Consider the following 56,413-nt stretch of genomic DNA (forward strand, 5'->3'; position numbering starts at 1 on the left):
GTGATGAGTTCGGTGTCGAGGGTGTAGGTGGTGGTGGCGCCGTGGTGGGAGGCCACTGCGGGGCGGGGGCGATCCACCGGCAACGACAACTCCTCCGGAAGGTCCGCGAGCGCGTCGCGCCAGAACGCGAGGTCGTCGCGGCGGCTTCGGATCCGGGCCGCTTCGCGCGCGCTGCCGGGGTGGATCCGCGCGAGGTCGGTGGCCGGCGTGGCGGCGGCGAACTCGTCGAGGAACTCCACGAACTTGCTGTGGTGGGCGGACAGTTCGGGGCCGGTGTAGCGGTCGGGATTGGCCAGGAAGTGCAGGATCGTCCGCGGCGGTTCTCCGGTCTGATACAGGTTGACCAGGAGATCCTCGACCGGCCCGGAGCTGAGGATGTGGAAGTCCCCGGTCAACTCGCCGAAGCGGATCTTCTGGGGGAAGAACATGACGTTCACCATCGGGCCCGCGAACCGCCGCTGCCCGCGCGATCCGGTGGCGGCGCGAATATCGGCGAGGCCGCACCGCTGGTGGCGCAACGCTCCGACCAAGTCGGATTGGACCCGCCGTACCAGCGTCGCGACCGTGTCTTCCGCGCCGAGTGCGAGCGGAAGCGGCGCGAGGTTGACGAACACCCCGCCGGACCGGCGCAGGACGGCCGTGGTTCGGCCGGAGACGGGAACATCGACGAGGACCTCGTCCCGGCCGGTCATCCGGGCGAGATAGCAACCGAACGCGGCGATCACCACCGCGGCCGGGCTCGCGTCGAGCGCTTTCGCGGCGTCCGCGATCCGCACCACCAGCGCCGTCGGCAGTTCGGCCATCGCGACCACGCTGTCCGCACGCGGCGGCGCGTAGCGGGTCGCCAGACTGGATTCGTCATCGGCGACATCGGCGAGCTTGTCCACCCAATATGCCTGGTCGTCTGTGAACCGCTTCGACTCCCGATACGTGCGGTCGGCCTCGTACAGTGTGCGAAGGTCCGCCGCCCGGTTCGGTTCCGGCGGCCGTTCCTCCACGGCGGCCGTGTACAACTCCGCGAGCCGGTTCAACATCGTCATCGCGGCGTAGCCGTCCACCGCGACGTGGTGAGCTCTGTTGTACAACAGGTAATGCCGATCGCCGACCTGCAGAAGCGCCCCCGCCCACAACCGGTCCCGAGCCATATCCAGCGGTGCGGTGTATTCGTCGTGCATCCACTTCAACGCCGCCGCCATGGGATCCGGTTCGGCACGCGTATCGATTACCGGCCCCGTCGAAGCCAGTGACGGGTCGAACAGTTGATGCGGGGTGCCGTCCACCTCGACCAGCCGAAAATACCCTGACTGGAACTCGTGACCCGCGCGAATTATCAGCGAACGCAGAAGCTCACGATCGAGCTCGCCGTGGAACTCGACGTATTGGGCCTCGCATATCGGGACGTCCGGACTCAAGCGTTGCGCCAGCCACAGCCCCCGCTGTCCGGCTGACAGCGGTACAGGCTCTGGTGGCGACACGTCCGGTGCGGTGTTCGATCCAAGGTCGGAGTCGAACTGCGGTCGCTGAACGGTCATCACCTTGCCTCCAGACCCGACCGGAAATCAGTTTAAGCCGACCGGTTCGTTCGCGTACACCTAAACCACGATGCAGAGCGGCAAATAGTTGCCGACTTTACGAAATTGATAAGGGCCGGTGCGCGGAACTGCCGCAGCAGAGGCTTATGTGACGCGGCAGCGACCGAACTGCACTGCGGCCTGATTCGTCCGATGGCGCCGTTGTAGTATCAATTACGGTGCCGCATGCGAACCGTGTCCTGGAGAGTGGCGGGCGCTCGGTCCCTTATTGCTGATTTGTCCTTGTTCTCGGCACCGATGAATTTCCCGCATTTCGCGTCCGGCTGCGCGGCGGCCGTGGTGGACGTGACCCCGGTTCCGGTGGAATCGGCCCCGATCGAGCGATGCTCAGTCGGCAGCCGCGATGGGTTCGGCGATGTCTACCGAAGCGGGACTGTCGTCTTCCATCGCGCGTCGACGACCAGACCGGCCAGTCCGACCGCGAGGCAGGCGCCGGACAGCGCGAGCATCGCCGGATGGGTGGTCCCGGTGAGCGCGTCGCCGAGGATGACGGTGCCGATCGTGCCGGGCAGTACACCCAGCACCGTGGCGAACAGATACGGCCAGAACCGGATCGAGGACAAGCCACAGCAGTAGTTGATCACCGAGAACGGTACGGCCGCGATGAGCCGCAGCGAGCCGACCGCCAGCCAGCCGCGGCGGGCGAGACGTTCATCGATGGCGCGCACCGCGGGATGGGTGAGCCGGGCGGCGACCTGATTGCGATCGAGCGCGCGGATGAGCACGATGGCCAGGGCCGCGCTGACGGTCGTCGCGCTCACCGCGAGCGTGATGCCCAGCAGCGGGCCGAACAGCAGTCCGGCGCTGACGGTGAATACGGTGCGCGGGATCGGCGCCACCGTCACCAGAGCGTGGACCAGGAAGAACAGCAGCGGGAAGACCGGGCCGACGGAAGTCGCCCAGTCCTGCACCTGGCGGGGCGACGGCAGCGGGACCAGCAGCGCCGCGCCGAACAGCGCGACCGCGCCGACGATCAGCGCGACGATACGCGGGTCACGGATCAGCCTCGTCACGGGCGACAGGTTACCGGTTGGTAGTGGCGGGCAGGGTCAACCGGCTGGGAATCCGCCCGCTAGCATCAGTGGAAGCGGGACGAATGCCCGTTAACCGAAGTAGTCGCTGAGCTGGGCGAATGTGAGGGTATCGGGCGCGCACTGGCGGTGCGCCCGTGGTGAGGAAGAGGAACAGCAAGCTATGCCGATTGCTTCAGATCCCGGGGCCGACCCGGTGCCCGAATACGGCGCATGGCGCAAGGGTGTTGCCGGGGTGCTGGCGAAGGCTCGCCGCGTCGATGTCAGCGAACTTCCCGAGGAGCCCGAGCGACTGCTCGACGAGACCACCTATGACGGGCTGACGGTCGCCCCGCTCTACACCCGGCGCGATGAGCTGCCGGAGCAGCCCCTGCCCGGAACGTTCCCCTTCGTTCGCGGCCGGGACGCCACTCGCGACGTGCACCGGGGTTGGTTCGTCAGCGCCCGGTTCGCCCAGCGCGACGCCGCGGTGGCGAACCGCGAGATCCTGGCCGCGCTGGAGAACGGGATCAGCGCGATCTGGCTCGGTGCGGGCGAGCGCGGCGTACCGGTGGCGGATCTGCCGACCGCCCTGACCGGCCTGCTCTTCGAACTCGCCCCGCTCACGCTGGACGCGGGCGGCGACGTCGCCGACGCGGCGGCGCAGGTGTTCACGGCGCTCGACGGCTACACCGCGCCGGCGCGCGATGGCATCCGGGTCTCGCTCGGCGCCGCGCCTCTGACCAGCCGCTTCGCCGGACCGGCCGACACCGGTCTCGCCGAGGCCGTCGCACTGGCCGGACAGGCGGCGCGACGACCGGAAACGGTGCGTGCGATCACCGTGGACGGCACCGTCTTCCACGACGCGGGCGCCTCCGACGCCCAGGAACTGGGCGCGGCGGTCGCCGCGGGCCTGGCCTACCTGCGGTCGCTGACGGAGAGCCTGGACATCGCCGACGCGCTGGGACAGCTGGAGTTCCGGTTCGCCGCCACCGACGATCAGTTCGCCACCATCGCGAAGTTCCGTGCCGCCAGGCGGCTGTGGGCGCGGGTCGCGCAGGTCTGCGGAGCACCGGATTTCGGCGGCGCGCCCCAGCACGCGGTCACCTCGGCCGCCATGATGAGTCAGCGCGACCCTTGGGTGAACATGCTGCGCACCACGCTCGCCGCGTTCGGCGCGGGCATCGGCGGCGCCGACACCGTGACCGTGCTGCCGTTCGACTCCGCCCTGCCGCCCGGCGAACTCGGCGTCTCGCAGGCGTTCGCCGATCGGATGGCCCGCAACACTCAGCTGCTGCTGCTCGAGGAATCGCACCTCGGCCACGTGCAGGATCCGGGTGCGGGCTCCTGGTACATCGAGGACCTCACCGCCGCGCTGGCGGCGAAGGCATGGGAGTTCCTCCAGGAGATCGAGGCGGCCGGAGGCTACCTCGCCGCGCTGGAGTCCGGGCTGCTCGCCGAGCGGGTCGCGGCTACCAAGGCCGCTCGCGACGAGGATGTCGCGCACCGCAAGACCGCCGTCACCGGCGTGAACGAATTCCCGAACCTCGCCGAGCAGCCGCTGTCCGAGGCGGCGCGGCAGACCGGCCGGGTCGCCCGCTACGGCGCCGCGTTCGAGCAGCTGCGCAACCGCTCCGACGCCTACCTCGCGGAGCACGGCGCGCGGCCGAAAGCGCTGCTGGTGCCGCTCGGCTCGGTGGCCGAGCACAACGTGCGGGTCACCTTCATCGCGAATCTGCTGGCTTCGGGCGGCATCGAGTCGATCAATCCGGGTCCGCTCGCGGTGGACGGAATCGCCGCGGCGGCCGCCGAAGCGGGGGCGCCGATCGCGGTGCTGTGTGGCTCGGATGCGCGCTACGGATCGGAAGCGGGTGAAGCGGTGCGGCAACTGCGCGCCGCGGGCGTGCCCACCGTGCTGCTGGCGGGTGCGGCGAAGGCCGTCGCCGACCTGGACGACGCGCAACGCCCGGACGGATTCCTCGCCGCGCGCATCGACGCCGTCGCCGCGCTGTCCGGCCTGCTGGAGAAGGTGGGAGCCTGATGACCACTCGTGAGATCAAGCACGTGATCGGTAGTTTCGCCGACGTGCCGCTGGCCGAGCGCGCGCCGGAGCCCGCCGCGGTCGACGCGGCGCAGGTGACGGAGTACGTGCGCGCGGCCGCGGCGGCCAACCAGTACGCCCCCGAACAGCTGGTGTGGTCGACCCCGGAAGGCATCGACGTGCCGCCGGTGTTCACCAAGGCCGACCGGGACGCGATCGCGGCCGCAGGATATCCGCTCGACAGCGTGCCCGGTGTCGCGCCGTTCGTGCGCGGTCCGTACCCCACGATGTACGTCAACCAGCCGTGGACCATCCGCCAGTACGCGGGTTTCTCCACCGCAGCGGACTCGAATGCCTTCTACCGGCGCAACCTGCAGGCGGGCCAGAAGGGTCTGTCGGTCGCGTTCGACCTGGCGACCCACCGCGGCTACGACTCCGATCATCCGCGGGTGCAAGGTGACGTCGGCATGGCGGGCGTCGCCATCGACTCGATCCTGGACATGCGCCAGCTGTTCGACCACATCCCGCTGGACCAGGTCAGCGTCTCGATGACGATGAACGGCGCGGTGCTGCCGATCCTGGCGCTGTACGTCGTGGCCGCCGAGGAACAGGGCGTCGCGCCGGAACAGCTGGCCGGAACCATTCAGAACGACATTCTGAAAGAGTTCATGGTCCGCAACACCTACATCTACCCGCCGAAGCCATCGATGCGGATCATCTCCGACATCTTCGCCTACACCAGCGCGAAGATGCCGAAGTTCAACTCGATCTCCATCTCCGGCTACCACATCCAGGAAGCGGGCGCGACCGCCGACCTGGAACTGGCCTACACCCTCGCCGACGGCGTCGAGTACATCCGGGCGGGCATCGACGCGGGCATGGAGGTCGACAAGTTCGCGCCGCGGCTGTCGTTCTTCTGGGCCATCGGCATGAACTTCTTCATGGAGGTCGCCAAGCTGCGCGCCGGGCGCCTGCTGTGGAGTGAGCTGGTCGCGAAGTTCAACCCGAAGAGCGCGAAATCGCTGTCGCTGCGCACCCATTCGCAGACCTCCGGCTGGTCGCTCACCGCGCAGGACGCCTACAACAACGTCGCGCGCACCTGCATCGAGGCGATGGCAGCCACCCAGGGCCACACCCAGTCGCTGCACACCAACGCGCTCGACGAGGCGCTGGCGCTGCCCACGGACTTCTCCGCCCGCATCGCCCGTAACACCCAGCTGCTGATCCAGCAGGAGTCCAACACCACCCGCCCGATCGACCCGTGGGGCGGCTCGTATTACGTCGAGTGGCTCACCCACCAGCTGGCCGACCGCGCCCGCGCGCATATCGCGGAGGTCGAGGCGCACGGCGGCATGGCGCAGGCGATCGGCGAGGGCATCCCGAAACTGCGCATCGAAGAAGCCGCCGCGCGCACCCAGGCGCGGATCGACACCGGCCAGCAGCCGGTGATCGGCGTCAACAAGTATCAGGTCGAAGAGGACCAGCAGGTCGAGGTCCTCAAGGTCGAGAACTCGCGGGTGCGCGCCGAGCAGATCGAGAAGCTGCGACGCCTGCGCGCCGAGCGCGACCCCGACGCGGTACGGCGGGCGCTGGCCGAATTGACCCGCGCCGCGGCCTCTTCCGAGGGCGGCATGGCGAACAACCTGCTCGCGCTGGCCATCGACGCCGCACGGGCCAAGGCCACCGTCGGCGAGATCTCCGATGCGCTGGAGCAGGTATACGGCCGCCACCAGGCGGAGATCCGTACCCTCTCCGGTGTGTACCGCGACGAGGCAGGGAAGGTCACCAACATCACCAAGGCGAGCGAGCTGGTCGAGGAATTCGCCGAGGCCGAGGGCCGCAGGCCGCGCATCCTCGTCGCGAAGATGGGGCAGGACGGCCACGACCGGGGACAGAAGGTGATCGCCACGGCCTTCGCCGACCTCGGCTTCGACGTCGACGTGGGCCCGCTGTTCCAGACCCCGGAAGAGGTGGCGCAGCAGGCGGCCGACAACGATGTGCACGTCGTCGGTGTGTCGTCGCTGGCGGCGGGCCACCTCACGCTGGTGCCCGCCCTGCGGCAGGCACTGGCCGATGTCGGACGCCCCGACATCATGGTCATCGTCGGCGGCGTCATCCCGCCCGGTGACTTCGAGGAGCTCTACCAGGCGGGCGCGGCGGCGATCTTCCCGCCCGGCACGGTGATCGCGGACGCGGCGATCGACTTGCTGAAGAAGCTCGGCGCCGAACTCGGTCACGAACTCGGCAGCGGCGCCGCGGATTCCGCCGCGACGGAATGAGCGAAGCGGGTTCCCCGGCGCGCGACACCCCGAAGGTGACCGCGCGCCGGGCGATCGACGTCGACGCCCTCGCCGCGGCGGTCCGCGCCGACGAGCGTGCCGCTCTGGCGCGGGCGATCACGCTGGTGGAATCCACCAGGGCCGATCACCGTGCGCTGGCGCAGCAGTTGCTGCTGAAAGTGACGCCGGAGGCGGGCGCGGGGGGCGCGCCGTCCAACCGCGTCGGCATCACCGGCGTTCCCGGCGTCGGCAAGTCGACCTTCATCGACGCGCTCGGCATGTATCTGATCGAGCGGGGGCACCGGGTCGCGGTGCTGGCGGTCGACCCGTCCTCGACCAGGACGGGCGGTTCCATCCTCGGCGACAAGACCAGGATGGCGCGGCTGTCGGTGCAGCGCGAGGCCTACATCCGGCCCTCGCCCACGGCGGGCACGCTCGGCGGCGTCGCCAAGGCGACACGCGAGACCATCGTGCTGCTCGAGGCGGCGGGATACGACGTGATCCTGGTGGAGACCGTCGGGGTGGGCCAGTCGGAGGTCACCGTCGCGAACATGGTCGACGTGTTCTGCTTCCTCACCCTGGCCAGGACCGGCGACCAGCTGCAAGGGATCAAGAAGGGTGTGCTCGAACTCGCCGACCTGGTCGCGGTGAACAAAGCCGACGGCAAACACGAGGTCGAGGCCAGAGCCGCCGCCCGGGAACTCGCGGGCGCGCTGCGGCTGATCCACCCGCACGACGCGCTGTGGCGGCCGCCGGTGCTGACCATGAGCGGTTTGGAAGGCATCGGCCTGGACCGGTTCTGGGACACGGTGCTCGAACATCGTCGTGTGCTCACCGACGCCGGGGAGTTCGCCGAGAAGCGCCGTCGCCAGCAAGTGGACTGGACCTGGACCATGGTGCACGACCAGCTGCTGCGCAGGCTCTCGGACAACCCGGACGTGAAAGCCATTCGGGCGCAAGTGGAGAAGCAGGTCCGCGACGGCACCCTCACCGCCGCGCTCGCCGCCGAGGAACTGCTGAACGCCTTCGACGGCCGCTGAGCCGCCGGGATCCGATCCAACGCCTACCGCGCGGTCAGCTGGATCCGCGCCACCAAGGCACGGTGGTCCGCGCCGGGGAGTCCCACGGTCTCGACCGCGACCGCGCTACCGCCGGCGACGAGGATGTGGTCGATACCGACCAGGGGCGGCCACCGCTTGTCGGTCGGATAGGTGACCAGATGTCCGGCGCCCGCCTGCTCGGCGGCGTCGGCGAAGCGGCCGGACAGCATCGCGCGGAACTGCCGGTGGTCGTAGGTCGCGTTGAAATCACCGCCGGTGAGCACCGGTCGATCCGCGGGTGATCGGTCGAGAATCACCCGCAGCCGGGACAATTCGTCGGCCCAGACCCGCGTGCCGTACACCGGCGGTACCGGATGGAAGGCGTACACCGCGACCGGGCCGACGCCTGGAACGTCGGCGGTCGCCGACAGCTGGTTCAGTACGAAGCCGTCGTACTCGACGGTTTCGGTCAGCGAGTAGCTGCTCCATATTCCCGTCCCGGTCGCTGTCCTTCCCGGTGAGACGAACCGGTACGGCAAGACCTGGTCCAGTCCCGCGCGGCCGAGTTCCTCGACTGCCGTCGGCGTGAGTTCGTTCACGGTGAGGACGGCGACGTTCCTCGCGCGTACCTCGTCGACCAGCGCCCGGGGATCGGCTCCGTCGAAAAGGAGATTGGCTTGCATCACCGTCAGGGTGTGCCCGTCCGCGTCGCCGGAACGGCCGACGTACAGCGGCGCTTGCGTCCACGCCGCGATGGCGACGACGACGATCGCGACCGCCGCACCGCTCCACTGCCGCATGGCGACGAACGCCACCGCCCCCAGCACGGCAGAACCCATCAGATACGGCGCACCCGAAGCCGCCAAGACCAGCATCCGCGACTGCGACCCACTGAAGTGCAGTGCGAGCCCCACGCACCCGGCCAGTGCGGCAAGCCAGGCCAGTAGCTGGACGACGACCACGATCGACTTCGAGATCACGTCCGATATTCGAACACACCGGCGACGCCGGGCATTCGACGGCAGCCGCCGCCGACCGCTGCTGCCGAGGCAGAGCGTGTTCTTCGGCCGTTCCAGACGCCGTAGGTGACGACCGCTGCGGGCAGGTGCGGTCGGGCTGGTGCCCGCACGGCCCAGCGGCTCACGGTCATGGCGACCCGAGCCGGTCGACACCGGTCATTCGAGGCCGAACAGCGCCGCCGCGTTGCGATAGCAGACCTGGCGTAACCAGTCGTCACCGAGATCCAGCCGTTCGAGCGCCTCGATCGAATGACCGTAGGAATGTGGGATGTTCGGGAAGTCGCTGCCGAACAGGATGCGGTCGGCGACGGCGCGCAGCCTACCGTGTTCGTGCACCGGAAACGGGGCGTCGGCCTCGGAGAAATCGGTCCACACCATGGTGGTGTCCAGCCGCACGTCCGCGTAGGCCTCGGCCAGGTCCAGGAATTCGGAGTACTCCGGCGTGCCCATGTGCGCGACGATCAGCCGCAGGCGCGGAAAGCGCCGCAGCACACCGGCGATCGGGTCCGGCCCGGTGTGCGTTCCGGGCGCGGGGCCGGAACCGCAATGGATGACGATCGGAACGCGCGCGTCCTCCAGCAGGCCCCACACCGGGTCCAGCAGCGGGTCGCCCGGGTGGTAGCCGCCGACTTGGACGTGCGCTTTGAAGACGCGGGCGCCACGTTCGACGGCCTCCCACACATAGCTCGCGGCCGGTGGTTCAGGAAAGAAGGTGGCGGTGTGCAGGCAATCGGGCGTGCGTGCCGCGAAGTCTGCGGTCCATTCGTTCAGCCACGCGGCCATGTCCGGCTTGTGGGGGTAGACGAGAGCGGTGAACGCGCGAACGCCGAAGTCGCGCAGCGTCTTCAAACGGACCTGCTCGTCGGCGCGGTAGGTGATCGGCCAGGCGCGGCCGGTCAACGGACCGGCCGAGTCGAAGTAGGCCCACACCTTCCGCAGCACCTGGTCGGGCATGAAATGCGTATGGACGTCGATGATTCCGGGCAGCCCGAGCCGGGTGCGGAAGGCGGCCAGGTAGGTCGTGTCGTCGGCGTCGGTCACCGGACCTCCTGTGTGGCGGGCGGATGCACCGTGCGCGCGAGGTCGCCGACCCGGGCGATCAGTCGCTCGAAGAACAGCTCCTGGTCGGTGCCGATCACGATGTCGGCGTTGGGTTCCCGGCCCCACATGCTCGTCCAGTCGGCGACCGTGGTCGCGCGGGTGATGGTTCCGGCCAGTTCCACGTCCACCGTCGCCGGGCGGGTACGGGCCAGCGCCGGGTCCAGCGCCACCGCGGCCGCGAACGGGTCGTGCATGTGGGCCAAGTAGCCCAGGTCGTAGCCGTGGTGGAAATCGAAGTAGAACCGCACCGCGTCGGTGACGTACCGGACGATCGGATTACTCGCCGCCGAGCGTGCCTCGGGCGGATCGGCGGGCGAGACGATTTCCACCGGATAACTCTTCGCGCGCTCGGCGAGGCGGGCCAGGTGCTCGGGCCGCATCTCGATGGTCTCGGTGATGTCGAGTGCGCACACGATCGGCCTGCGCTGCGCGGGGGCCGCGGCGAACGCGTCGAAGACCTCCTTGGCGGCCTCCGGATCGACGTGCACGTTCCACTCGTTGGTCGGCGTCGTGTTGCCCGGATGGTTGAACGCGCCGCCCATGATCACCAGGCGGTGCAGCAACAGCGGCAGCTCCGGTTCGATCCGCAAGGCGAGTGCGATATTGGTCAGCGGCCCGGTGCACAGGCCGACGATCTCCCCGGGATGCGCGCGCACCAGCTCGACCCACATCCGCGCGGCCGATCGCGGCGAGAGACGGCGAGCCGACCGGGGGAGTTCGGCGTACCCGATGCCCTGGGGTCCGTGCGTGTCCTCGGTGGTGCGCAGCGGGATCGCGAGTGGTTCGGCCGCGCCGAGCGCCACTTCGATGTCCGGCGCGTGGCAGACGTCCAGCCAGGCCAGATTGTTCGCCGCCACCTGCGCCGCCGGAACGTTGCCCGCGGTGGCGGCGATTCCGGTGATCTCGGCCTCGGGGGAGCCGAGCAGGTACAGCAGCGCGAGCGAGTCGTCGATGCCGGTGTCGACGTCCAGGATGATCCTCTGCCGCACGGGACGAGACTAGCGAGCCGGGGTGCCGGGGCGTCGCCGAGGTGGCCGATAGCTCGGTGATGGCAGGCGGTAGTACATACGTCTGGTACATATGTCTGAGACGTTGTAGCCTCGAGTCATGGGAAATCGCGAGGATCTGCTGGCGGGAGCACGGAAAGTCATCATCGAGCGGGGCGTCGCCAAGGCGACCGCCCGCGACATCGCCTCGGCGGCCGGTGTGAGCCTGGCGGCGATCGGCTACCACTTCGGCTCGAAAGACCAGCTGATCACCGAGGCCCTGGCCGACTCTCTGGGCACCGCGATCGGCGACAGCATGGAACAGAAGATCCGCGAGGGTAGTGGTGTGACGCCGCTGGCGGCGTTCGCCACGATGTGGAACGGCATGCCCGCGGTGTTCACCGAGAACCACGACAGCATGCTGGCGAGCATGGAGAACCTGGTCCGCGTCGCCCGCGCGCCGGAGTCGCGGAAGTTCTTCGCGCAGAGCCTGCCCGGGGCCTACCGGGAGATGGCGGACGCGCTGCGGGAGGCGCACCCGCAGCTGAGCGAAGACCAGGCCGAGGCGATCGGCGAACTGTATTTCGTACTCGTCCAGGGCCTCGGCGTACTGCAAACCATCGCTCCGGACGCGAACCTCCCCGACGGCGACCGCCTGGCGCAGGCGGTCGCCGCACTGGCCGGGGTCGAGGATTAGTGCTCCTGGACAGCTCCGACGGGGATGGGGCGCAGGCGCGGTACCGCGAGCGCCACTGGTCGGCGCCGCGAAGGATTTCGCGGCGCCTCAGCGGGACGGATCAGTGGGTCGGCAGCGGCCAGGCGGGACGGTCCGCGCCGTAGGTGGGTGCGGGCCAGGCGTAGTCCGGGTATTCGGGGAGTACGGGGGGCGCGGTGACGACTTGTCCGTGCCGGACCACCTGCGCTGCGCTCGGCTCCGCGGCTGCCGGATGACGCGGTGTGCGGTCGGGGGCGCTGAGCAGCCAGGACGCGGTGCGGGCCAGAGCCACACGCACGTCCCGCCCGATGCCGTCGCCCGCGCGCGCGACCAAGGCGTCGATCACTCCGGCGGCGAGGAGGTAGCCCGAGGCGTGGTCGAGCGCCTGGGCGGGCAGCGCTCCTGGCACGGAGGGCGCGCCCTCCAGGATCGAGATGCCGGATGCGGCCTGCACGATGCTGTCGAAGCCCCGCCGCTCACCCCACGGCCCGGCTTCACCCCAGGCGGACACCCGCCCGTGGATCAGCCCTGGCCTGGCGGCGGCCCGCACCCCGGCGCGCTCCAGCGCGCCCGGCCGGTAGCCGGTGATCAGCACGTCGGCGGCGGCGATCAGATCATCGAGGCCACTGGTGCGCAGATCGACCAACGCCGAGCGCTTGCCCTGACAGGTGTCGGCGAATTGCCAGGGGATCTCGGGCAGTTGCGGCGGGTCGACCCGCAACACTTCGGCGCCGAGCAAAGCCAGCGCCCGCGTCGCGACCGGGCCCGCGATCACCCTGGTCAGATCGAGCACACGCAATCCCCGCAGCGGCTGCAAAGGTGCGGCGCCCGTAGGCAATCCGGCTTCCCCACGGTCGGCGCGCCGGTCGATCGCGACCAAGGGGCCCGCCGCCGCGGCCTGTCCTTCCGGGCTGGCGGTCCACTCCTCCTCGGTACGGACGCGGACCGCGATAGCGCCCTGCGCGGAGGCCTGTTCCTCCAGATCCGAGGCGCGGATCATCGCAATTCGGGCGACGGCGAGATCGACCGGCACGGAGTCGGGCAAGCCGAGTGTGGCGAGCAGTCGCGCCCGGTGATGCGGATAGTTGGCGTGCGTGCGAACCCATCCGTCGAAGGTGGGGAAGAAGCCGGAGAGGTCGGCGAACTGCGTCGGCAGTTGGCCGCCGATGCGTAGGAGACGCTCGCTGGAGAAGGCCGCGGTGATGCGGGCCGGGTCGATGCGATGCGCCACCGGGGCCAGACCGCGGGCCGCTCGCATGCGGTTCGCCGCGGCGGTCAGCGCCGCCACCGAACCGGCGGCGAGTGCCCAGACCGGTAGTGTCGCGGCGAGATTGCTACCCGGATCGGGCGCGGGGGAGATGGGCGAGGCGGTGACACCGATACCGGCCTCGTAGTCCTGGACGAGCCGTGCGTGCGTGTTCACTCGCTTCAGCGTAGTTGGCGGTACGGCGAACTCGGGTGCGGTGGTCGTCACAGCCGCGCCGGATGCGGTCCGCGGCTTCCGCACCGCACCGTCGTTCCGTGGCGTCACCTGCGCCGATTCGGTCCGGCGACCAGTGCGACCCGCATGCGGGCGCGCCGCGCCTCGATGCGGCGGGGTGGTCGACGAACGGATGGCGCGCCCGTCCAAGTGGGACCCATGGACAGGCCCGAACGGCGACCGCAGGATCGCACAAGGGCGACGCCGGGATAGCGGATGAAATGCTGACGAGCTCGAGGCCCCGGCGTCTCGGACGGTGGTGGATGCGTGCCGTGGCAGCACCATGCCACACCAAAGAGACTGTCCGAGCGCACTTCTCGCCAGTGAAAATAGTGGGGGGCGCGAAGACCGGACGTATCGGCCAGCATGTCCACATGCTGCACCGCAGCAGCCGGCGCGGTGACGTCGCGCCGATCCGATGACCTGTCCGTCGCGTGCGGGCAGAGGGGCAGAGCATGGCCGGCGCACCGAACTGCCACGCGTCGGCCATAGGTGAGGTCGATCGACGATGACGAACGTCTACGCCGGAAGCGCGGAATACACGGTGCCGACGATCAGAAAGAAGCCGAATTCACCCGCGCGAGAACGCGTGCCGGTCTTCGGCATCGACCTGCGGCCGCGCGCGGCTCTGCTCCCGGACCGGGTCCGCTCCGCGCCGATCGCACTCGACTACGAGCTGATGGCCGTGCAGGACGCGCAGAACGCGGGGTACCTCCGGGAGATCCAGGACCTCGCCGCCGAGCGCGCGGCACTCGGCACCGCCGGTCACGACCAGGCGACGCGATTGCGCGTGGAGCAGCTCGAGGCGGGGCTCGCGGCGGCGATGACGGACGCGGCGGCGGCGGGAGTCGCCGCGGGCGACGTCGATCGTGCGGTGGAGTACGGCCGCGCCGGCGCCTACTGGGCCGACCGCCCCGCGCACCGCTACCTCGGCCGGATCGCTCAGTTGACCGACGAGATGAGTTCTCGTCTCACGGAATTGGCCGACTATCGGCAGCGGATCGCCGAACTCGAACAGCGAATCGCGCGGACGAGCCCCGGCGGGGCCTGAGCCGTCCGGTACGCCCCGGTGCCGTACCCGCTCCCGCCGACGGGGATGCTGCATCGGTGCAGGAGATCTTTCGGACTGTCGGCGTCGAGGGGTGGTTGCATGCCCGGTGCGTCGATTGCGGCGCCGAGGCGGGCCTCCGGGCGGACGAACCGGTGGTGCTCGCCTCGGTGGTGAAGGTGCCGCTGGTCCTGGAGTTCGCCAGGCAAGTAGCGGCGGGACAGTTGGACCCCGCCGACCGAGTGCGGGCGCGGGCGGCGGATCGGCTCGGCGGCGTCGGCACCGCGGGCTGCGCCGACGACGTCGAGTTCAGCCTGCGCGACGCGGCGTACTTCGCGCTCACCGTCAGCGACAACACCGCGGCGGACCTGCTGTTCGACCGGGTGGGGCTGGACAACGTGCGCTCGCTGCTGCGCGAACTGGGCCTCGCCGCCACCCGTGTGGTGGGTTCGCCGCGCACCGTGGTGCAGTCCATGGCCGAGGACATCGGCGCCGCCGACGCGGTCGAGTTCGCCCGCCGGTTTCCCGCGCTCGACGCCGAGCAGGTGCTGCGCACCCGCGCGCTGGACCCGCTGCGCACCACCGCGAGCACCCCGCGGGAGATGGCGCGGCTGCTCAGCATGATCGCCCGGGACGAGGCGGGCGCACCGGAGGCGTGCCGGTGGGTGCGTGATCTGATGCGCCAGCAGGTGAACTGGTACCGGCTCGCCGCCGCCTTTCCGCCGGACGTGCAGGTCTGGGCCAAGACGGGGACGCTGCCCGGGGTGCGCAACGAGGTCGGCGTCGTCGAATTTCCTGATGGAAAGCGTTATGCCGTAGCGGTTTTCACTCGAGCGGCGACCTTGGCGCAGCGGCTGCCGGAGGTGGATCGCGCCATCGGCGCAGCCGCCGTCGAGGCGATCGGCCGGATCGTTCACGGCGGGCCGTAGACGACGTTCCATGGCCGTTGCGGCGGGTCCGCGACCGGACTCGGCCGTGACGCGCCGTCGCCTTGCAGCACCGCGACGACCAGTTCGGCCAGCTCGCCCACCAGTGGATGCGCCACGCCCACCGGCCAGGCCAGCGACAACCGATGACTCAGCGTGCCCTCGGGCAGTGGCCGCCAGACCACGCGGGGTTCCTTCTGCGCCACCATCCCCTGGTCGAAGGCCACGCCCCGCCCCGAGAGCACCATGCCCAGGACGAATTCGGGATTGCGCGCGTGCTGCACCGAGGCCGGGCGGAAGCCGTGCTCCCAGCAGCGGCGCAGCGTGGCGTCGTAGAGTCCGGGCGCGGCCGCGCGCGGGAAGATCACCAGGCCGTGCCCGGCGAGGTCGGCCAGTTCCAGCGCCGACCGCGCGGCCAGCGGCGAATCGCGGGGCAGCACCACGCCGAGCGGTGTCTCCACCACCGGGCCGAGTTCCAGGCCGACCACGTCGACCGGGTGTTGCAGGACCCCGGCGTCCAATTGACGGTCGGCGAGCAGCCGGACCTGCTCGGCGGTGGTCAGTTCCTGCAGATCCACCCGGAGGTCTCTGGCCTCGAACGCGGTGAGCAGCGCGGCGAGCACCCGCCCGGCCAGTTCGGGCGGCACTCCGATCCGCACGGCGTCCATCTCGCCCCGATGCGCCTTCCCGACCAGCGTTCTCGTCCGCTCCCAGCGCGCGAGCAGGTCTCGCGACTCGGCGAGCAGAATCTGCCCGGCCTCGGTGAGTTCGACGCGGCGGCTGTCGCGCTCGAACAGACGCGCGCCGAGGTCGGCCTCCAGGCGGCGGATGCGCTGGCTCAGCGGCGGCTGGGCGATGCCGAGCCGCTCGGCGGCCCGCCCGAAATGCAATTCCTCGGCGACGGCGACAAAATACCGGAGCTGGCGCAGCTGGTCCACGCTGCGACGATATCTCTTCCGATATCACCGAGCGTCGACACCGGTCTTGGACACGGCCGCAGGGCATGTGGTGTGGTGCCCGCATGACAGGTTTCGGACGGCGTGAATTTCTCGGCGCGACGGCGGGCGCGGCCGCGCTGGCAGGGTTAGTCGCTTGCGCTACAACGGATTCCGCCGACAATGGTGCGGCGACTTCGGTTCCCGGGGGCGGATCGCCCGGCGGGGTGACGCTGCGGTGGTGGGGCAACAACAGCTGGGAGATCCGCCTGCCGGGGGGCAAGGTCGTGCTCATCGACCCCTGGCTGACCAGGTTCCATACCGGAACCTACACCGCCGAGGGCGCGGATCCGCAGACCCCGATCACCGTGGACACCGCGCTGATCGACCACTACGTCGACAGCGGTGAATTGCGCGCCGATCACATCCTGGTCACCCACGGCCACTACGACCACCTCACCGACGTGCCGTATCTGGCGAAGAAGACCGGAGCGACGGTGCTCGGCACCGAGACGCACCTGAACCTCATGGCCGCGCTCGGCGCCCCGGAGCAACAGCTCGCCTTGGCGACAGGCGGCGAGTTCCTCCGTTTCGACGGATACACCATCCGGGTGCTGCGTTCGCTGCACTCCGCATCCGGGGCGCGCGCCACGGTGGCTTTCGCGGGTACCCGTCCAGGCCTGGGCGCGGGAGAACTACCGCAGCCCAGAGTGATTCGTGATCTGGTCGAGGGCGGCACACTCGCCTACGAGGTGAGCGGCGGCGGCGTGAGCGTGCTGAACTTCGGCGGCTCGAACTACATCGAGTCGGAACTGGCGGGCTTGCGCCCGGACGTGCTGCTGCTGCCCGCCGGAGGCGGGAAGATTCAGGACTACGTCGGGCGCCTGCTGCGCGCCACCGGCAATCCGCGCTACGTGCTGCCCACCCACTGGGACGACTTCGACCATCCACTCACCGAACCCGCTCGCGACTGGGGCGGTCTGGAGCCGCTACGAGCGGCGGTGCGTGCGGCGAGCCCGCAGAGCACTTTCGTCACCGTGGACCATCTACAGACCTTCACGCCGTGACCGGCCTGGATCTCGCCGGGGCCGATCGGGCCGGGTGCCACAGCACAAGCGTCACCCGATGCGGCGGCCGTGGCGACTACCGTGGTCTGGTCCGGCCGCGCGCCGGGACATGCGACGGAGAAGGGAGATCGAACATGGCAGGCGGTATCACCGACTCGGAGTGGTTGCGGACGCTGCGATCCGAGGCGGTCGTGCGGCATCACCTGCTGTGCTTCCCGCCGGGCGGAGGCTCGGCCACGGCATACCGAGATCTCGCACAGCGGTTCGGGCCGGGTGTCGCGGTGTCCGCGGTCCAGTATCCCGGGCGGCAGGACCGGTTGGGCGACGACCTGATCACCGACCTGGCCGCACTGGCGGACCGGATCGCGCGAGAAGTGCTCGCGCAGGGCGAGATCGCGTCGCTGTCCTTGTTCGGCCACAGCATGGGCGCGACTGTGGCGTTCGAGACCGCGCGCAGGCTCGAGCGCGCCGGGCAGCCGCTGGCCGCCCTGTTCGTCTCCGGCCGTCCCGCACCGACATTCGAGGAGACGCAGCGGCTGCACCTGGCCTCCGACGACGCGCTCATCGATGAGCTGGTACGGCTGGCCTCGGATCCCGCTCCGCTGGAGATGCTGCGCGCCGAGCCGGGCCTCGCCGAACTCGTGCTGCCCGCCGTGCGCGCGGATTATCGAGCGGTCGAGACCTATCGTCATCAGCCGGGAGAACCGTTGCGCGTCGACATCGCGGCGCTGGTCAGCACCGAGGACCCGACGATGCGACCCGAACAGGCCGACGAGTGGCGAGCGCACACCAGGGGCGGATTCGATCGCGCGACGTTCCCCGGCGGGCATTTCTACCTGGACGAGCACGGCGCGCAGGTCGCGAGCTTCGTGGAGCGCCACCTCGGCGCCTGAGCACGGCCGCCTCGTCAGTGCGGTGCGTGCACACGGGTGGCCGGGGTGGCCCGCCTGCGCAGCGCCCACCCATAGCCGATCCAGGACGCCACCACCAGCGCGGCCACGACTGCCCGCACCAACCCGAGTGCGCTTTCGGGGTAGATCACGCCGGTGATGTAGTGATCGATGAACCCGCTCGACGGCAGCCGCTGCTCCCCGGCACGCTCGCGCGCCCAGTTCTCCAGATACGTGAGCGGGCAGTCGATGCCGAACACGATCGTGCTGAATCCCCAGCAGACCGCGAGCACATGCAGCCAGATCGTGCGCCCGAAGCGCCACGCGAGGAACCCGCCGACCACCACGTAGGCCACGAACGCGAAATGCGTGACGGCGGTGGCGTCGGCCAACAGCCGGTACAGCACGCCTCCAGCGTAACCTTCCCTCGCGCGGCGGGACCCGTGTCGGCCGCTACCACGGGGAAGGCTGATAGTCCTTGAGGAAGCAGCCGAACAGATCGATCCCGTTCTCACCCTGCACGATGGGGTCGTAGACCCGCGCCGCGCCGTCGACCAGGTCCAGCGGGGCGTGGAAACCCTCTTCGGCGAGGCGGAGCTTGGTGTAGTGCGGGCGCTCGTCGGTGATCCAGCCGGTATCGACCGCGGTCATCAGGATGCCGTCCTGCTCCAGCATCTCCCTGGCGCTGGTGCGGGTCAGCATGTTCAGCGCCGCCTTGGCCATGTTGGTGTGCGGGTGTCCCGGGCCCTTGTACGCGCGGGAGAACTGCCCTTCCATCGCGGAGACGTTCACGACGTATTTCCGGCGCGCCGCGGCGGCCGCCATCGCCGGGCGCAGGCGCGAGACGAGGATGAACGGCGCGACCGAGTTGCACAGCTGCACTTCCAGCAGTTCGGTCGGATCCACCTGCGCGACGGTCTGCACCCAGCTGTTGGTGTGCGCGAGGTCGGGCACCAGGCCGCCCGCGTCGATCGCGACGCCGCGAGCGATCCGTTCCGGCGTCGCCGATCCGGCGACCAAGGCCAGCTCGGCGACATCGGCGGCGGTGAGCGCCGGGGTGAGCGAGGCGGTCAGCGCGGTGGGGTGCGCCTGCATGGTCTTGCCGAAGCTGACCACCTCCGGCAGCGCGCCCGCGGGCAGCGGACCCGATTCCGCCTCGACCAAAGCGCTGTAGGCGCCGGGGGAGCGACGGACCGTCTGTGCGGCGTTGTTGATCAGGATGTCCAGCGGGCCCTGGGCGGCGACATCGTCGGCCAAGGCGACCACCTGGGCCGGATCGCGCAGATCGATGCCGACGATGCGTAACCGGTGCAACCAGTCGGCGCTGTCGTCCATCGCGGCGAAACGCCGGATCGCGTCGTTGGGGAAGCGGGTCGTGATGGTGGTGTGCGCGCCGTCGCGCAGCAGGCGCAGCGCGATGTACATGCCGATCTTGGCGCGGCCGCCGGTGAGCAGTGCCCGCCTTCCGGTCAGATCGGTACGAGCGTCCCGTTTGGTGTGGCTGCGCGTCGCGCAGTCCGGGCACAGCTGGTGGTAGAAGGCGTCGACCCGGGTGTAGCGCTGCTTGCAGATGTAGCAGGGACGCGGGCGGATCAGCGTGCCCGCGCTGGCTCCGGTGGTGGTGGAGCTGATCGGGATGCCCGAGGTCTCGTCATCGATCCGGTTCGGCGAGCCGGTCGCGGTCGCGGCGACCACCGCGCGGTCGGCGGCCGACACCGCCGCGCGCGCATCCGAGCGGCGCCGCTGCTTGAGCTTCTTGAACATGTGCCCGACCGCGCGCTGCACCGCCACCGAGTCGGGATGGTCCTTCTCCAGCGCTCCGGCCTGCTCCAGGACCCGAAGACAGGTCGCGAGGTCCTCGGGATCGATCATGCTTTCGGCCATCGCGGCGGGGGACATCCTTCATCGAGCTGGGCAGACGACCGGCCCATTGTCGCAAACTCGCCGGACCGGTCGCCCGCGCCCCGTCCGGTACGCCGTGGTCAGCTGCTGCGCGGGGTGATCGCCGCGCGGTCGGCGCGCAGGTCGTCGACGAAGTTGGCGATGGCCTCGGCGACCAACAACGGCTCGGTGATCGGCAGCCAGTGATTCGCCGGGACGGCGCAGCGCCACAGCTTGTCGACCCAGCGCGCGGAGGCGTCGTAGACGGCGGCCGGGACGAACGGGTCGGTGGTGTCGACCAGCAACTGGACCGGGACGGCGGTCCGGCGCACCCGCGGCTTGCCCAGGTGGTGCAGCAGATTCGCCTGCGCGATGCGCGCGCCCGCGAGCAGATCGCCACGCCAGGTGGGCGCGATCCGCGCGGGCAGCGGTGATACTCCTCCGAGCCCGCGCACGAACAGGCCGCGCAGGCGGGGCGGGTAGAGCCTGCGGGCCATGGGACCGGGCGTCAGCGCCCAGCGCGCACCGTGCAACCACCAGCCCAGATCGCGGAGTTCGCGGCCGGCGCGGGGCGCCAGCGCGCGCAGCCACAGGCCGAGATGATCGAGGTTCGGTCCGGCGATCGCGGTGAACGAGGCGATGCGGGTGTTGGCACGCTCGTCGCAGACCGCTTCCCACAGTTGCACCGCGCCCCAGCCGTGGCCGCATGTGTGCACCGGCCTGCGCGGGCTGGCGGCGTCGATCACCGCGAAGAAGTCCTCCGCCAGCGTGCCGAGGCGATATTCCGACAGTACGGCGGGAACGGCCGAATCGCCGTGGCCGCGAACGTCATAGGTGATGACCCGGAAGCCGTCGGCCAGCAGGGCCGCGACCGTGGACCACACGCTATGAGTGTCGGTGAGGCCGTGCACCAGCACCAAGGGCTCCGCGGCGGCATCACCCCATTCGAAGACGGCGAGTTCGGCGCCGTCCCGGTCGACCGTCCAGGTGCGGTCCGGTCGGGGCGTTTCGGTGGTGTCGAGCAGTTCGGTCATGTCCTTACCTCATTCGCTGCCGGCTACCGATCCGATGGCACGTCGCCGTCGTGCCCGATGTCAGTAATTCCGATACGGACAGTACGAAGGATTGACCCTTGGAGGGAAAGGTAAAACGTCCGAATATGGCGCAGCTCACCACCGGAATCGCGGCACGGGCGGCGGTTTCTCCTCAGCACTCGGCAGGCTGCCCGCCTCCGCTCGCGGTCGGGCCTGCTCATCCGGGCGCGGGCTCGCATTCGGGTGGCCGTGACGGTGGCTCGCTTCCCTTGTTGACAACTCGCCAATAGTTCGGGAATCTGAGGCGTAACCGGCGAAGGGGCCGGACCGGAGCTAGCAAAGGATCCAGCGATGGCGCGCGCGGCGTGGAGTGACGACGAGGTCGAGGCGGTACGAGATCTGGCGAAGACCTTCTTCGAGAAGGAGGTCGTGCCTCATGAGGAGAAATTCGTCGCGCAAGGGCACCCCGATCGCGCGCTGTACAACCGGGCCGGTGAACTCGGCCTGCTGTGTCCCGCGATTCCCGCCGAATACGGCGGTGGCGGCGGTACGTTCGCGCACGAAGCCGCCATCATCGAGGAGCAGGCCCGCGCCGGGGACGGATCGATGGGCATCCCCGTGCACAGTTCGATCATCGCGCCGTACCTGTACGAGTTCGGTTCCGAGGAACTCAAGCGGCGTGTGCTGCCCAAGGCCGCGAGCGGCGAGATCGTGCTTTCCATCGGCATGACCGAGCCGGGCACCGGATCGGACCTGCAGAACATCAAGACCCGCGCGGTACTGGAGGGCGACGAGTACGTCATCACCGGCTCGAAGATCTTCATCACCAACGGCTGGCTCTGCGATGGCATCATCATCGCCGCCAAAACCGACCCCACCAAGGGCGCGGCCGGTGTCTCGCTGATCTTCGCCGAAGTCGGTGACGACACTCCCGGTTTCAAGCGCGGGCGCATCCTGAACAAGATCGGCGGCAAGGCCCAGGACACCGCGGAGCTGTTCTTCGACGGCCTGCGTGTGCCCGCGTCCAACCTCCTCGGCGGCGCCGAGGGTCAGGGCTTCTACCAGATGATGCAGATGCTCGCGCAGGAACGCCTGGTCACGGCGATCATCGCGGTCGCCATGATGGAGAAGGCGGTGCAGCTCACCGTCGATTACACCAAGGGCCGCGAAGCGTTCGGCAAACCGCTGTTCGCCATGCAGAACACCAAGTTCGAACTCGCCGAGTGCGCGACCGTCACCAAGGTCTCGCGCACCTTCCTCGACGACTGCATCGACAAGCACCTGCGCGGTGAACTCGACATTCCCAGCGCTGCCATGTCGAAATACTGGCTGACCGATCAGCTCGGTATCGTGGTGGACCGCTGCCTGCAACTGTTCGGCGGCTACGGCTACATGACGGAGTATCCGATTTCCCAGCTCTACACCGGCGCCCGCGTCCTGCGCATCCTCGCGGGCAGCAACGAGGTGATGAAGGATCTCATTGCCCGGTCTCTCTGACACCAGGAGTGCGGCCGCGGACGGTGGCGCCGACCCGGCGCTACCGCGCCGCCGCAGGCTCGAACCCGACGAGCGGCGCGCGCAGATCCTCGCCTGCGCGATCGACATGTTCGGCGAGCGCCCGTACGCGGCCGTCTCCACCGCCGAACTGGCGCAGCGCGCGGGCGTCGCGCGCGGTCTGATCAACCACTATTTCGGCAACAAGCGCGACCTTTATCTCGCGGTGGTGCGGCGCATGGTGACGTTGCCCAAACTCGACAACATGGTCGTGCCCACCGGCAGCTGGCGTGAGCGGGTCGATGCCAGCGTGCGCTGGCTGCTGGACACCATCGCCGAGCACGGCAGCACCTGGGTGAAGGTCACCAGCCACGAGGGCGTCGGCGACGATCCCGAGGTGCAGCAGATCCTCGACGCCGCCGACGACGCGGCGGCCGAGCGCCTGCTGCTGATGGTCGGCCTCGCCGATTCGGCACACGACGCCGAACTGCGCGCGATGGTGCGTGCCTATGGTGGTCTGGTCAAGGTCGCGGGCCGGGAATGGATCACGCGCGGCACGCTCACCCGCGCGCAGGTGCACGAGCTGCTGTGCGACATGCTGCTGACGCTGGTCACCGAATCGCTGCCCAAGGTCGACCGCAGGCAGTCACCCGGCGGCCCGGATCACCGCTCGCCGCTGTAGCGAATCGGACGCAAGGCGCCCGGCCCGTGGCCGTGGCGGCCGTGCTTCAGTTCGATCGCCTGTTCCCGGTGATGTTCGACGAGCAGGGCGCCGACGCCGGTGATCCACAGCGCGGCCGTCACGACCACACCGACGCCGGTCCAGCCGGTGAACCCGTATCCGGCGGCGGTCAGAGTACAGGCCAGCGCTACGACGCCGAGGGTGCACAACACGATGCCCGGGAGGTTGAAGTTGTCATCGAGCAAATCTCCGGCCCTTGCATGCCAATGCGGGGTATCCCGGCCGCTCGAGGTCGTCTTATCGGACATGGATCCTCCTGAAGAAAGGCCGCGGTCAGGTGGGTCGTATGTCGACCAGCATGCGCCTCGGCTAACAGATTCGCGAGAGTTGCGACACGTTTGTTATTACGGCCCGATCACAAATATCCGACACTTCGAATCAACTTTTCGCCGCGCGCGCCCTATTCTGTGTCGGTATATCGGGGCGGGTCCGGGCAGTCCGAGGTTCCTGCGCGGTGTTGGTGTGGAGAGGGACCTGAATGACACGGGCAGAACGGCGTGATACGGATCGCTGGCCGCAGGCGCGGCCGGAGGATCGCTGGTCGGAGCCGGAGCCCGACGGCGGCTGGGCGGACGAGGAGGACGAGCGCTGGCCCGAGCAGCCGCCGAGCCGCCGCCGAACCGGCCGACTGCGGGTGGAGATCCCGCCGATCGTCAATCCGTACGCGATTGTCGCGCTCGTGGCGGCGCTGCTGGGACTGTTCCCGGTCGCCATCGTGTTCGGCTTCATCGCCTTCAGCCACCCGCGCGGCCGGGTCATGGCGATGTTCGCGCTGCTGCTCGGCGTCGCCGAGATCACCGCGGTGGCCGGGTTCGTCCTGCTGACGGGCAACTGGCTGCCGGACGTGATGAACCGTCAGTCCGTGATCGCGCCCACGCCCGTCGCGTCGGTGCCGACGACCGTCGAGCGTCCGGTGGTGACGACCACGGCGGCAGCGCCGAGCCCCGCTGTGACCACTACGCCGTCAGCGAGCCAGGGGCCGGTCACGAAAGGTTCGTCGTGCAGCGAGGCGCAACTCGGCCAGATCGGCAGCGCCGCCGACGGTGGCACCCTGATCTGCCTCACCACCTCCGGCGGCTACCAGTGGGCGGGCCCGCACGTCGTCGCGACCGCCGTGCAGCAAGCGGGGTCGAAGTGCGACGCCTCCGGGGCGAAGACCGGACGCACCGCCGACGGCCGGGCCCTGGTGTGCGAACTCAGCGGCCGCAGCGGCACCTGGGTGTTGTGGACCGAATAACGCTCGCTATTCGGCCTTCTTGGCGCGGCTCGGCTGCACCCTGGGCGGTTCGTTGGGCATCTTCGGATATTGCGGGGGCCACGGCGCGTCCATGAGACCGGCCGCCATGTCCCGGTCGGACATCTCCAGCAGCGGGGCGATGGACTGAGGCGCACGATCGGCCCACGGGTCCCCCGATGCGGCGTAGCGTGCGGGGACGGTCGCGATGGTCAGCTCGTCGGGCACCACCGAATCCAGATCCGCCCAGCTGATCGGCGTCGAGACCTGCGCGCCGACCTTCGGCCGCACGCACCAGGCGCCGAACACCGTTTTGTGCGGCGCGTTCTGGTTGAAATCGATGAAGACCCGGTTGCCGCGTTCTTCCTTCCACCACTGCGCGGTGATGTCCTCCGGGAACCGGCGCTCCAATTCGCGGGCCAGCGCCACCGCGGCGGCCCGCACCTGATAACCGTCCCACTTCGGTTCCAGCGCCGAGTAGAGATGCAAGCCGCGTGAGCCGGAGGTCTTGATCCAGGATTCGATGCCGAGTTCGGCGAGCAGATCCCTGGTGCGTATCGCGGCGTGCCGGAGATCGGCGAAGGTGATTCCCGGCGAAGGATCGAGGTCGATGCGCAGCTCGTCGGCGATCTCCAGATCGTCGGCGCGGTTGGGCCAGACGTGGAACCCGAGGCATCCCTGGTTCACCGCCCACAGGATGTGGGCGAGATCGTGGGCGACGAGGGCGTCGCTGGTGGTGCCGTTCGGCGTGGACACCTCCACGGTGTGCAGCCAGTCCGGCGCGGATTTCGGCACCCGTTTCTGGAACCAGGACTTGCCGGACGCTCCGTCGGGATACCGCTCCAGCAGCAGCGGACGCCCGCCCACCACATTCAGGAACGGCTCGGCGATCGCCTGGTAGTAACGCACCAGATCGAGTTTCGTCTCGCCGCGCTCGGTGAAATAGATCTTGCCCGGATTGCTGATCGTGACGGTCCGGCCGTCGGTCTCGATGTCGACGGACTCGGTCATCGCGCCGCGCCTTCGCCGAACAGCGTGCTCAATTCCGCGGGCGCGACCTCGTCCAGCTGCGCGTAGGTACACGATTCCGGCGTCCGATCGGTGCGGAAGCGCACCAGCCTGCCGCCGTGGCGCAGCCGTCCCGACTGCACGTGCTCGTAGCGCACCTCGGCGACCAGCTCCGTCCGCAACGCCTCCCAGGACAGATCCTTGCCGCCGGTCCAGCGGCTGACGCCGCCGGGCATCTTGCCCTCCGCCGCCGCCTGCGCCGCGGCGTCGGCCCAATCCCGCCAGGGATGGTTGTCGAGCGCGTTCTCCCGCAGTGGCGCGAGCTCCTCGACCAGTTCCTTGCGCCGGGCCGCGGTGAAGCTGCTGGCCACGCCGACGTGGTGCAGGCGGCCCTCGTCGTCGAAAAGTCCGAGCAGCAGCGAGCCGACCCCGGCACCGTCCTTGTGCCAGCGGAAACCCGCCACCACGCAGTCGGCGGTGCGCTCGTGCTTGACCTTCAGCATCACCCGCTTGTCCTGGAGATAGGCGAGGTCGTCGGATTTGACCATCACGCCGTCGAACCCCGCGCCCTCGAAACGGGTGAACCAGTCCTCGGCGACGTCGGGATCGTGGGTGAGCGGAGTCAGGTGCACGCGCGCGAGCGCGGTGTCCAGGATCGTTTCGAGCAGCCGCCTGCGTTCGATGAACGGCTCCCCGGTCAAATCCTTGTCGCCGAGGGCGAGCAGATCGAAGGCCACGAAACTGGCCGGCGTCTCCGCGGCCAGCTTGGCGACCCTGGACGCGGCCGGATGCAGCCGGTTCTGCAAGGTGTCGAAATCCAGACCCTGTTCGGTGACCACCACGATCTCGCCGTCCACCACGCAGCGGTCCGGCAGCGCCTGCTTCAGCAATTCGGCGACCTCGGGAAAATACCTGGTCAGCGGCCGGTCATTGCGCGAGCCGAGTTCCACTTCGGCGCCGTCGCGGAACACGATGCAACGGAAACCGTCCCATTTGGGTTCGTAGCTCAGGCCCGGCTCGCGCGGCACCGCGGGCGCGGATTTGGCCAGCATCGGCCGCACTGGTGGCATCACCGGTAGCTCCACGCGATCCTCCTCGGGTTCGATCCTCACCCATGTCGACGGTGCGCGCGGACCGAACTCATCGGTATGCGGCCGCGGCCTCGGCTCGATCGTAGGCGGGTGCCCCGACAGGTTCGTGGACTTCGCCGGTCAGTTCTCCAGCCAGCCGTGCTGGTCGGCGAACGCGGTGAGCCGGTCGCGGATGGTGAGGATCTCACCCGCGGTGAGCGCGGGGCTGGCGTCCAGGAGCAGCTCGGTGATCAGGCGCTGGTGCTCGGCGACGGTGAGCTGTCCCGAACCGGCCCTGTCCTTACCCTTGTGCCGGGCGGCGGGTGCGGACGACCCGCCGACCACAGTGAGATTGACCGCCTTGGGTCCGCGGTCGCCTTCGGTCACCTCGAACTCGAACACCCGTCCCTGTCGCAACTCGTCCTCGTCCAGGCCGATGTCGTTGACGTGGACGAACACATCGGGTCCACCGTCCTCCGGCCGAATGAATCCGAATCCCCGAGAGCTGTCGAACGACACCAATTTCCCGATGGACACCAACACCCGCTCCTCGTCGCCGTCGCTACTCGGCAACTTTAACGCGCCTTTTCGCCGTCGTCGGAGGAAAGCGCCTTTTGCAGCGAATTGAAAACGGTCAGTCCCTGACCGACCATTCCGTTCACCAGTTCGCTGACTCCGTCCGGTCCGTTCAGCACGGTGAGATTCGCGTTCGCCAACCCGTTCGACGCCTGCCGCACGATTTCCGGAAGTTGTTCGATCAACAACTGATCCAGCGCGATGCGGTTGTTCGACGCGGCCGCGTCGGCCTGGATCCGGGTCCGGTCGGCTTCCGCCTCGGCCAGGATGCGCACCCGATCCGCTTCCGCCTGAGCGGGTTTGACGACCTCGGCCTGCAACTGCTGCTCACGCAGCTCGGCCTCCTTGCGCGCCTGCTCGGCCTGGGCGGTGAGCACCTCCTGCAACGCCATCGCCTCGGCGAGCGGGCCCGCCTGCGCCGCCTCCGCGTTGGCCTTGTCGATGTCGCGCTGGTACTGCGCGCGCAGGATCGCCGTCTCGCGCTGATATTCCGCTTGCCTGCGCTGGGACTCCTGCTCGGCCTGCGCCGCCGCCTGCGCGGCCTGCGATTGCGCGATCTGCGCGTCGCGCTGGACGGCGGCATTGTGCGGGGCGGCGAGCGCGGCGATATAGCCGAGGTTGCCGTCATCGATGGACTGGATCTGGAACGAATCGACCCACAGGCCGATGTTGCTCATCTCGACTTTCGACGCGACGAGCACTTCGTCGGCCAGTTTCTGCCGCTCCCGGATGATCTCCTCGACCGTCATCGAGCCGACGATCGAACGCAGGTGCCCGGAGAAGATGCGTCCGGTCAGCACCGACATCTCCCGCTCCTGCTCGGAGAGGAACCGCTGGGCGGCATTCACGATGGAGGAGGTGTCGTTGGCCACCTTGAACGCGATCACAGCGCGGACGTCGAGCTGGATCGCCTGTTTGGTGACGCACCGCTCCTTGATCTCGGATTCGAACATCGCCAGCGACAGGTAGCGCACCTTGCGGAACAGCGGAATCACCCAGGCGCCGCGTCCGATGACTACTTTGAACGGCGTGTTGTCGCGGCTCTTGCCGCCGCTGACCAGCATCGCCTCGTCCGGGTCCGGCACATGGTAGCCCAGCACGTCTGTCTCCCTTGCTCTTTCAGGTTTCTGCGGCCGGGTCCGGGGTGAGCGGAATCCACGGGACGACGTCGACGACGCGCCCCGGATGGACCGCGATGACCAGCACGGTCGCACCGGCCGGGATCGGCTCGGCGGACTGTGCGATGTACAGCTCGGTTCCCCCGCGAATCGCGACCAGGACCTCGCTCAGCGTCCCGGCACCTCGGATCGGCGATGTGAGCGTACCCGTCAAACCCACCACCGGGTCGGTCATCGCGCGATCTCCTTCTTCCGGCTCTCGGACCGTCACCCTACGTCTCGCACAGCGCCTTTCGGTATCGGTGCGGCGGAACGGCGCGGCGGCGCGAGTATGTTTCTTGCATGGGAGGTCGGCTGGCGCTGGTGGTGGGGTCGGAATGCGCGGCGCTGGGAGATCTGGGTTTCACCGAAGAACTCGCCAACGGCTTGTACGGGAGTCTGACCGAAGCGGGCGGGTGGCGGCCCGCCATCGAGCTGGACGGCCCGGTGCTGAATCCCACTGCCGCGCAACTGCTCGAGGCCGTCGACGCTGCCTTCACGGCGGCATCGCAGCGGCAGGCCACCCTGCTGCTCGGCTTCATCGGGCACGGCGTGGCGACCAGCGCCGAGGACTTCTACCTGCTCGGCCACGATTCACCCGCTGATCCCACCTCGCACAACGCGTTTCACCTGACCCAAGAGATCCGCGAGCGGCTCGACCGCGCCGCGCTGGACGGGCTCGTGCTGCTCGTCGACGCCTGCGAGGCGGGGCAGGGCGTCCAAGGGGCCGCGCGCCGGTGGACCGATCTGCTGGCGCAGTCGGGCGGCCGGATGGAACTGCTGGTCGCCTCGGGCGACGGGCCCGCGTATTCCGGATGCTTCACCCGCACCATGCTCGCCACCTTCGACCTGGGCCTGCCGCTGCGCGGGGAGAACCTGCTGCCCTCGGACCTGGTCGATCCGATCGCCGTGCAGTGCACCCATCAACAGCCGCAGCATCTGTCGTTCAGTTCCGGCGCGGTGTCCCCGGCACAGGGCGTCGACCCGGGGCTGTGGCTGGTGCCGAACACCGCGCGCCACCGCGACGCGGTGAGCGGACGCTCCGCGGCCGGATTCGTCGACCAGCTCACCCGGCGTCTGCTGCTGACGCCCGATGTGCGCGAGCGTCTCGACGCGATCGTCGACGCGGGCAGCCACCGGCTGCGTGCGGTGCTGGGTCCGGCGGGCGTGGGCAAGTCCACGCTGCTGGCGATGCTGATCCGCCCCAGCCTGGTCGACGGGCTCGCCGTCACCCCCGACTACATCACCGCCGCGGTGTTCCTGACGGTGAACAGTTCGGTGGAGTCCGTGGCCGCTGAGCTGGCCGCGCAGCTCGACGCGCGCGTGCCCGGCTTCCGTGAGGCGGCGCGCGCGGCCAGGGCGCACCGGCCCAGGGACGAGTTCGACATCTTCGACATCCTGGTCCGCCGCCCGTTGGCGCGGCTGTCCACGGCGGGCCGCCGGGTCACCCTGGTGTTCGACGGACTGAACCAGCCGCAGGAGGGGACCAGGCGGTTGCTCGTGGCCGCGATCGCCGATCTGACCGGCCGCGAGGATCTTCGGCACGTGCGCGTGATCGTCGGCATCCGGCCCGGCACCGGCGTGGAGGACGATCCGGGGCTGGCGCACATGTACCGCATCGATATCGCCGAACCGGCGGCCGACGACATCGCCGCCGTGGTGGATTCCGCGCGCGGCACGGCGCCGCTGGGCCCGGTCGACTGGATCGGCTGGATCCAGCGGCTGCTGGCGGAGACCCCCACGGACGCGAGCGGTTCGCGGGTGGTGGCGGGTGGCTGGCTGCTCGCAGGCATCCTGCTGGAGGTCGCTTCGGGATTGACCGATGGCGCGGTGGCCTCCGGGATCGGCCTCGACCGGATCATCGCGCTGCGGGTCGAGACGGCGCTGCGCGGGCTCGATCCCGAAACCACCGGTGACACAGCGGCTCTGCTCGGTGTGCTGGTCGCGGCGGGTGTCGGGCCGGTGTTGCCGCTGGAGCTCTTGGATTCGGCGCTGTTGTCGCTCGGCGTCGACCTCAGCGCCGCCCGGGTCCGCGACATCGCCGTGAATCTCGGCACCCTGGTCACCCGCAGTCATCCCGGCACCGTTCGCGAGTCGCTCGGCGTGACCCACAGCGCGTTCCTGCCCGCGCTGGGCGCGGAATGCCACCGCCTCGGCGTGCGCATCCCGGACGCCCACCGCGCCCTGGTCGCGGCGATCCAGGCCGACGGAGGCGACCGGGCCGCGGACTACGCGCGCGGCGCGGCCGTACGCCACTGCCTGGCCTACGGCGATGCCGCCTTGGCCATCGACTTCCTGGAGAAACTGGAAACCGGCAGGTCGGCCGACGACCGCGACCTGTGGGCGGCGTGGACGCCCGACTTCGCCGAGTCACTGGGACCGGACCATCCCGACACCTTCATCACGCGGGAACGGTGGGCATATCACCGCGCCGAGAGCGGCGACCTGGTCGGCGCCGTCGCCGATTTCGAACAGTTGCTCGCCGACCGGTTGCGGGTGTTCGGACCCGACGATCCGGCCACCTCGGACACCCGCGACAAGCTGGCGAGCTACCGCGCCCGCTGCGGCGACTACTCCGGCGCTGGCGAGGAGTTCGAGCATCTGCTCGCCGACCGGCTGCGCCTGCTCGGGCCCGACCATCCCGAAACCCTGCGCACCAGGAACAACCTGGCGTCCAATCGCGGCGACGTCGGCGATTTCGCCGGGGCGATCGACCGGTTCGAACAGCTGCGCGCCGACCGCGCCCGCGTGCTCGGCGCCGATCACCCGGACACCTTGCGCACCCGCAACAGCCTCGCGTACTGGCGGGCGGCAAGCGGCGATCTCGCAGGCGCACGGGCCGAATTCGAGCAGTTGGTAGCCGACTATCTGCGCGTCTTCGGCGCCGACCATCCCAATACGCTCGGCGCGCGCAACAACCTCGCGGCGTTCCGCGCGCGCAGCGGTGATCTGTCCGGGGCGGGCGCGGAGTTCACCCGACTGCTCGACGATCGTCTACGGGTGCTCGGACCGGACCACCCCGACACGCTGCTCACCCGCGGCAAACTGGCCGCCTACCGCGCCGACAGCGGCGATCTCGCGGGCGCGATCACCGACCTGGAGAAACTGCTCGGCGACCGGTTGCGCGTGCTCGGCCCGGACCATCCGGACACCTTCGACACCCGCAACGAACTCGCGGGCTGCCGCGCCCGGCACGGCGACCTGACCCGCGCCGTCGCGGAACTGGAGGTGTTGCTGGTCGCGGAGTTGCGCGCTCTCGGCCCCAGTCACGGCGCCACCATTCGGACGCAGAACACGCTGGCGTACTGGCGGGGCCGGTCCGGGGACCTACCGTCCGGCCGCACCGGGTGACGCGCGGGGCGGTCAGGGACGGTAGAGCGAGCGGTACACCGTGAGCATCGCGAGGCAGTGCTCGATGATCTGCTCGCGGGTGGCGCGCAGCGAGCCGTTCAGCCATGCCGAGAACATGCCCGCGTTCCCGCTGGCCATGGTCACCGCCGCCAGCCTGCGCTTGACCGGATCGTCGATGTGGCCGAACAGATGGTCCTGCATGATCCGGGTGAAGACCGGCATCACCGCGAAGGTGGTCTGCCCGAGCCCGGTGCTGGAATACGGCTCGACCAGGAACAGCCGGGATTTGCGCGGGTCGGCGAGCACCTTGTCCACCAGGATCTCCGACAGCGCGCGATCGCGGGACGGGTCGTCGGTGGCGGCGAAGGCCGTCATGGGTTCGAGGAATTCCTCGGCGACCTGACGGTAGAGCACGTCGAGCAGCTCGTCGCGGCTGGCGAAGCTTTCGTAGAAGTAGCGGTCGGTGAGATTGGCCTTACGGCACACCGCCCGCATGGTGACCCCGCTCGCGCCCGACTCGCCGATCAGATCGAGCGCCGCTTCCAACAGCGCCGCCCGCCGCGTCTCCCTGCGCTCGGTGAGCGTCGTCCCACCCCAGATCCGTGGGCCCCCGTCGTCGTCTGCGTCCTGACCTGTCTGCACGGCCCAACGATAGTGCCTGGCGGCGCGCCCCGGCGCCGCGCGCACCCGCCCGGCCCTCCCCGGTCTTGCCGAACTGGATTCCGCGCCGTCACGGTGCGGTAACTGACGGTTTACTCGACCTGGTTACCTTGCCTGGGTTGCTCGGTGGTTCGGTAGTGGAGGTGACGGCGCGTGCACAACTCCGCTGCGGCGATCTCGTCCGAAGGAATCGGCCACGTACTCGGGCATGCGGGGATGCGCCCCGTACGACCGGCGGTTCGGCCTCTCCCGCCGCCGCGGCGGCCGCTGCCGCTGGCCCGTGGGCCGCGTCCGGCGCACATCCCGCTCGCCCCCGCGCAGGAACGGATGTGGCACGCCGCGCGGGCCGGGAACTCGAGTGACTGGAATGTGACTCGCGCGGTGCGACTGTCCGGACCGGCACTGCGGCCCGAGGGGATCGTCGCCGCGATCGACGACGTCGTCGCCCGGCACGAACCGCTGCGCACCCGTTACCCGAGGACCGCCTCGGGCCCGGCCCAGGTGATCGTCCCCGCGGACGAGGCCGGGGGGCGGACCGACGTCGTCCTGGCCACCGAAGCCGAATTGCCGAGGCATATCGCGGAATTCGCCGCGGTCGAGTTCGATCTGGAGACCGACCTGCCGCTGCGCGCCCGGCTGTGCGTGCTCGGACCGCACGAGGTGGTGCTGGTGCTGGTCGTGCACCACATCTCGATCGACGGGCGGTCAGTGGCCCCGCTGCTGCGCGATCTCGGCACTGCCTACCTCGCCGGACAGGACGGAGCCGCGCCGGACTGGCCGCCGCTGCCGATCGACTACGCGGACTACACCTTGTGGAAGCACGCCCAGCTCGGTGACTACTCCGACGAATGGAGCCGCGCCACGCAGCAGTTGCGGTACTGGGCCAACACCCTGGCCGGTCGGCCGCCGGTGCTCGATTTCCCCTGCGTCCGGCCTCGTGCCATCCGCCGAGGCGGTGCGAGCGCGGGTGCCGTCGTACCGGTCGCGTTCGCCGCCGGTGTGCACCGTGCGCTGCTCGATCGGGCGTGCGCGGCGCGAGCCAGCCTGTTCATGGTGTTGCAGACCGCGTTCGCGGTGGCCGTCGGCGCTTTCTCCGGCAGCGCCGACGTGACGGTGGCCACCGCGGTCGCGGGCCGCGATCACCGGCTGCTCGACGACCTGGTGGGCAACTTCGCCGACGACGTGCTGATGCGCGTCCGGCTCGACCGCGCCGCCGACGCGGAGGAACTGCTCGATCAGGTGCGCGGGGTGGCGCTGGCCGCCTTCGCTCATCCCGATACACCCGGCCAGCGGCTGAAGCGCTGCCTGCTGCAGGACGCGGCCTACCCGCTGTTCCAAGCGACGCTCATCCTCCAGCGCGGCGCGGCCGCCCAGCCCGCGGCGGACGCTTCCGGCGGGGTGAGCATCACCGAGGTCGACACCGGAATCGTCCGCGCCAAGCACGACCTCGAATTCGGTCTCGTCGACCGGTACGACCGGCTCGGTGCGCCCGCGGGCATCGACGGCGTATTCATCTACCCGGCCGCGCTGTTCGAGCGGGGAACCGCGGTCGCTTTCACCGAATTGTTCACCGCCACAGTCGAACTCCTGGCCGCCGGTTACCGTGGTCCGGTTACCCCGTTGCTGACGGACTTGTCCGCCGGGCGGCGGTGAGCCCGCGGGCGATCAGCCTCGTTCCAGCGGCAACCCCGCATCGCGCCAGGCGACCACGCCACCGGCCAAGCTGGTGGCGTCGTAGCCGGCTCGCCTGGCCCGTGCGGCGAACCGCACCGACAGTTCACCGACGGGGCAGACGAAGACGACGGGGCGCGAGCGCGGGAACGGGATGCCGTGCCCGAACATGTCGTCGAGCTGGTCGTCGCGGATGTTCAACGCGCCGGGGACGTGCCCGATCCGATAGGCCATGGCGCCACGGCTGTCCACGATGGTCGGGCGTCCGGTCCGGTCCAGCTCGGCGAGCTGCTCGGGCGACAGCCGCGGCACCGCCGCCAGCTCCTCCGCGGTCGGGGCCGCTTCGCGTTCGGCGCGGCCGAACCGTTCCGGCCTGCGCTTCTTGATGTACGACAGGTACGGTTCGAGGCGATCGCAGACGATGAACACCGCCACAAGCGGATCGTCCGGATCCCTCGCGGACACATCGAGCGCGCCGAGCGTCTCCAGCGCGGCGGCGTAACTCGCACCGCTGGTCGGCCCGGCCAGGACCCCGTATCCGCTCGCCAGGCGCAGCGTCGCGTCCACGGCGTCGCCCGCCGTCACGGTCACGATCCGGTCGTAGAATTCCGGCTGGAACAGCCCGACGTCCCACATCTCGCTCTCCGAACGGATGCCGGGAATGAAGTCCGATCGCTCCGAAACCACTGCGACGGTGCGCAATTCGGGATTGTGCTTGCGCAGGTAGGTAGCGGTCCCCCTGGTGGAACCGGTGGTGCCGAGCCCGCCGATCAGATAATCGATCCTGGTGATGCCATCGGCGGCCAGGTCCTCGTGGATCTCCCGGCCGGTGCCGTGGTGGTGCGCCTCGATGTTCTTCTCGTTGGTGTACTGCGACAGATGCCGGTACGTAGCGGGCTGCTGGGCCATGGTCGCCTCGATCACCGAGTAGACGTCGTTCGGCGTCGTCGGGTCCGGGCACTCGGAGAGGCCGGGCAGTTCCACGATCTCGGTGCCTAACAGCTGCAGCAGATCACGGACCTCGCCCACTTTGATCCGGTTGGTCACCGCGCGCAGGTCGATCCCGTACATCGCGCCGAGGACGCGCAGCGCTTTGGCCGTGTTACCGCTGGACGCCTCGATGAGTGTCCGGCCCTCGGCGCGGATTCGCGCCAGGTCGTCGCGCAGCATCGCCCAGGCCACCCGGTCCTTCACCGAACCGAACGGGTTGTGCGACTCCAGTTTCGCGTAGAGTTCGACATTCGCCAGCCCGTGCACCGCGGGGTCGAGCCGCAGCAGCGGCGTGTTGCCGATGAGTTCGGTGATGTGGTCGTATCGCATCAGGGGGCCTCGACGGATCGGACCGGACGGTTGACGAGGTCGGTGGCGTGCGGCGCGATGTGACGCGGCCGGGAAGACTCGACGGGGAAATCGGGCTCGTAGTCGGCGTCGTGCACGACCCGGAACCCGTCGGGCGTCCGGGTGACCGCGAGTTTCGCGGGCAGGGGATGCATGGAGGCCGTCGCGGCGGACAGGTCCATGTGATAGGCGGCGGTATTCGGGAACACCACCGAATCGCCCGGCCGGGGCCGCGCGGGCAGCCACACCTTGTGGTTGGTGATCAGATCGCGCTCCAGGCACAGCCGCCCGGCGAGGTAGACGCCGACCGGACCCCTGTCGCGGTCGCCCGCGGTCGCGTCATCGCCGGGCAGGAGGATCGGGTCGACCATGACCTCCTGATCGGCGGGCGTCACCGAATCGCGGCTGAGGTCGACGTGCACCAGCACGCTGCCGTCGGCGACCTCCTTGACGAACTCGACTGTGGCCACCGTGATACCCGCGTGATCTACCAGCGCCTTGCCCGGCTCCAGCCACATCTCCAGCAGATTGTCGCCCGCCACCTGCGCCACCGTGCGTCCGCCGTGCCGCTCCAGCGGAGCGTCGAGCAGATCGGCGAGCATGCGGTCGGCGGCGATGGTGTTGGCGTACTTGTGGAACACCGGTGTGCCGTGCACGGCCCCGCCCGCGACGTGGTAGCCGAAGGTGTTGCTGCCCCAGGTCATCGGCTCCCCACGGCCGAGCAGCGATTCGCGCAGCGCGAGCACGTAGGCGTCGAACCGCTCGGCGTCGGCGGTGAACACCTGCCGGAAGCCGCCGCCGATGTCGAGCACCGACGGGGTGAGCCCGTGATCGTAGGCGCGCTCGATCAGTCGCAGGCAGGTGTCGATCGCCCGGACGCGCTCACCGAGGTCGCCGGAGTCGAGGTGAAAGGCGAAGCCGAGGAAGGCGATCCGCCCGCGCCGCGCCGACAGCAGATCGAATGCCTGCCCGACATGCGCGAGCGGTATCCCGAACCGGCTCACCTGTCCCGCGTCGAATCCGGAAATTCGCAGTAGCACAGGCACTTCCGCTTGCGTTCCGGCCAGTTCCGCGATGCGGCCCAGCTCCCAGAGGTTGTCCACGTTGATCGTGACCCCTCGGTCGACGAGTTCACGCAGGAAGGCTTCCCCTTTCGGGCCGGTGACCTCGATGCGCGCCGGATCGAACCCGGCGGCGCGGGCGCTGGACAGTTCGTGCGGTGAGGCGACGTCGACGGCGATGCCCTCGCGTTCGGCGGTACGGACGAACGCGCGAGACTGGTTCACCTTGTGCGCGTAACAGATCCGGTGGCCGGGAAGGCTCCGCTCCAGCACGGAACGCAGGCGCAGGAGATTCTCCGAATACACCTGCGGGAACACCAGATGCGCGGGCGATCCGAATCTCGTCAGCGTTTGCGTCGGGAGGCCGGGAGTGTCGAGAAAGGCGCGGACGATCGGGTGGAGCTTCGCGGGCAGCGCCGGCGGCCACGGCGTCATACGGCGGCTTCCGACGGCTCGGTGGCCGACGCCCGCGGCGCGTCGTCCGGCCGCTGCGCGACCGGGTTGTAGCCGCCGTCCCGGATCGCCTCGAACGCACGGGCCCGATTGCGCGGGCTGCGGAACTCGGCCACCACCCGTTTGCTGTCCAGGTCGATCTCGACCACGCGGATGTCCATCGACTCCAGCACTCCGCCGATCGTGCGGACGCAGTGCTTGCAGGTCATGTCGGGCACGTAGAACACCTGGTCCTCGGCGGTCGCGACCCGGTCGGCGGTCGCCTCGTCGAGTTCGGCGCTCACCTCGGTGACCGCGCAGCGGCCCGCGATCTCGGTGAACGTCGCGACGAATCGGTCGACCAGCAGCGGGAGGAGACTGAAATGCCCGCTGTCGAGCTGGTGTGGCGTGGCGGCCGGGCAGGCCGGATGGCTGCCCTCGGGCAGCAGGGCGTATTGCCGGGAGATCAGGTCGAGGTCGTCGTGGTACTTGGCGATCGCCTCGGCCACCGTGAGGCCTTCGGCCGTGGTGGCGCGCTCCATCACGGCGTGCGCGTCGGCGATGGTGGCGTCCTTCATCGCGCGCAGGGTCGCCACCGTCTCCGCCGAATAGCGGACGGTGCCGTCGGGTTGCGCGACCAGCGTCACCGGGATCATGCCCCGCCGGTAGGTCGAGGCCTGCAATTCCCAGAACCATCGCGTGGCGACCGCGGCGAAGATCCCGGAAACGCGGAGCCCTTCGGCGAATTCGGCGGCGTCGCGGTAGGGGGTCGCGTCCGCCAGCAACGCGTGCTGGGCCAGCACGCGCCCCGCCGCCTCGATGCCGACCCGGAAGATGTCGCGCGGATCGTGGTCGGTGGTCGTGCCGGCCAATACGGCGTGTTCGCGAGGTCCGAGCGCCGCGACCCGCGCGGCGAAATCGGCGTCGGCGTCCAATTGGCGCCACAACGCCAGGACCGTCTCGCGCGTCGCGATCGGCACCGACGGGCCGAGACCACCGGCACGGAAGTGCCCGGTATTCGGGATGCCCGCGCTGTCGGTCCACGCGATCCGATGCGTCGCGCTCGTCACCTGGTCCGCGCGGCACGGCCGCATGAACCGCTCCAGATACAGCCGCTGCGAGTAGGTGAGATGGCTGTCCGGCTCGAGACCCAAGGCCGTACAGGCGTATTCGAATCGCCGATGTCGGGGAGCGGGTACCGGTTCGGTGAACAGCCCTGGCTGCGCCAAGTCGGCCAGCACCCTGGACGCGGCCCGCCGGTCGTAGCGGGGGATGTCGTTACTCACGTGACCTCCTCGGCGATGGTTCGCACGCACGCGACGAATCGGTCGATCTCGTCGGGCGTGTTGTAGATGTGCGTGCTGACCCGCACCGAGCCCGCGCCGTCGGATTCGGCGGGGACGCAGTGCGCACCGGTGCGCACCAGGAAACCGAACTCGCTCAGGACGAATCCCGCGTCGGCGGCCGAGATCCCCTCCAGGGTGAAGGAGACGATGCCGTAGCCGACCTCGCAGGTCGCGTGCGCCGGGCCGGGCAGGAACTCCAGGCCGGGAACCGGTCGCAGCCCGTCGATCAGCCGCAGGGTCAGGGCGCGATTGTGCGCGGCGACGGCGTCGAGTCCGAACGATTCCAGCACCTCCAGCGCATTGCCGAGGGCGAGGATGCCAGGAATGTCGGGCGTTCCGCCTTCCAGCAGCGACGGCATCGGCCCCGGGCGCAGCCCGCCGGGACCCGGTTCGACGCCGGAGTTGCCCCCGGGCAGGAACGGCGTCAACCGGTCGTGCACACGCCGGTGACAGTAGAGGATCCCGGTGCCGGGCGCACCGAACATCTTGTGCGCGGCGAAGATCGCGAAATCCGCACCGAGCGCGGTGACGTCGACCGGAAGATGGCCGCCGCTCTGCGAGCAGTCGAAGCACAGCAGGATCGCCGGATCGATCCGGCCGCGCAGTTCCTCGAGAGTGCTCAGACCGCCGAAGACATGGTGCAGATGCCCGGTCGTGATCAGCCGGGTGCGCGGGGTGATCTTGGCCAGGATGTCGTCGGTGTCCGCCTCGCCCGCAGCGGTCACCCGGTAGGGAACGAGGTGGATGCGGCGTCCGAACCGGGCGAGCAGCCCGCGCAAGTGCTGCCACGGGTACACGTTCGACGCGTGATCGCTTGCGTTGTAAAGGATCTCGTCGCCGTCGGCGAGCGCCGTCAGACCCCACGACAGCGCGACGGCGTTGAGTGCGGCGGTGGCGCCCGCGGTGAAGACCACCTCGTCCGGATGCTCGGCGCCGATGAACGCGGCGGCGTGTTCGCGGACGCGGGCGATCCGAGCCGTGAGACCGGTGGCCCAGGGGTAGGTGCCGCGGCCTGCGTTGGCGGTGTTGTTGCTGTGGTAGCGCTGAATGGTCTCGATCACCGGCAGCGGCTTCTGCGTGGTGGCGGCGCTGTCCAAATAGACCTCGGAGGCGCCGGCGAGGGCCGGGAACAGCGACCGCACCGCGGCGGGCGCGAACGTCGGGATTTCCGGCGGCCGGGGAATCTCCTCCGTCCGCGTCACCGGCGATCTCGGGGTGGGGGACCGCAACGTGACGCTCCCTTCCCACCGGTAACTCGGACGTCACCCACGATACGCATTTTCGATACGGACTTCGAAGTTTTGTCGTGGACAAAGGCTTTCACGACTAGCCTGGAACGTATGCCTCTGACCCTGCAAGAGCGTCAAGAGTTCCTTGCGCAGCCGCATATCGCGGCGTTCTCGGTGGCCGCGGGCACCGGTCGTGGCCCGCTCACCGTCCCGATCTGGTACCAATACAGTCCCGGTGACGAGGTCTGGATCCTGACCGGCCCGGAGTCGCAGAAGATGCGCTACATCCGGGAGACCGGCCGGTTCGGTCTGATGGTGCAGCAGGCCGAACCCACGGTCCGCTACGTGAGCGTGGAGGGCCCGGTCACCCGGATCACCCCGATGACCGACGAGATGCACCGTGAAATGGCCGCGCGGTACGTACCCGCCGAATCGGTGGACACCTACCTGAAGGCGGCCGAGGCCTACGGTGAGCAGGTCGCCGTATTCCTGCGGCCGGAGCACTGGCTCTCGGCCGATCTGGGGAACCTCAGCGAGCTCTAATATCTGCCCTGCAGGTACTCCACGAGGTGTTCGCGTTCGTCCGCCAATTCCGAGATCGCGCTCTTGACCACATCGCCGATGCTCACGATGCCGACCAGCCTGCCCTCGTGCACCACCGGCAGATGCCGGATGCGGTGGTCGGTCATGGTGCGGCGCAGGCCGTCGACCCGGTCCTCGGGCGCGCAGGTGCGCACCGCGGAGGTCATGATCGCCGAGACCGGCATGTCCAGCAGGTCCGCGCCCCACGCGTGCAGACTGCGTACCACGTCGCGCTCGGAGACGATGCCCGCGATCGTGTTGCCGTCGGGGGAGACGACGACAGCGCCGATGTTCCGCTCGGCCAGCGTGGCGAGCAGTGTGCGTACCGTCGTATCGGGCGCGACCGTGGCCACGTCGCTGCCTTTTCTGTGCAGGATCTCCGAAATTCGCATATTTCACCATCCAGACGTCGCGGCACTACCAGGATCGCAAGTTCACGGTCCGGTGACCAGCACGAATCCGTTACAGGCCACGATCAGGTCACGGCGCGGACGTCACAGGCGACGGGCGACGCTGCGGTCCAGATCCCGGGCCAGCAGGGCGATCGCCGCCTGTGAGATGCCCGCCGAGGTCGCCAGGTCGATCGAGGTGAGCTGGGCGATGCGGCGCAGGCGGTAGTCGACGGTGTTCGGGTGCACGAAGAGCTGGCGCGCGGTGAGCTGCCGGTTCATGTCGTTGCCCAGGTAGGCGCGCATGGTGTCGAACAGCTCGGGATGGGCGTCGAGCGGGTCGAGGATGGTCGCGATCCGGCGCGTGGCCGGGCCGCTGCGGGTGAGCTGATACTCCACCGCCAGATCCGACATCTGGTAGAGACCGGGCGGCCGGACGCCGACGCGCACGAGATTGAGCAGCTCGTGTGCCTGATCGGCCGATTCGGGGATCTGATCGGTGTCGGTCGGCACCACGGTCGCGGTGAGCGGGACCTCGGCGGCGACGGCGAGCAGCTCGAGCGTGGCGGCCGTGAGGACGGTCTCGGCCTCGTCGCCCGACGGGATGAGCAGTGTGCCGCCCTTGGCGCTGAGCAGCGCGAGCGCGCGGGAGGCGAACACGGTGGCCAGCTCGGACTGTAGCCGTCGCAGTTTCCGGCGCGCGGCGACGTTCCCGTCGACGCGCGGATCGCGCTCGTCCGGATGCTCCGGAATCGACAGGGCGACAACCTGATACGCCTCCGCGATCGGAATACCCGTCTGGCGGGCCAGAGCCGAGCTGCCGCGGCCGCTCAGCAGCGCCGAGGCGAGCGTCTGCGCCGCCGTCTGATGCTCCTTGGCGACCAGGTGCTGTTCGTCGACGTAGGCATCGGACACCGCCGCGGTGATCGCCTCGAGCAGTTCGAGGAGCAGATCGGCGGCGACCAGCACCTCCTCGACGTCGTCGGCCTCGGCGGGCGCGGTGACCAGACCGAAGGCGATGCGCAATCCTTCGTGGTAGGCGCGCAGGATGGTGCTCAACGGCACGCCCTCGCGCGCCCAGCGGGCGGCGGCCGCGCGCACCGGGCCGAGTTGCTCCTCGTCCGGCACGGTTCGCCGGTCGAACATCTCTGCGGCGAGGTTCAGGCAGCTGCGGGTGAGCTTCGTGACGTCACCGCGGATCTGCTCGCCGGGCAGGGTGCGGCAGGGCGCCATGACGTTCTCGAAATATCCGACCATGTGCGAGGCCACGCTGTCGGTGTTCTGCAAAGGCACCGAAGCCGGCTGTCCACCGATTTCCAGCACCGGGTCGGACGAGTCGGCGGACAGATCCAACGCGGAGTAGGTCATGACGAGTTCGCTCCCCAATGCCACGTCGGGCGTGCGAGAAATCGCGCCCGAGTCGATCGATCACTATACGAAAGGGCTGTGTGGACCGGGAGTGATCTGTGAGATCGCTTGGGATCGCTCCGCATTCCGTAGTGACCCGATGACGGACGCGCAGCGCGCGGCCCGGATTACGGTGCTGGAGCAGGGTTTACGAAGCGGCGAGGCACTCGCGCGCCGGGATGTGGCCTGTTATTCGTCGTCCAGCCCGGCTGACAGATACGCGGCTGCCGCCAGCCACTGCCTGCACTGCGGACCGTGGACCTCGTGGGCGTAGAGGATGTCGCGGGCCTGCCGGTAGGTGAGGCCGCGGGGCTCCACACTGCAATCCGTCGCGGCGAACTCGGGCGCAGGGTACTGGCGGAAGGGCTCGGTGCCGGCGCCATCGATGACGGCAACCCGGGGGGAAGTTCGAAATGGCTCGATCATTCGACTACCCCTCGCGTCCGACGTGCGGCGGGGAGGCCGACGTACTGGTAGCGCAGACTCGAACTCCCTGCGTACCTCCCCGATTTCGAGTTCGAGTCTATTCCTCCGTCGCTTGCAAATGCAAGTACATCTGCACGATCGGTCGGAGAAAAAAACCGGCGGCGGCCGCCGGTGGTGACCGGCGACCGCCGCTGTGCCGCTTGCGGTTTGGCGTTCAGGGGCCTTACGGCTTGCGCGCGACCGCGCCGTAGGCGGAGATCGGACGGGACTCGCCCACCTCCGTGGCGCCCGAGCGCCACTGCGTGATGGACACGAAGCCCGGCTCGACCAACTCCAGACCGTCGAAGACGGCCTTGATCTGAGCCTGCGGGCGGGGGACATAAGGAGTGCCACCGGTGCCGGTGTAGTTCTCGCACAAGGTGACATACGCCTTGCTGTCGTCGGTGCCGTCCCACATCACCAGGTAGCTGCCCGACGGCACGGCGTCCAGCACGGTGCGCACGATGCGCAGCAACTCGTCGTAGGTCTTGGCGTGGCCGAGCACGCCCATGAACATCACGGCGATGGGCTCGTTGAAGTTCAGGACGTGCTTGGCGTCGGTGATGATCCGCTCGGGATCGTGGTAGTCGGCGTCGATGTAGGTGGTGACGCCCTCCGGCGTGGTGGAAGTGAGCAGCGCCCGCGCGTGCGTGAGCACCAGCGGATCGTTGTCCACGTACACGATCCGGGACTCCGGCGCGACGCTCTGGGCGACCTCATGGGTGTTCTGCATCGTGGGCAGGCCGGTCCCGATGTCGAGGAACTGGCGGATGCCCTGCTCCCCGGCGAGGTAGCGCACCGCGCGGATGAGGAACTGGCGCGACTGCACCGCCATGGTGGTGATGTCCGGATCCACCTCGATCCCGGCATCGCCTGCGATGCGGTCGATCTCGTAATAGTCCTTGCCGCCCATCCAGTAGTTCCAGATGCGCGCGGAGTGGGGTATGTCGGTTCGGATGAGGGGGCTGTGGTCTTCGGTCATGGGGTTGTACTCCTAGGCAGAAACGGGTCCGCGGCACTGCCGTGCAGGTGGGTGCGTGGGGTTGTCGCGAATGACTGGTACATCCGATGTGCACTGTGACAGTACAAGATTCGCGCGCGTCCAGAGGGGTGGATCGGCGAGCTGATCTCGGTGTTTCCGGGTCGAGGTGATCGTGTTTCACATCTGTCGCCGGATGACGCCGATCCGTGGGCGCACAGAGGGCGAACTTCGTGCTATCGTCCGGTGTCGGTGCAGATGCAAGAACGTTTGAACGTGCATCTGCACGAACCGAATCGCCTGACTGCGGTAACGGAGGAGTGGGGAAGATGTCGGATACATCCACCAACGAGATCATCGGAACTTGGCGAAAGAGTTCCTTCAGTAATCCGAGCGGCAACTGCGTCGAGGTGGCCGAAACGGCCAACGGCCAGGTGGCAGTACGTAACTCGCGGGACCCGGAAGGCGGGGTCTTGATCTACACGCGTCCGGAGATCGACGCGTTCGTCCGCGGCGCGAAGGCCGGGGAGTTCGACTATTTGACTAGCTGAGCGGTAACATTGGCGGTCGGTGCGGTGTGTCTCGCGACAGGTGGTTGTGACACACTGTGGGCAACCCCCGGAGTATCGGAGACGAACTCGATGATCGCTGAACCCGATGACGATGGTCATGTGCAATCCGTTGTCGCGGAACGTGGTCCGACCGTGCTACGCATCGCATTGGGCGGCCAGCTGCGCAAGCTTCGGGAGAAGAAGGGCATCACCCGTGAAGCGGCGGGTGATGCGATCCGGGGATCGCACGCCAAGATCAGTCGTCTCGAGTTGGGCCGTACCGGCTTCAAGGAACGCGACATCCGCGACCTGCTGACCCTTTACGGCGTTCACGACGCCGAGGAGCGCGAGTCGTTCCTCGAGTTGGCCAGGCAGGCCAACGAGCCCGGCTGGTGGCATCGCTACAGCGACCTGCTGCCGCAGTGGTTCGGCACCTACCTCGGCCTGGAACAGGCCGCGAGCAAGATCCGCACCTACGAGTCGCATCTTGTTCCCGGACTGCTGCAAACGCCCGAATACGCCCGGGCGGTCGTATCGCTCGGGTACGAGGACGCCGACACGGATCGGCGGGTCGCGGTGCGTCAGCGCAGGCAGGAAATCCTCTTCCGCTCGGACCCGCCGGTGGTGTGGGCGGTGCTCGACGAGGCCGCGTTGGTGCGGCCCGTCGGTGGCGCGCAGGTGCATCGAGAGCAGATGCTGCATCTGGTCCGGCTGGCGAAGCTGCCCAATGTGACGATCCAGGTGCTGCCGTTCACCGCGGGGGAGCACGCCGCGGCGGGCAGCTCCTTCAGCATTCTGCGTTTCGCCGAGGCCGAACTGCCGGACATCGTGTATCTCGAACAGTTGACCAGCGCGTTGTATCTCGAGCGGCGGCAAGACCTGGCGTTGTACCTGTCGGTGATGGACCGCCTCAGTGTGCAGGCCGAGCGCCCGGACAAGTCGATCGCGATCATGGAGAAGTATGCCGAAGGGCGCTGAGGCCACGCGGTAGTCTCGGCGCCGCCGAAGACCCGATACGCCGAGCGGCCACCTCCCAAATCGGAGGTGGCCGCTCGGTTTTTCTTTGCTGTCCAATCGCTCGGCGGTGGTAGCCGCCGAAAATTTCGTTATCCGCCGGGCTCGGACGGCGGGACGATCTACTGCTTGATGAAGCTGGAGGCGATTCGCCAGAATGTAGCGGGCTGCAATGCCTCGAGATCCCAGTCGTCGGCCATCGCGTGCGCGGTGGTGACGATGCGGTCGATATCGAAATCGTGCCGAGTCGCCGCCCCGGTGGATTCGACGGCATCGATCACGTATGCCACGGCGGTTTCTCGGGAAAATGCGGTATCGGTGTGGCCGCTGTGGGCCGATAATGTGCTCATATGTCTACCGTTCGCCGGCTGGTCGGCCAGTGCGGTGTCGGCTGATCCGAACCGGCCGCCGGTAAGTGGATGTTCCATTCGAATGCCCCTGTTTCTGGCGGCGGCAAACCCATGGCGGCTTCGGCCTTCGGCTCGCCCACGCGGCCTCCCCTGGTGGTCCCCTGTAAAGCGTTGCGGGACCGAGTTTATGCCGCCGTACCTTTCAGATGCAAGCACATCTGCACGATCGATTGCACGTGCGCACTGCGTATTTCGCGGCCGGAAGTTTGCGGAAACGGTGCCCGACGCGAAATTTCAGTCGCGGCCGAATAGGACGTCCGTGCTGTAATCGATCTGTGTACCCGGCTCGACGAATTGGTCCGCCGCGGCCCGCCAAGCAAGAAAATGTTCGGTGAAACGGTGTGCTTCCGCCGCCTCGTCGTCGGTGTAGAGCTGATAGAGAAAGAATCGGTGGGGGTCCACCCGATCTGCGCAGATGTCGAAGCGCAGACAGCCGGGCTCGGTCCGGACGGAGGCGTCGGCGCTGCGGGATATGGCTGCCAGGAACTCGGCGCGGGAGCCGGGGCGGATCTTCATCGAGACGATTCGACTGAACACGGTTGTTCTCCCATCGTGACCGTTGCGGTCGATCGGCAAGGGCGGTAGCGGGGTGCGCGACAGCTCAATCGGTCAGATGTGCAATTGCCTGGCTAATCGGAGTGTCACCCGAGACGAGTTCGAGGGTCAGCCCGTATGCGGGCGCGGCGGGCAGCAGTCCGGCCAGTACGGCGGCCACATCGGCGCGCGGGACCTCGCTGCGCCCGACCGGGGCCGGCGCGAGAGTCACCAGACCGGTTCCGGGGGAGTCGGTCAGGCGGCCGGGGCGCACAATGGTCCAGTCGAGATCTCTCTCGCGCAGATCGTCTTCGGCCTTGGTCTTCGCGTCGATGTACGCCGCCCACACGTCGTCGGAACCGGGAGCGACCGGCTGCCCCGCGCCCATCGTGGAGATCTGCAGGAAGCGGCGCACTCCGGTGCGCTCGGCGGTCTCGGCCAGCCGGACGGAGCCGCCCAGGTCGACGGTGTATTTCCGGTCCACGCCGCTGCCCTGCCCGGCGCCGGCGGCGAAAACCGCCGCGTCGCCGCCTTTTACAACGTCCTCCACCTCGTCTGTGCCCGCCTTCTCCAGATCGCACAGCACCGGTTCGGCGCCGGTGGCGCGTACGTCGGCGGCGTGCTCGGGGTCGCGGATGAGGGCGGCGACCTCGTGGCCGTTCGCGGTGAGCAATGGGGCCAGCAGCAATGCGATCTTCCCGTGTCCGCCTGCGATGACGACGCGCATGGATCGCTCCTTCCGGTCGGGGCGGCGCCCGCGCTCAGCGCTCGGGGCCGCCGGGATTACAGCGCGCTTCGACGGTGGCCTGGTAGCCCACCGCCGGGCGCCACGGTTCCAGGTTCCAGCTCGGCTTGTCCGGCTGGACCAGCCGGGCCCACGCCCAGTGGCAGACGAACTGATCGCGCATGCCCGGTGCGTCCGCGTCCGCCGACTCGGCCACGACCTCCTGCCACGCCCGTTCGTCCGAGCCGGGAAAGGTGGTCCGCCGACCGGCCTGCGTCGGGAAGACGAGCAGCCGGGGTCCGTCGATCGCTTCGGTCCAGGCGACGTGATCGATCAGCGGCTGTCCCGCGTAGGGGTCGACGGACGGCACGGCGGCCTGCGGTATCGATATCGGCGCGGTCGGTACGGTGGTGGTCGTGGTGCCTGCGGTCGTGGTCGTGTCCGCCGAAGGATCGGGCGAATCGTTTCCACAGGCGATCGGCAGAGGCAGCAGCCCCGCCGCGAGCAGTACGGCGGCGCGGCGCCGGGTGACGAGGCGATACGGGTACCGCTGCGCCACGGTCGAGCCTCCTGTGTTCTCCTCGGCACCGGTTTCCGGCGTGCTCATCCGAGCCTAGCGAGCCCGGGCGGTCCCGGCGAGGTCGCCCGGCCGGGCCACCGATTGTGGTGGCTTGCCGGTGCGGCCGCGGCTGGGGATAGTCGGTCGGTGCGGTGTGGACGGTTCATGGTGGGGGCGGCGGGCGTCGTGGTCTCGGTGACGGTCGCGTTGGCCGGGCCCGCGGACGCCGGGGTGGACGAGGCGCCCGGCACAGTGACGGACCTGGCGGAACTGGCGGACCGTCTGCACGTGGCAGGGGCGACGACCGCCGAACGGCTGACGTATCGGTCGCGTGGCCCGCGCGGGCCCATGCTGAGCACCGGAGTGCTCTATCTGCCCGAAGGCGCTCCGCCGCAAGGGGGTTGGCCGATCGTCGCCTACGCGCACGGCACTTCCGGGATCGCCGACGAGTGCGCGTTCACGCTGCGACCCCGGGACTACTACCTGACGTCGGTGTACCCGGATCTGCTGCGCGCGGGCTATGCGGTGGTGATCTCCGACTACGTCGGACTCGGCACCCCCGGCGTGCATCCCTATCTGGACGGTCCCGCCCAGGCCCGCAGCATCATCGACGGCGTGCGCGCGGCACGGGCGGTCGCCCCTTCGCTCGGTACCCGCTGGGCGGTGTTCGGTCAGTCGCAGGGCGGGCACGCCGCGCTGTTCACCGCCCATCTCGCGCCCGGCGACGCACCGGAACTCGATCTGCGCGGCGCGGCCGCGACCGGCGCACCGTCGAATCTGGACGTGGTGTTCCCGCTGGCGGGGCCTTGGCTGCCGCGGCTGCCGCTGCAGAAGACGACGACCTATTTCGGCATGCTGCTGGCCGGATTGCGCGCCAGTGCGCCGGAGCTGGACATCGACGGCTACCTGACCCCGGTGGGCCGGGACGTCCTGCGCATCGTGGAAGCGGGCTGCGCCGCCGAGGCGGACGCGCAGGTGTCCGGCATCGGCATCGGGGCCATGCTGTCGCGGCCATTGGACGACCCCGCGCTGCTGGCCGCGGTGCGCGCGATGTTGAAGGTGCCGACGAGCGGCTACTCGGTGCCGTTGTACCTCGGTCAAGGGCTGACGGATCTGGAGGTGCCCGTGCCGCTGACGCTCGAGCTGATCGCCGAGCTGCGCTGCGCGGGCACCGATCTGCGGGTGGACTGGTATCCCGGCGATCATCTCGGCGCGGCGCGCGAGGCGTTTCCCGACGCGCTCGACTTCCTGCGTGGCGTGCTCGATCGGCCCTGAGTCCGCTCACTCAGCGCCAGAGCGAATGGCACGGTAGCCTGCGCAGGCCGGGACGGACCTGGCCGTCGACGGTGACGGTGAGCCCGGCGTGTGCGGCGGCCGAGGTGAACTCCCACGCCTCGGTTTTGGTGGCCGCGTATTCGAGGACCAGCGCGTCCTCGGGAGTGGGCCCGTCGAAGTAGACGGTGATACGCCGGGTCGGCGGTTCTCGGGTGTCGTCGCGGTCAGCGAGTCTGCGCACAGTGCCGTCCATGCCACTGTCTCCTTCCGGCCTGCGCGGCAGCCGCGCCGGTAGGACTGACGGTAAAGGGCCGCCACTGCTGAGAACATGTTGCAGGTTATCGGCTGGAAATGTCACAGAACGGACGCGGCGTCGTGGGGTACAGTCACCAGCCGGGGCGCATCGCGGGCACAGCCCGGGCGACCCAAACTTGTGAATTGTCAACATGATCGCGTCGGGCGGTACCCAGCGCGGGTGATGTTGCCGAGGATGAGCACAGCGTCGGACGATTCAGGAGGCACACGTCGATGAGTCAGCGCCCACGTTCGTTGGGTAGGGGAGTGGGGCGAAGACGTCTCGCACGTGCGATCGGAGCGATGGCCGCGGGGCTGGTGCTGATCGCGAGCATGGCCGGCGCGGCGACCAGCGCGCCGCTGTATCCCGAACCCGATCCGGATCCCTTCTACGCGACGCCCGCGGACATCGCCGACCGCAAGCCCGGCGACGTGATCGCGACCAGGGTGATGCCGCCGCTGGCGATCTTCCCGGAGACCACGGTGACCGTGATCCGATTCCGGTCGACGAGTTCGGAGGGGAAACCGATCGCGGCGACCACCACGGTGCTGACGCCGAAGGCGCATCGCGCGGACGGTCCGCTGCTGTCGTTCCAGCACATCATCAACGGGCTCGGCTCGGAGTGCTCGGTCTCCCGGGTGCTCTACACCGGCGACCCGAACCTCGTCGTGCGGGAAGCGCCCGGCTGGAACGTGCTGCTGGCGCGCGGCTGGAGCGTCGCGCTGCCCGACCACCTCGGCCCGAATTTCGCCTACGGCGCCGCGAAGCTCGGCGGGCAGATCACGCTCGACGGGATCCGCGCCGTCAAGCAGGTCAACGAACTCGGGGTGCAGCGCAGCCCGGTGGCGATGGTCGGATACTCCGGCGGCGGGATGGCCACCGCGTGGGCCGCGGCTCTGCAGCCGAAGTACGCGCCGGAACTCGACATCGCGGGCGCGGCCATGGGCGGCGTGCCGATGAATCTGGTGAAGATGCTCGAGGGGCTGGGGCTCAACCCGCACCCGGTGTTCGGTCTGGCGTTCGCCGCCGGGTTCGGGCTGGAACGGGAGTACCCGACTCGCTTCCCGCTGAGCGACCAGCTGAACGAACGTGGTCTGGCCGCTCGCGCGCAGATCGCCAACAGCTGCACCAATGACATCCTCTCGACGGGGGCGGGTCACGGTGCGCTGGACTTCGCCAAGACGACCTCGATGATCACCGACAACACCGCGCGCGCCGTGGTCGAGGAGAACAGCCTCGAACTCTACGACGGCGTGCCGAAGACGCCGGTGTTCGAATGGCATTCGCCGATCGACGGCCTTATCCCGATCGACGCGGTGGTCAACACCGACAAGCGATGGTGTTCGGCGGGCGCCAGGGTGCAGACCGAGGAGATCCCGGTGCCGGACCATTTGACCGCGGCGGTGCTCGGTATTCCCGCGGCACTGAACTGGCTGGACGCTCGTTTCCGAGGGGAGCCGGCGCCGAGCAATTGCTGAGCGACGATACGTGAACGGCCGAGCCGGGACCCCACTCTTCGGAAAGGGGTCTCGGCCGGTTGTTGCGATATGGATACGCGACAACACAACTCGGACGCTTTACTGCGTCCAGTCCAGGGCGCTGACGTAGCCTGACGTCCTGGCTCCCGGTCTGACAGGGGACATTTCGGGGGTCGAAGGCCAGTGCGCCCGGGTGCCAGACGACGTTGCCGTTCGCACCCGAAGGCGTGTGCCATGAAGATTTCGCGTGCCATTGCTGTGGCATTGCTCGCCGCCAGCTCGGTCCTGGCCGTCCCCGCCGCCGCAGAGCCGCCGCCCGCGCCGCCGCCGGGCGGGTTGCTGCCCGCGCTACAACAACTCATCGATCAGGTGATCCCGCCGCCGCCGATCGCGCCGCTGCCGGAGCCGATTTCGCCTGCGCACGAGGCGACTACGCTGTCGCCGTCGCTGGCCGCGCTGCGCTCGGCCACGCTGCCCTCCGCCGTCGGCGACCCGATGTTCGACCTACGGCCCGCGAATCTCGACGAATCGGCCGAGGGACAGGTCATCGAGGTCCGCGACGTGCGCGCGACGGCCGCGCCGTTGCTCCTGCTGCCGATCCAGCGTGCGCTGCTGGTGAAGTACCGTACGACGGACGCGCACGGCGCACCGTCGTACGCCACGGCGACGCTGATCGTTCCCGCCGCACCGTGGCCAGGGCCCGGTCAGCGGCCGGTGGTGGTGAACAACCTGCCCATCGATGCCCTCGGCCGTACCTGCACGCCGGGATACACCCTCGCGCACGGGCTCAACCCCGACACCAGCACCACCGACTTCCTGCCGCCTACGACGCATCTGGCGGCGCTGCGCGGGTACGCCGTGCTGATCCCGGACCACGAGGGCCCTTCGATGGCCTACGCCGAACCCATCGTGGCCGGGCACGCCGTACTCGACTCGATCCGGGCGGTGCGCGGGCTGCTGCCGGAGGAGTTCGGCGCCGCGAAGTTCGGCCTGGCGGGATATTCCGGCGGCGCGATCGCGACGCACGGGGCGGTGAAGCTGATCGACGGCTACGCACCGGAATTGGCGGACGTGATCGTAGGCGCGGCGCTGGGCGGCGTGCCCGCCGACTTCGAGATCCTGGCCCGCAGCATGAACGGCAACCTCGCCTCGGCGATATTCATGGGTGCCGTGTTCGGCATCGGCCGCGAGCGGCCGGAGATCCTGGCCGGGATGAACAATCTCGCCCGATGGGTGGCCACCTCGCCGGTGAAGAACATGTGCGGCAGCAGCTTCGGAGCGATCGGCGTGCTGATGCTGCCGATCGACATCGCCGCGAATTTCCCCGATCCGCTGCATTCGGCGCTGGCCGCGGACATCTATCGGGTGACGAAGATGGCCGGGATGCGGTCGGCGACTCCGCTCTACGTCTACAACGGCGAGCAGGAGTTCTGGATCCCGGCCGAGGGCGCGCGCGATCTCTATCTGGAGCAGTGCGGACTCGGCGTGCCCGCGGTGTACCGCAGTGTGCTTGGTGAGCACATCATCGCCGGTGCGCTCGGTTATCCGGAAGCCATGATCTGGCTGGACGACAGGCTGCGGGGAGTGCCTGCGCCCGACGAGTGCTGACCGTGTGACGGCGCTCGGGGGAATCCGGTAACGCGGTGTGCCCGCGATGGCGATCAAGACTATGTCCCCTTCGGCCCTTCGGTTGGTATGCCCAGATCTGGCGAGGGCGCTCCTGCGGCGTCGTCGCGGCTTCGGTACGGTGGGCCGGGCCGGTCGGGGGTGACGGCGGATTCCCGAGAGAGGCACATGAACGACATCACGACCACCGCGTCCGAACAAGCCAAGGCACTGGTGGGGCGGCAATATCGCCTGACCGACTCATACGAGGTGGGGCGCGAGAAAATCCGGGAGTTCGCGCGAGCGCTGCAGGACGGCCATCCCGCCCACCGGTACGAAGACGCCGCGGCGGAACTCGGCTTCGACGGGCTCGTCGCGCCGATGACGTTCTCGTCGATCGTGCTCATGTTGATGCAGCGCAAGATGTTCGAGTCCGTGCTCACCGGGTACGACCTCGGCCAGGTGCTGCAGACGGAGCAGACGATCCGGGTGCACCGGCCGATCGTCGCGGGCGACCAGGTGCGGTGCGAATCCTACATCGAGTCGTTCCGGCAGTTCGGTGACAAGGACTTCATGGTCACCAGGAACGTGCTGAGCAACCAGCACAAGGAAGTGTTGCAGACCGCGCACACCACGGCGGTGGCGCAGACCGGGGTGGACCTCGCCGCCGATCTGCGGGCGGCGGTCGAGGGCGTGATCATGACCGGGCAGTCGGCCGCCGACCGTGCGAACGCGGCGGCCGGGCGCGGGTCCGGCGACGACGGCGGGCTGGTCGAGAGCTTCGACGAGGCGTTGCAAGCGGACACCCCCGACGAGCCGCGCACGCCCCGCACCGTCCCCGCTTTCGAGGACCTGTCCGTCGGCATGGAACTGGCCCCGCGAACAGTGCTGCTGTCTCGTGGTGATCTGGTGAATTACGCAGGCGTCTCCGGTGATTCGAACCCGATCCACTTCAGCGACGTGGTCGCGCGCAGCGCCGGACTGCCCGACGTGGTGTCGCACGGACTGCTGACCATGGGCATCGGCGCCGGGTATCTCACCTCGTGGCTCGGTGATCCGGCCGCCGTCACGCGGTACGGGGTGCGGTTCGCCGGGTTCGCCCCGGTTCCGGCGACCAGGGCGAGCGCGATCGAATTCCGCGGTCGGGTCAAGCAATTGGACCCACAGCGCCGCGCGGCCACCATCGCTTTGACCGCGACCTGCGGTGACCGCAAGCTGTTCGGTCGCGCGACGGCGGACGTAGTGCTGCGCTGAACCGAGCGGCCCGCCGTCACCGGATTCGGCGGCGGCGGGCACCGGGTCGTGCGGTCATCGCTTCGGTGCGCGGTCGCGCAGCGGAACTACTCGGCCGCAATGGTTTTCGGTATCGCCGCGCGCCCTGCGGCCAACTCGTCGCTTTGCCTTCCGTAGTTCGTCTGCTGCCGGACCGATGGTCGCTGCTGGCGGTACTCGGGCTGCGGGACGAGCAGTCATCCCGGCGACCTTGAAAATGGTCTTGCGGATGTGCTTACACCTGCGCATACACTGCCGTTCGTGGGGTTCGGTGCTGGAGTGCGGGCACCGCACATGCGAGACTCGGTACATGCGTGCTTCGGTAGTGCGGCCTCAGAACGAATCCATCGCTCGTGGAACGGCTCCCGCCGCCGAGGGCGGCCCGACCGCCCTACGGATGATCCTCGGCGGGCGGATGCGTCGGCTGCGTGAGGCGTGTGGCATCTCGCTGGAGGAAGCGGGCGAGGCGATCCGTGGCTCGCACTCGAAGATCAGCCGCTTGGAACTGGGGCGTACCGGCTTCCGGGAGCGGGATCTGGTGGACCTGCTCGCGCTGTACGGCGTCACCGACGAGGAGGAGTGCGCGGAGTTCAAGCGGCTGGCCAAGCAGGCGAACACCTCGGGATGGTGGCATCACGACGCCGACTGGCTGCCGAAGTGGTTCGACACCTATCTCGGGCTGGAGCATGCCGCCCAGTTGATCCGCTGCTACGAGCCGCGGGTCGTTCCGGAACTGCTGCAGACCCCCGAGTACGCCCGCGCGCTGTTCGTGCTCGCTCATCCGCACGAGGACGAGGAGTCGATCGAGCGGCGCGTGGCCCTGCGGATGCGCCGGCAGGAGATCCTGACCAGGCCGGACCCACCTCAGATGTGGCTGATCGTCGAGGAAGCGGCGCTGCGGCGCAGAATCGGAGGATCGCAGGTGTGGTTGGCCCAGCTCGACCACCTGCTGCGGGTCGCGGACGCGCCGAACATCACCGTGCAGGTGCTCGCCGATCACGTCGGCGGCCCCGCGGTCTCCGACGGCGCGTTCACCATGCTGCGTTTCGCCGAGTCGGATCTGCCGGACATCGTGTATCTCCAGCAACTCACCGGCGCGCTGTACCTGGACAAGGACGCCGATCTCGCGGCTTACCGGGCGGTGGCGAATCTGCTGTCGGTGCACGCCGCGCCCCCCGAGTACACCCGCGATCTCATCGCGGCCTTGCGCGAGCGTGAGCCGCAGATCGTCGAGCTGCCGTCCGGCTCGGCCTGACCGGCCCGGTGGAACCACGAATGCGCGGCGGTACAGGGACTTTCGGCCGTAGATAACGACTGGGACAACATGGCAGACTCGGGGCATGCGTCCTTCGAACGTACGACAGGCGGCCGATGCGGCGGGGTTCGGCGCTCAGCCGGTGTCCGGAGGCGGGCCGACGGTGCTGCGGATGGTTCTAGGCGGCCGGCTGCGTCGCCTGCGCGAGGACCGGAAGATCACCAGGGAAGCGGCGGGTGAGGCCATTCGCGGGTCGCATTCGAAGATCAGTCGGCTGGAGCTCGGGCGCACCGGCTGCCGGGAACGCGATCTGGTCGACCTGCTCGACTTCTACGAGGTGACCGACCCCGCCGAACGGGATCGATACCTGGAACTGGCCAGGCAGGCCAATGCGTCGGGCTGGTGGGCGCGAGACAACGACTGGTTGCCGAAGTGGTTCGACACTTACCTCGGGCTGGAACAGGCGGCCCGGCTGATCCGCTGCTACGAGCCGCGGGCGGTCCCCGAACTGCTGCAGACCCCGGAGTACGCCCGCGCGCTGCTCACACTGTCGCATCCGGGCGAGCCGCAGGACGCGATCGAACGCCGGGTCGCGCTGCGCATGCGCAGGCAGGAAATACTCGCCGGTCCGCACCCGCCGCAGGTGTGGATGCTCATCGAGGAGGCCGCGCTGCGCCGCAGGATCGGCGGCTCGACCGTCTGGCGCGCGCAGCTGGACCGCGTGCTGCACGCGGCGGCGCGGCCGAACGTCACGATCCAGATCCTGGCCGATCACGTGGGCGGCCCCGCGCTCACCGACGGCGCGTTCACCGTCTTGCGCTTCGCCGAGGCCGATCTGCCCGACATCGTCTATCTCCAGCAGCTGACCAGCGCGCTGTATCTGGACAAGATCGCCGACCTGGACGTTTACTACACGGTGCTGAACCAACTTTCGCTGCTGGCCCCGTCACCGGAGCATTCCGGCCAGCTGCTCCAGATCTTGCGCGACGGCATTCCGCCGACCGTCGACGAACCGGTGGACAACCCGAGAAGCTGACCGGCCGCTGGCCGCCCTCCCGACGTCTTCCCGGGCGATTCGGCGCGCCCGAAGCGGGCATCTTCTCTGCGAGGTGATGCGCATGCCGGGCAAGAGCAAAGTATTGTCCCATTGGGACAATAGGGGTATGCTCAGGTGCATGAGCGACGACGGTGTCGGTCTGGACGGCCGTCGGCTGCGCACTCGGCGCAGCCGTGAAGCGCTGTCGCGCGCGGCGTTCGACCTGCTCACCGAGCGGGGGCTCGACGCGGTGGCCGTCGAGGACATCGCGCTGCGGGCCGGTGTCACCCGGCGCACGTTCAGCAGGCACTTCGCGTCCATCGAAGAGGCGATTCTCGGCGATGTCGACCAGGATGTGCACCTGTTCAACGAAGCCCTGAGCCACCGTCCCCTTTCCGAGCCGCCCCTGATCGCCTACCGCGGCGCCGTCCACGATTGGCTCGCCACCGAGTACGGCGGGGCCCGTGCGTCGCTGCTCGCCCGCCGCTGGGCGCTGTTCCAGCGCTTCGAGGACGAACCGGAACTGTTCGCCGGCTATCAGCGCATCCGCATCGACGGGCAACGCGAGTCCGTCCGGATCATCGCGGCACGGCTCGGCGTGGATCCGCAGACCGATCCGCGTCCGGCCGTCGCCGTCGGCGCCGGTGCGGGCATGCTGCTCGCGGCGCTACAGAGTTGGGCGGCGGGCCCTGATCCGATGGGCCTGCCCGGCCTCGTCGAAGAGTTCTTCGACACCCTCGTCACCCTCACCGCCGAAATTCGCAACGAGGAGTCACCGTCATGCCTACCGGGTCGGTGAACATGTACCGCCGGACGTGCCGCCGCGTCGGCTTGGATCGCAATCCGCTGCGCCGCAGTGAAGATCGTGTGCAGACCGGTGTCGCGGTGCTGCTTGCCCTGGTGTTCCTGATAGTCGTGCCCATACTCGCGCTGACCGTCGGCGGCCGGGTGTACCGCGTCGAGACGGCCGCAGTGCGGGCCGAGACGGCACGCTTGCATCGAGTCGACGCCACCGTGATCGAAACCGGGAAGGCGCCGCTGTACGCGCCGGTGGTGCCCGCGCGTGTGTCCTGGAAGGACGCCGACGGCGTGGCCCACACCGGCGACTATCAGTCGACCACGGTGGTCGAGCCGGGTTCCACCGTGCCGATCTGGCTGAACGAACGCGGC

At 69.1% G+C, this 56,413-nt stretch carries 54 protein-coding genes (1 of these 54 cut by a window edge); 24 read left to right on the top strand and 30 right to left on the bottom strand.

The genetic code is table 11. The features are described from left to right. Both ACWESM_RS27150 and ACWESM_RS27155 read right to left on the bottom strand, forming a co-directional pair. Positions 1-1,532: condensation domain-containing protein (locus ACWESM_RS27150; RefSeq protein WP_452494133.1), on the bottom strand; the 1,532-nt coding region annotated here is incomplete at its 3' end. Positions 1,533-1,951: 419 nt separating this feature from the next. Beyond that, positions 1,952-2,605, bottom strand: coding sequence for a TVP38/TMEM64 family protein (locus ACWESM_RS27155; protein ID WP_452494135.1), 654 nt, complete (start codon positions 2,603-2,605; stop codon positions 1,952-1,954). 181 nt (positions 2,606-2,786) lie between these two features. On the opposite strand from ACWESM_RS27155, the gene ACWESM_RS27160 reads away from it, so the two are divergent. From ACWESM_RS27160 to meaB, 3 genes are read left to right on the top strand one after another with little or no spacing between them, the layout of a single operon-like run. Then, complete coding sequence (locus ACWESM_RS27160; protein WP_452494137.1) at positions 2,787-4,643, top strand: methylmalonyl-CoA mutase family protein; 1,857 nt, start codon at positions 2,787-2,789, stop codon at positions 4,641-4,643. Next, positions 4,643-6,922: a methylmalonyl-CoA mutase gene (scpA, locus tag ACWESM_RS27165; RefSeq protein WP_356969700.1), complete on the top strand. Its 2,280-nt coding sequence runs from the start codon at positions 4,643-4,645 to the stop codon at positions 6,920-6,922. The genes ACWESM_RS27160 and scpA overlap by 1 nt, the downstream gene beginning before the upstream one ends. Next, positions 6,919-7,962: a methylmalonyl Co-A mutase-associated GTPase MeaB gene (gene meaB / locus ACWESM_RS27170; protein ID WP_364436211.1), complete on the top strand. Its 1,044-nt coding sequence runs from the start codon at positions 6,919-6,921 to the stop codon at positions 7,960-7,962. The genes scpA and meaB overlap by 4 nt, the downstream gene beginning before the upstream one ends. Positions 7,963-7,985: 23 nt before the next feature. Here the strand turns inward: meaB and ACWESM_RS27175 are convergent, their stop codons facing one another. The 3 genes from ACWESM_RS27175 to ACWESM_RS27185 form a co-directional block, all read right to left on the bottom strand. Continuing rightward, on the bottom strand, positions 7,986-8,942 hold the full coding sequence (locus ACWESM_RS27175) for an endonuclease/exonuclease/phosphatase family protein (protein ID WP_452494138.1): 957 nt from the start codon (positions 8,940-8,942) through the stop codon (positions 7,986-7,988). A 195-nt stretch (positions 8,943-9,137) separates the two neighbouring features. Continuing rightward, positions 9,138-10,022 (bottom strand): amidohydrolase family protein, encoded by an 885-nt coding sequence (locus ACWESM_RS27180; protein ID WP_452494139.1) that lies wholly within the window; start codon positions 10,020-10,022, stop codon positions 9,138-9,140. Beyond that, entirely contained in the window at positions 10,019-11,071 is a 1,053-nt protein-coding gene (locus tag ACWESM_RS27185; RefSeq protein WP_452494141.1) for a nucleoside hydrolase, read from the bottom strand. The genes ACWESM_RS27180 and ACWESM_RS27185 overlap by 4 nt, the downstream gene beginning before the upstream one ends. Before the next feature lie 118 nt (positions 11,072-11,189). Here ACWESM_RS27185 and ACWESM_RS27190 point away from each other — a divergent pair, with 118 nt between their 5' ends. Next, entirely contained in the window at positions 11,190-11,765 is a 576-nt protein-coding gene (locus ACWESM_RS27190; RefSeq protein WP_364436223.1) for a TetR/AcrR family transcriptional regulator, read from the top strand. A gap of 100 nt (positions 11,766-11,865) precedes the next feature. Here ACWESM_RS27190 and ACWESM_RS27195 read toward each other — a convergent pair whose 3' ends face one another. Continuing rightward, positions 11,866-13,206: a CoA transferase gene (locus tag ACWESM_RS27195; protein WP_364436226.1), complete on the bottom strand. Its 1,341-nt coding sequence runs from the start codon at positions 13,204-13,206 to the stop codon at positions 11,866-11,868. A 565-nt stretch (positions 13,207-13,771) separates the two neighbouring features. Between ACWESM_RS27195 and ACWESM_RS27200 the strand changes: the two genes are divergently transcribed. Together ACWESM_RS27200 and ACWESM_RS27205 are read left to right on the top strand one after the other, a co-directional pair. Further along, positions 13,772-14,314: a hypothetical protein gene (locus tag ACWESM_RS27200; RefSeq protein ID WP_397280061.1), complete on the top strand. Its 543-nt coding sequence runs from the start codon at positions 13,772-13,774 to the stop codon at positions 14,312-14,314. 56 nt (positions 14,315-14,370) lie between these two features. After that, positions 14,371-15,240, top strand: coding sequence for a serine hydrolase (locus ACWESM_RS27205; RefSeq protein ID WP_397280059.1), 870 nt, complete (start codon positions 14,371-14,373; stop codon positions 15,238-15,240). Here ACWESM_RS27205 and ACWESM_RS27210 read toward each other — a convergent pair. Beyond that, on the bottom strand, positions 15,225-16,175 hold the full coding sequence (locus tag ACWESM_RS27210) for a LysR family transcriptional regulator (RefSeq protein WP_397280057.1): 951 nt from the start codon (positions 16,173-16,175) through the stop codon (positions 15,225-15,227). The two genes, ACWESM_RS27205 and ACWESM_RS27210, sit on opposite strands and share 16 nt — an antisense overlap. A gap of 83 nt (positions 16,176-16,258) precedes the next feature. On the opposite strand from ACWESM_RS27210, the gene ACWESM_RS27215 reads away from it, so the two are divergent. Beyond that, complete coding sequence (locus ACWESM_RS27215; protein ID WP_355078437.1) at positions 16,259-17,239, top strand: MBL fold metallo-hydrolase; 981 nt, start codon at positions 16,259-16,261, stop codon at positions 17,237-17,239. Positions 17,240-17,373: 134 nt separating this feature from the next. After that, positions 17,374-18,132, top strand: a complete 759-nt coding sequence (locus ACWESM_RS27220; RefSeq protein WP_364436240.1) for a thioesterase II family protein — start codon at positions 17,374-17,376, stop codon at positions 18,130-18,132. A 14-nt stretch (positions 18,133-18,146) separates the two neighbouring features. Here the strand turns inward: ACWESM_RS27220 and ACWESM_RS27225 are convergent, their stop codons facing one another. From ACWESM_RS27225 to ACWESM_RS27235, 3 genes are all read right to left on the bottom strand, one after another. Continuing rightward, the gene (locus tag ACWESM_RS27225; protein WP_355078435.1) at positions 18,147-18,536 is read right to left on the bottom strand and encodes a DUF2784 domain-containing protein; all 390 of its coding nucleotides are present in this window, start codon (positions 18,534-18,536) and stop codon (positions 18,147-18,149) included. 46 nt (positions 18,537-18,582) lie between these two features. Continuing rightward, complete coding sequence (locus ACWESM_RS27230) at positions 18,583-20,013, bottom strand: SDR family NAD(P)-dependent oxidoreductase (RefSeq protein WP_364436244.1); 1,431 nt, start codon at positions 20,011-20,013, stop codon at positions 18,583-18,585. Positions 20,014-20,111: 98 nt separating this feature from the next. Further along, a complete protein-coding gene (locus ACWESM_RS27235; RefSeq protein WP_364436247.1) occupies positions 20,112-21,044 on the bottom strand; it encodes an alpha/beta fold hydrolase in 933 nt (310 codons plus the stop codon). Between the two features lie 351 nt (positions 21,045-21,395). On the opposite strand from ACWESM_RS27235, the gene ACWESM_RS27240 reads away from it, so the two are divergent. Then, positions 21,396-22,541 (top strand): acyl-CoA dehydrogenase family protein, encoded by a 1,146-nt coding sequence (locus ACWESM_RS27240; protein WP_452494145.1) that lies wholly within the window; start codon positions 21,396-21,398, stop codon positions 22,539-22,541. After that, positions 22,525-23,220: a TetR/AcrR family transcriptional regulator gene (locus ACWESM_RS27245; RefSeq protein WP_355078431.1), complete on the top strand. Its 696-nt coding sequence runs from the start codon at positions 22,525-22,527 to the stop codon at positions 23,218-23,220. The genes ACWESM_RS27240 and ACWESM_RS27245 overlap by 17 nt, the downstream gene beginning before the upstream one ends. Here the strand turns inward: ACWESM_RS27245 and ACWESM_RS27250 are convergent. Continuing rightward, on the bottom strand, positions 23,202-23,528 hold the full coding sequence (locus ACWESM_RS27250; RefSeq protein WP_355078430.1) for a hypothetical protein: 327 nt from the start codon (positions 23,526-23,528) through the stop codon (positions 23,202-23,204). The two genes, ACWESM_RS27245 and ACWESM_RS27250, sit on opposite strands and share 19 nt — an antisense overlap. Positions 23,529-23,758: 230 nt before the next feature. On the opposite strand from ACWESM_RS27250, the gene ACWESM_RS27255 reads away from it, so the two are divergent. After that, the gene (locus ACWESM_RS27255; protein WP_412807203.1) at positions 23,759-24,517 is read left to right on the top strand and encodes a DUF4190 domain-containing protein; all 759 of its coding nucleotides are present in this window, start codon (positions 23,759-23,761) and stop codon (positions 24,515-24,517) included. 6 nt (positions 24,518-24,523) lie between these two features. Here the strand turns inward: ACWESM_RS27255 and ligD are convergent, their stop codons facing one another. The 5 genes from ligD to ACWESM_RS27280 form a co-directional block, all read right to left on the bottom strand. Next, complete coding sequence (gene ligD, locus ACWESM_RS27260) at positions 24,524-25,525, bottom strand: non-homologous end-joining DNA ligase (RefSeq protein ID WP_364436258.1); 1,002 nt, start codon at positions 25,523-25,525, stop codon at positions 24,524-24,526. Next, on the bottom strand, positions 25,522-26,607 hold the full coding sequence (locus tag ACWESM_RS27265) for an ATP-dependent DNA ligase (protein ID WP_355078452.1): 1,086 nt from the start codon (positions 26,605-26,607) through the stop codon (positions 25,522-25,524). The genes ligD and ACWESM_RS27265 overlap by 4 nt, the downstream gene beginning before the upstream one ends. A gap of 126 nt (positions 26,608-26,733) precedes the next feature. Then, complete coding sequence (locus tag ACWESM_RS27270) at positions 26,734-27,165, bottom strand: cold-shock protein (RefSeq protein WP_397280050.1); 432 nt, start codon at positions 27,163-27,165, stop codon at positions 26,734-26,736. A 2-nt stretch (positions 27,166-27,167) separates the two neighbouring features. After that, positions 27,168-28,268 (bottom strand): SPFH domain-containing protein, encoded by a 1,101-nt coding sequence (locus ACWESM_RS27275; RefSeq protein ID WP_356969673.1) that lies wholly within the window; start codon positions 28,266-28,268, stop codon positions 27,168-27,170. A gap of 19 nt (positions 28,269-28,287) precedes the next feature. Further along, the gene (locus ACWESM_RS27280) at positions 28,288-28,521 is read right to left on the bottom strand and encodes a hypothetical protein (protein WP_355078426.1); all 234 of its coding nucleotides are present in this window, start codon (positions 28,519-28,521) and stop codon (positions 28,288-28,290) included. Positions 28,522-28,628: 107 nt separating this feature from the next. Here ACWESM_RS27280 and ACWESM_RS27285 point away from each other — a divergent pair, with 107 nt between their 5' ends. Next, positions 28,629-31,676, top strand: coding sequence for a tetratricopeptide repeat protein (locus ACWESM_RS27285; RefSeq protein ID WP_452494148.1), 3,048 nt, complete (start codon positions 28,629-28,631; stop codon positions 31,674-31,676). A gap of 12 nt (positions 31,677-31,688) precedes the next feature. On the opposite strand, the gene ACWESM_RS27290 is transcribed toward ACWESM_RS27285, so the two are convergent. After that, positions 31,689-32,318, bottom strand: coding sequence for a TetR/AcrR family transcriptional regulator (locus tag ACWESM_RS27290; RefSeq protein ID WP_355078424.1), 630 nt, complete (start codon positions 32,316-32,318; stop codon positions 31,689-31,691). Between the two features lie 171 nt (positions 32,319-32,489). Between ACWESM_RS27290 and ACWESM_RS27295 the strand changes: the two genes are divergently transcribed. Then, positions 32,490-33,989 (top strand): condensation domain-containing protein, encoded by a 1,500-nt coding sequence (locus ACWESM_RS27295; protein ID WP_452494151.1) that lies wholly within the window; start codon positions 32,490-32,492, stop codon positions 33,987-33,989. A 12-nt stretch (positions 33,990-34,001) separates the two neighbouring features. On the opposite strand, the gene ACWESM_RS27300 is transcribed toward ACWESM_RS27295, so the two are convergent. From ACWESM_RS27300 to ACWESM_RS27315, 4 genes are read right to left on the bottom strand one after another with little or no spacing between them, the layout of a single operon-like run. Next, positions 34,002-35,327: a pyridoxal-phosphate dependent enzyme gene (locus tag ACWESM_RS27300; RefSeq protein WP_364436270.1), complete on the bottom strand. Its 1,326-nt coding sequence runs from the start codon at positions 35,325-35,327 to the stop codon at positions 34,002-34,004. Further along, positions 35,327-36,841, bottom strand: a complete 1,515-nt coding sequence (locus tag ACWESM_RS27305) for an alanine racemase (RefSeq protein ID WP_364436273.1) — start codon at positions 36,839-36,841, stop codon at positions 35,327-35,329. Before ACWESM_RS27305 ends, ACWESM_RS27300 begins: the two co-directional genes overlap by 1 nt. Next, positions 36,838-38,124 carry a heavy-metal-associated domain-containing protein gene (locus tag ACWESM_RS27310; protein ID WP_364436276.1) on the bottom strand — a complete coding sequence of 429 codons (1,287 nt, stop codon included), beginning with the start codon at positions 38,122-38,124 and terminating at the stop codon, positions 36,838-36,840. The genes ACWESM_RS27305 and ACWESM_RS27310 overlap by 4 nt, the downstream gene beginning before the upstream one ends. Then, entirely contained in the window at positions 38,121-39,386 is a 1,266-nt protein-coding gene (locus ACWESM_RS27315; RefSeq protein WP_452494154.1) for an aminotransferase class V-fold PLP-dependent enzyme, read from the bottom strand. Before ACWESM_RS27315 ends, ACWESM_RS27310 begins: the two co-directional genes overlap by 4 nt. A gap of 138 nt (positions 39,387-39,524) precedes the next feature. On the opposite strand from ACWESM_RS27315, the gene ACWESM_RS27320 reads away from it, so the two are divergent. Continuing rightward, entirely contained in the window at positions 39,525-39,956 is a 432-nt protein-coding gene (locus ACWESM_RS27320; protein WP_355078418.1) for a pyridoxamine 5'-phosphate oxidase family protein, read from the top strand. Here the strand turns inward: ACWESM_RS27320 and ACWESM_RS27325 are convergent. The 4 genes from ACWESM_RS27325 to ACWESM_RS27340 all read right to left on the bottom strand — a co-directional run bounded on the left by ACWESM_RS27325 (position 39,953) and on the right by ACWESM_RS27340 (position 43,238). Then, entirely contained in the window at positions 39,953-40,387 is a 435-nt protein-coding gene (locus ACWESM_RS27325; protein ID WP_355078417.1) for a CBS domain-containing protein, read from the bottom strand. The genes ACWESM_RS27320 and ACWESM_RS27325 overlap by 4 nt on opposite strands. A 102-nt stretch (positions 40,388-40,489) precedes the next feature. After that, a complete protein-coding gene (locus ACWESM_RS27330; RefSeq protein ID WP_355078416.1) occupies positions 40,490-41,752 on the bottom strand; it encodes a PucR family transcriptional regulator in 1,263 nt (420 codons plus the stop codon). Positions 41,753-41,980: 228 nt separating this feature from the next. Next, positions 41,981-42,217 (bottom strand): hypothetical protein, encoded by a 237-nt coding sequence (locus tag ACWESM_RS27335; protein ID WP_452494157.1) that lies wholly within the window; start codon positions 42,215-42,217, stop codon positions 41,981-41,983. 223 nt (positions 42,218-42,440) lie between these two features. Then, positions 42,441-43,238 (bottom strand): SAM-dependent methyltransferase, encoded by a 798-nt coding sequence (locus tag ACWESM_RS27340; RefSeq protein ID WP_355078414.1) that lies wholly within the window; start codon positions 43,236-43,238, stop codon positions 42,441-42,443. Positions 43,239-43,564: 326 nt separating this feature from the next. On the opposite strand from ACWESM_RS27340, the gene ACWESM_RS27345 reads away from it, so the two are divergent. Then, positions 43,565-43,786 (top strand): DUF397 domain-containing protein, encoded by a 222-nt coding sequence (locus ACWESM_RS27345; RefSeq protein WP_039797917.1) that lies wholly within the window; start codon positions 43,565-43,567, stop codon positions 43,784-43,786. A 90-nt stretch (positions 43,787-43,876) separates the two neighbouring features. Continuing rightward, positions 43,877-44,764, top strand: coding sequence for a helix-turn-helix domain-containing protein (locus tag ACWESM_RS27350; protein ID WP_355078413.1), 888 nt, complete (start codon positions 43,877-43,879; stop codon positions 44,762-44,764). A gap of 158 nt (positions 44,765-44,922) precedes the next feature. Here ACWESM_RS27350 and ACWESM_RS27355 read toward each other — a convergent pair whose 3' ends face one another. The 4 genes from ACWESM_RS27355 to ACWESM_RS27370 form a co-directional block, all read right to left on the bottom strand. Then, positions 44,923-45,150 (bottom strand): hypothetical protein, encoded by a 228-nt coding sequence (locus ACWESM_RS27355; RefSeq protein WP_355078412.1) that lies wholly within the window; start codon positions 45,148-45,150, stop codon positions 44,923-44,925. 294 nt (positions 45,151-45,444) lie between these two features. Next, the gene (locus ACWESM_RS27360; RefSeq protein WP_043690427.1) at positions 45,445-45,747 is read right to left on the bottom strand and encodes a putative quinol monooxygenase; all 303 of its coding nucleotides are present in this window, start codon (positions 45,745-45,747) and stop codon (positions 45,445-45,447) included. Between the two features lie 64 nt (positions 45,748-45,811). Next, a complete protein-coding gene (locus ACWESM_RS27365; RefSeq protein ID WP_356968221.1) occupies positions 45,812-46,471 on the bottom strand; it encodes an SDR family oxidoreductase in 660 nt (219 codons plus the stop codon). Positions 46,472-46,505: 34 nt separating this feature from the next. Beyond that, positions 46,506-47,075, bottom strand: a complete 570-nt coding sequence (locus ACWESM_RS27370; RefSeq protein ID WP_364436293.1) for a DUF2599 domain-containing protein — start codon at positions 47,073-47,075, stop codon at positions 46,506-46,508. Positions 47,076-47,192: 117 nt separating this feature from the next. Here ACWESM_RS27370 and ACWESM_RS27375 point away from each other — a divergent pair, with 117 nt between their 5' ends. Then, on the top strand, positions 47,193-48,302 hold the full coding sequence (locus ACWESM_RS27375; protein ID WP_452494209.1) for an alpha/beta hydrolase: 1,110 nt from the start codon (positions 47,193-47,195) through the stop codon (positions 48,300-48,302). Between the two features lie 10 nt (positions 48,303-48,312). Here ACWESM_RS27375 and ACWESM_RS27380 read toward each other — a convergent pair whose 3' ends face one another. Then, entirely contained in the window at positions 48,313-48,555 is a 243-nt protein-coding gene (locus ACWESM_RS27380) for a hypothetical protein (protein WP_355078408.1), read from the bottom strand. 344 nt (positions 48,556-48,899) lie between these two features. Here ACWESM_RS27380 and ACWESM_RS27385 point away from each other — a divergent pair, with 344 nt between their 5' ends. The 7 genes from ACWESM_RS27385 to ACWESM_RS27415 all read left to right on the top strand — a co-directional run. After that, positions 48,900-50,075: a lipase family protein gene (locus ACWESM_RS27385; RefSeq protein WP_355078407.1), complete on the top strand. Its 1,176-nt coding sequence runs from the start codon at positions 48,900-48,902 to the stop codon at positions 50,073-50,075. Between the two features lie 234 nt (positions 50,076-50,309). Continuing rightward, on the top strand, positions 50,310-51,683 hold the full coding sequence (locus tag ACWESM_RS27390) for a lipase family protein (protein WP_355078406.1): 1,374 nt from the start codon (positions 50,310-50,312) through the stop codon (positions 51,681-51,683). 186 nt (positions 51,684-51,869) lie between these two features. Next, complete coding sequence (locus ACWESM_RS27395; protein WP_452494160.1) at positions 51,870-52,934, top strand: fused (3R)-hydroxyacyl-ACP dehydratase subunits HadA/HadB; 1,065 nt, start codon at positions 51,870-51,872, stop codon at positions 52,932-52,934. Between the two features lie 328 nt (positions 52,935-53,262). After that, positions 53,263-54,207 (top strand): helix-turn-helix domain-containing protein, encoded by a 945-nt coding sequence (locus ACWESM_RS27400; protein WP_452494162.1) that lies wholly within the window; start codon positions 53,263-53,265, stop codon positions 54,205-54,207. An 85-nt stretch (positions 54,208-54,292) separates the two neighbouring features. Further along, complete coding sequence (locus ACWESM_RS27405) at positions 54,293-55,243, top strand: helix-turn-helix domain-containing protein (protein WP_356968210.1); 951 nt, start codon at positions 54,293-54,295, stop codon at positions 55,241-55,243. A gap of 139 nt (positions 55,244-55,382) precedes the next feature. Next, on the top strand, positions 55,383-56,042 hold the full coding sequence (locus tag ACWESM_RS27410; RefSeq protein WP_355078402.1) for a TetR/AcrR family transcriptional regulator: 660 nt from the start codon (positions 55,383-55,385) through the stop codon (positions 56,040-56,042). Further along, positions 56,024-56,413, top strand: the 5' portion of a protein-coding gene (locus tag ACWESM_RS27415) for an Rv1733c family protein (RefSeq protein ID WP_355078401.1). 192 nt of this gene lie beyond the right edge of the window; only the first 390 of its 582 coding nucleotides appear in the window; it begins with the start codon at positions 56,024-56,026; its stop codon lies beyond the right edge, outside the window. The genes ACWESM_RS27410 and ACWESM_RS27415 overlap by 19 nt, the downstream gene beginning before the upstream one ends.

Source organism: Nocardia sp. NPDC003999, assembly GCF_053604885.1.

Bases quoted from the DNA above. Each gene is read 5' to 3' on its own strand.
- ACWESM_RS27280 (WP_355078426.1), bottom strand. From the start codon at position 28,521: ATGACCGACCCGGTGGTGGGTTTGACGGGTACGCTCACATCGCCGATC.
- ACWESM_RS27240 (WP_452494145.1), top strand. From the start codon at position 21,396: ATGGCGCGCGCGGCGTGGAGTGACGACGAGGTCGAGGCGGTACGAGAT.
- ACWESM_RS27380 (WP_355078408.1), bottom strand. From the start codon at position 48,555: ATGGACGGCACTGTGCGCAGACTCGCTGACCGCGACGACACCCGAGAA.
- ACWESM_RS27400 (WP_452494162.1), top strand. From the start codon at position 53,263: ATGCGTGCTTCGGTAGTGCGGCCTCAGAACGAATCCATCGCTCGTGGA.
- ACWESM_RS27215 (WP_355078437.1), top strand. From the start codon at position 16,259: ATGACAGGTTTCGGACGGCGTGAATTTCTCGGCGCGACGGCGGGCGCG.
- ACWESM_RS27370 (WP_364436293.1), bottom strand. From the start codon at position 47,075: ATGAGCACGCCGGAAACCGGTGCCGAGGAGAACACAGGAGGCTCGACC.
- ACWESM_RS27320 (WP_355078418.1), top strand. From the start codon at position 39,525: ATGCCTCTGACCCTGCAAGAGCGTCAAGAGTTCCTTGCGCAGCCGCAT.
- ACWESM_RS27230 (WP_364436244.1), bottom strand. From the start codon at position 20,013: ATGGCCGAAAGCATGATCGATCCCGAGGACCTCGCGACCTGTCTTCGG.
- ligD (WP_364436258.1), bottom strand. From the start codon at position 25,525: ATGACCGAGTCCGTCGACATCGAGACCGACGGCCGGACCGTCACGATC.
- ACWESM_RS27395 (WP_452494160.1), top strand. From the start codon at position 51,870: ATGAACGACATCACGACCACCGCGTCCGAACAAGCCAAGGCACTGGTG.
- ACWESM_RS27405 (WP_356968210.1), top strand. From the start codon at position 54,293: ATGCGTCCTTCGAACGTACGACAGGCGGCCGATGCGGCGGGGTTCGGC.
- ACWESM_RS27220 (WP_364436240.1), top strand. From the start codon at position 17,374: ATGGCAGGCGGTATCACCGACTCGGAGTGGTTGCGGACGCTGCGATCC.
- ACWESM_RS27160 (WP_452494137.1), top strand. From the start codon at position 2,787: ATGCCGATTGCTTCAGATCCCGGGGCCGACCCGGTGCCCGAATACGGC.
- ACWESM_RS27200 (WP_397280061.1), top strand. From the start codon at position 13,772: ATGACGAACGTCTACGCCGGAAGCGCGGAATACACGGTGCCGACGATC.
- ACWESM_RS27335 (WP_452494157.1), bottom strand. From the start codon at position 42,217: ATGATCGAGCCATTTCGAACTTCCCCCCGGGTTGCCGTCATCGATGGC.
- ACWESM_RS27300 (WP_364436270.1), bottom strand. From the start codon at position 35,327: ATGCGATACGACCACATCACCGAACTCATCGGCAACACGCCGCTGCTG.
- ACWESM_RS27375 (WP_452494209.1), top strand. From the start codon at position 47,193: ATGGTGGGGGCGGCGGGCGTCGTGGTCTCGGTGACGGTCGCGTTGGCC.
- ACWESM_RS27285 (WP_452494148.1), top strand. From the start codon at position 28,629: ATGGGAGGTCGGCTGGCGCTGGTGGTGGGGTCGGAATGCGCGGCGCTG.
- ACWESM_RS27305 (WP_364436273.1), bottom strand. From the start codon at position 36,841: ATGACGCCGTGGCCGCCGGCGCTGCCCGCGAAGCTCCACCCGATCGTC.
- ACWESM_RS27235 (WP_364436247.1), bottom strand. From the start codon at position 21,044: ATGACCGAACTGCTCGACACCACCGAAACGCCCCGACCGGACCGCACC.
- scpA (WP_356969700.1), top strand. From the start codon at position 4,643: ATGACCACTCGTGAGATCAAGCACGTGATCGGTAGTTTCGCCGACGTG.
- ACWESM_RS27365 (WP_356968221.1), bottom strand. From the start codon at position 46,471: ATGCGCGTCGTCATCGCAGGCGGACACGGGAAGATCGCATTGCTGCTG.
- ACWESM_RS27250 (WP_355078430.1), bottom strand. From the start codon at position 23,528: ATGTCCGATAAGACGACCTCGAGCGGCCGGGATACCCCGCATTGGCAT.
- ACWESM_RS27350 (WP_355078413.1), top strand. From the start codon at position 43,877: ATGATCGCTGAACCCGATGACGATGGTCATGTGCAATCCGTTGTCGCG.
- ACWESM_RS27330 (WP_355078416.1), bottom strand. From the start codon at position 41,752: ATGACCTACTCCGCGTTGGATCTGTCCGCCGACTCGTCCGACCCGGTG.
- ACWESM_RS27255 (WP_412807203.1), top strand. From the start codon at position 23,759: ATGACACGGGCAGAACGGCGTGATACGGATCGCTGGCCGCAGGCGCGG.
- ACWESM_RS27410 (WP_355078402.1), top strand. From the start codon at position 55,383: ATGAGCGACGACGGTGTCGGTCTGGACGGCCGTCGGCTGCGCACTCGG.
- ACWESM_RS27190 (WP_364436223.1), top strand. From the start codon at position 11,190: ATGGGAAATCGCGAGGATCTGCTGGCGGGAGCACGGAAAGTCATCATC.
- ACWESM_RS27385 (WP_355078407.1), top strand. From the start codon at position 48,900: ATGGCCGCGGGGCTGGTGCTGATCGCGAGCATGGCCGGCGCGGCGACC.
- ACWESM_RS27345 (WP_039797917.1), top strand. From the start codon at position 43,565: ATGTCGGATACATCCACCAACGAGATCATCGGAACTTGGCGAAAGAGT.
- ACWESM_RS27355 (WP_355078412.1), bottom strand. From the start codon at position 45,150: ATGAGCACATTATCGGCCCACAGCGGCCACACCGATACCGCATTTTCC.
- meaB (WP_364436211.1), top strand. From the start codon at position 6,919: ATGAGCGAAGCGGGTTCCCCGGCGCGCGACACCCCGAAGGTGACCGCG.
- ACWESM_RS27325 (WP_355078417.1), bottom strand. From the start codon at position 40,387: ATGCGAATTTCGGAGATCCTGCACAGAAAAGGCAGCGACGTGGCCACG.
- ACWESM_RS27340 (WP_355078414.1), bottom strand. From the start codon at position 43,238: ATGACCGAAGACCACAGCCCCCTCATCCGAACCGACATACCCCACTCC.
- ACWESM_RS27390 (WP_355078406.1), top strand. From the start codon at position 50,310: ATGAAGATTTCGCGTGCCATTGCTGTGGCATTGCTCGCCGCCAGCTCG.